47 protein-coding genes (2 of these 47 running past the window's edge) are annotated in these 57671 nt (G+C 68.2%); 13 read left to right on the top strand and 34 right to left on the bottom strand.

Features of this window, described 5'->3' with window-relative positions; genetic code table 11:
- Both ASD78_RS01215 and ASD78_RS01210 read right to left on the bottom strand, forming a co-directional pair.
- Positions 1–308, bottom strand: the 5' portion of a protein-coding gene (locus ASD78_RS01215) for a DUF3106 domain-containing protein (RefSeq protein ID WP_056097802.1). 358 nt of this gene lie to the left of the window's left edge; the window shows 308 of its 666 coding nt (coding positions 1–308); its start codon is at positions 306–308; its stop codon lies off the left edge, out of view.
- The gene (locus ASD78_RS01210; protein WP_056097801.1) at positions 295–1338 is read right to left on the bottom strand and encodes a sigma factor-like helix-turn-helix DNA-binding protein; all 1044 of its coding nucleotides are present in this window, start codon (positions 1336–1338) and stop codon (positions 295–297) included. The genes ASD78_RS01215 and ASD78_RS01210 overlap by 14 nt, the downstream gene beginning before the upstream one ends.
- 467 nt (positions 1339–1805) lie before the next feature.
- On the opposite strand from ASD78_RS01210, the gene ASD78_RS01205 reads away from it, so the two are divergent.
- Positions 1806–4013 carry a primosomal protein N' gene (locus tag ASD78_RS01205; RefSeq protein ID WP_056097800.1) on the top strand — a complete coding sequence of 736 codons (2208 nt, stop codon included), beginning with the start codon at positions 1806–1808 and terminating at the stop codon, positions 4011–4013.
- A gap of 31 nt (positions 4014–4044) precedes the next feature.
- Here ASD78_RS01205 and ASD78_RS01200 read toward each other — a convergent pair whose 3' ends face one another.
- The 8 genes from ASD78_RS01200 to ASD78_RS01165 form a co-directional block, all read right to left on the bottom strand.
- Positions 4045–4803, bottom strand: coding sequence for an FkbM family methyltransferase (locus ASD78_RS01200; RefSeq protein WP_056097799.1), 759 nt, complete (start codon positions 4801–4803; stop codon positions 4045–4047).
- Entirely contained in the window at positions 4800–5987 is a 1188-nt protein-coding gene (locus ASD78_RS01195) for a glycosyltransferase (protein ID WP_056097798.1), read from the bottom strand. The genes ASD78_RS01200 and ASD78_RS01195 overlap by 4 nt, the downstream gene beginning before the upstream one ends.
- A gap of 63 nt (positions 5988–6050) precedes the next feature.
- The gene (locus ASD78_RS01190) at positions 6051–7778 is read right to left on the bottom strand and encodes an MAC/perforin domain-containing protein (protein ID WP_056097797.1); all 1728 of its coding nucleotides are present in this window, start codon (positions 7776–7778) and stop codon (positions 6051–6053) included.
- An 82-nt stretch (positions 7779–7860) separates the two neighbouring features.
- On the bottom strand, positions 7861–8619 hold the full coding sequence (locus tag ASD78_RS01185; protein ID WP_056097796.1) for an endonuclease/exonuclease/phosphatase family protein: 759 nt from the start codon (positions 8617–8619) through the stop codon (positions 7861–7863).
- A gap of 113 nt (positions 8620–8732) precedes the next feature.
- The gene (locus tag ASD78_RS01180) at positions 8733–10535 is read right to left on the bottom strand and encodes an ATP-binding protein (RefSeq protein WP_056097795.1); all 1803 of its coding nucleotides are present in this window, start codon (positions 10533–10535) and stop codon (positions 8733–8735) included.
- A gap of 53 nt (positions 10536–10588) precedes the next feature.
- Complete coding sequence (locus ASD78_RS01175) at positions 10589–11266, bottom strand: response regulator transcription factor (RefSeq protein WP_056097794.1); 678 nt, start codon at positions 11264–11266, stop codon at positions 10589–10591.
- A 169-nt stretch (positions 11267–11435) separates the two neighbouring features.
- Entirely contained in the window at positions 11436–13151 is a 1716-nt protein-coding gene (locus ASD78_RS01170) for a VanW family protein (protein WP_056097793.1), read from the bottom strand.
- Between the two features lie 71 nt (positions 13152–13222).
- The gene (locus ASD78_RS01165; protein ID WP_056097792.1) at positions 13223–14023 is read right to left on the bottom strand and encodes an NYN domain-containing protein; all 801 of its coding nucleotides are present in this window, start codon (positions 14021–14023) and stop codon (positions 13223–13225) included.
- A gap of 142 nt (positions 14024–14165) precedes the next feature.
- Here ASD78_RS01165 and tal point away from each other — a divergent pair, with 142 nt between their 5' ends.
- Both tal and ASD78_RS01155 read left to right on the top strand, forming a co-directional pair.
- Positions 14166–15125: a transaldolase gene (gene tal / locus ASD78_RS01160; RefSeq protein WP_343123445.1), complete on the top strand. Its 960-nt coding sequence runs from the start codon at positions 14166–14168 to the stop codon at positions 15123–15125.
- Between the two features lie 10 nt (positions 15126–15135).
- Positions 15136–16413 (top strand): NAD(P)/FAD-dependent oxidoreductase, encoded by a 1278-nt coding sequence (locus ASD78_RS01155; protein ID WP_055907817.1) that lies wholly within the window; start codon positions 15136–15138, stop codon positions 16411–16413.
- Positions 16414–16458: 45 nt separating this feature from the next.
- On the opposite strand, the gene ASD78_RS01150 is transcribed toward ASD78_RS01155, so the two are convergent.
- The 6 genes from ASD78_RS01150 to ASD78_RS01125 form a co-directional block, all read right to left on the bottom strand.
- A complete protein-coding gene (locus tag ASD78_RS01150) occupies positions 16459–17658 on the bottom strand; it encodes a metallophosphoesterase (RefSeq protein ID WP_056097791.1) in 1200 nt (399 codons plus the stop codon).
- 200 nt (positions 17659–17858) lie between these two features.
- Positions 17859–18737, bottom strand: coding sequence for an RNA polymerase sigma factor RpoH (gene rpoH, locus ASD78_RS01145; protein WP_055907813.1), 879 nt, complete (start codon positions 18735–18737; stop codon positions 17859–17861).
- A 367-nt stretch (positions 18738–19104) separates the two neighbouring features.
- Complete coding sequence (locus tag ASD78_RS01140) at positions 19105–19725, bottom strand: HAD-IA family hydrolase (RefSeq protein ID WP_056097790.1); 621 nt, start codon at positions 19723–19725, stop codon at positions 19105–19107.
- 93 nt (positions 19726–19818) lie between these two features.
- Positions 19819–21381 carry a sodium/sugar symporter gene (locus ASD78_RS01135; RefSeq protein ID WP_056097789.1) on the bottom strand — a complete coding sequence of 521 codons (1563 nt, stop codon included), beginning with the start codon at positions 21379–21381 and terminating at the stop codon, positions 19819–19821.
- A gap of 95 nt (positions 21382–21476) precedes the next feature.
- Positions 21477–24050 (bottom strand): exo 1,3/1,4-beta-D-glucan glucohydrolase, encoded by a 2574-nt coding sequence (locus ASD78_RS01130; RefSeq protein WP_235566423.1) that lies wholly within the window; start codon positions 24048–24050, stop codon positions 21477–21479.
- A 152-nt stretch (positions 24051–24202) separates the two neighbouring features.
- Positions 24203–26653, bottom strand: coding sequence for a TonB-dependent receptor (locus ASD78_RS01125; protein WP_056097788.1), 2451 nt, complete (start codon positions 26651–26653; stop codon positions 24203–24205).
- A gap of 319 nt (positions 26654–26972) precedes the next feature.
- Here ASD78_RS01125 and ASD78_RS01120 point away from each other — a divergent pair, with 319 nt between their 5' ends.
- Together ASD78_RS01120 and ASD78_RS01115 are read left to right on the top strand one after the other, a co-directional pair.
- Positions 26973–28007 carry a LacI family DNA-binding transcriptional regulator gene (locus ASD78_RS01120; RefSeq protein WP_055907803.1) on the top strand — a complete coding sequence of 345 codons (1035 nt, stop codon included), beginning with the start codon at positions 26973–26975 and terminating at the stop codon, positions 28005–28007.
- A 35-nt stretch (positions 28008–28042) separates the two neighbouring features.
- Positions 28043–29545: an MFS transporter gene (locus ASD78_RS01115; protein WP_056097787.1), complete on the top strand. Its 1503-nt coding sequence runs from the start codon at positions 28043–28045 to the stop codon at positions 29543–29545.
- Between the two features lie 58 nt (positions 29546–29603).
- Here ASD78_RS01115 and ASD78_RS01110 read toward each other — a convergent pair whose 3' ends face one another.
- The 4 genes from ASD78_RS01110 to ASD78_RS01095 form a co-directional block, all read right to left on the bottom strand.
- Complete coding sequence (locus ASD78_RS01110; RefSeq protein WP_056097786.1) at positions 29604–34736, bottom strand: non-ribosomal peptide synthetase; 5133 nt, start codon at positions 34734–34736, stop codon at positions 29604–29606.
- 344 nt (positions 34737–35080) lie between these two features.
- Positions 35081–35515, bottom strand: coding sequence for an EamA family transporter (locus ASD78_RS01105; RefSeq protein ID WP_056097785.1), 435 nt, complete (start codon positions 35513–35515; stop codon positions 35081–35083).
- A gap of 64 nt (positions 35516–35579) precedes the next feature.
- Positions 35580–37253 (bottom strand): phosphoethanolamine--lipid A transferase, encoded by a 1674-nt coding sequence (locus ASD78_RS01100; protein ID WP_056097784.1) that lies wholly within the window; start codon positions 37251–37253, stop codon positions 35580–35582.
- Positions 37250–38113 carry a phosphatase PAP2 family protein gene (locus tag ASD78_RS01095; protein WP_156087521.1) on the bottom strand — a complete coding sequence of 288 codons (864 nt, stop codon included), beginning with the start codon at positions 38111–38113 and terminating at the stop codon, positions 37250–37252. The genes ASD78_RS01100 and ASD78_RS01095 overlap by 4 nt, the downstream gene beginning before the upstream one ends.
- A 302-nt stretch (positions 38114–38415) precedes the next feature.
- On the opposite strand from ASD78_RS01095, the gene ASD78_RS01090 reads away from it, so the two are divergent.
- Both ASD78_RS01090 and ASD78_RS01085 read left to right on the top strand, forming a co-directional pair.
- Entirely contained in the window at positions 38416–39123 is a 708-nt protein-coding gene (locus tag ASD78_RS01090; protein ID WP_056097783.1) for a response regulator transcription factor, read from the top strand.
- Positions 39113–40411, top strand: coding sequence for a HAMP domain-containing sensor histidine kinase (locus ASD78_RS01085; protein WP_056097782.1), 1299 nt, complete (start codon positions 39113–39115; stop codon positions 40409–40411). The genes ASD78_RS01090 and ASD78_RS01085 overlap by 11 nt, the downstream gene beginning before the upstream one ends.
- Before the next feature lie 12 nt (positions 40412–40423).
- Here ASD78_RS01085 and ASD78_RS01080 read toward each other — a convergent pair whose 3' ends face one another.
- The 3 genes from ASD78_RS01080 to ASD78_RS01070 form a co-directional block, all read right to left on the bottom strand.
- Positions 40424–40828, bottom strand: coding sequence for a DUF3037 domain-containing protein (locus ASD78_RS01080; protein ID WP_055907782.1), 405 nt, complete (start codon positions 40826–40828; stop codon positions 40424–40426).
- Entirely contained in the window at positions 40806–41582 is a 777-nt protein-coding gene (locus ASD78_RS01075; protein WP_055908498.1) for a HipA family kinase, read from the bottom strand. Before ASD78_RS01075 ends, ASD78_RS01080 begins: the two co-directional genes overlap by 23 nt.
- A gap of 86 nt (positions 41583–41668) precedes the next feature.
- A complete protein-coding gene (locus ASD78_RS01070; protein ID WP_056097781.1) occupies positions 41669–42361 on the bottom strand; it encodes an NAD(P)H-dependent oxidoreductase in 693 nt (230 codons plus the stop codon).
- Between the two features lie 154 nt (positions 42362–42515).
- Here ASD78_RS01070 and gcvA point away from each other — a divergent pair, with 154 nt between their 5' ends.
- Positions 42516–43418, top strand: a complete 903-nt coding sequence (gene gcvA / locus ASD78_RS01065) for a transcriptional regulator GcvA (protein WP_056097780.1) — start codon at positions 42516–42518, stop codon at positions 43416–43418.
- On the opposite strand, the gene ASD78_RS01060 is transcribed toward gcvA, so the two are convergent.
- Positions 43415–43813 (bottom strand): 4-oxalocrotonate tautomerase family protein, encoded by a 399-nt coding sequence (locus ASD78_RS01060; RefSeq protein ID WP_056097779.1) that lies wholly within the window; start codon positions 43811–43813, stop codon positions 43415–43417. The two genes, gcvA and ASD78_RS01060, sit on opposite strands and share 4 nt — an antisense overlap.
- A 115-nt stretch (positions 43814–43928) precedes the next feature.
- Between ASD78_RS01060 and ASD78_RS01055 the strand changes: the two genes are divergently transcribed.
- The gene (locus ASD78_RS01055) at positions 43929–44780 is read left to right on the top strand and encodes a LysR substrate-binding domain-containing protein (RefSeq protein WP_056097778.1); all 852 of its coding nucleotides are present in this window, start codon (positions 43929–43931) and stop codon (positions 44778–44780) included.
- 195 nt (positions 44781–44975) lie between these two features.
- Here the strand turns inward: ASD78_RS01055 and ASD78_RS01050 are convergent, their stop codons facing one another.
- The 5 genes from ASD78_RS01050 to ASD78_RS01030 form a co-directional block, all read right to left on the bottom strand.
- Positions 44976–45170, bottom strand: coding sequence for a hypothetical protein (locus ASD78_RS01050; protein ID WP_200944103.1), 195 nt, complete (start codon positions 45168–45170; stop codon positions 44976–44978).
- Between the two features lie 865 nt (positions 45171–46035).
- The gene (locus ASD78_RS20395; protein WP_156087519.1) at positions 46036–46422 is read right to left on the bottom strand and encodes a hypothetical protein; all 387 of its coding nucleotides are present in this window, start codon (positions 46420–46422) and stop codon (positions 46036–46038) included.
- Positions 46423–46467: 45 nt separating this feature from the next.
- The gene (locus ASD78_RS01040) at positions 46468–47184 is read right to left on the bottom strand and encodes a response regulator transcription factor (protein WP_056097776.1); all 717 of its coding nucleotides are present in this window, start codon (positions 47182–47184) and stop codon (positions 46468–46470) included.
- Positions 47171–47455: a hypothetical protein gene (locus ASD78_RS01035; RefSeq protein WP_056097775.1), complete on the bottom strand. Its 285-nt coding sequence runs from the start codon at positions 47453–47455 to the stop codon at positions 47171–47173. The genes ASD78_RS01040 and ASD78_RS01035 overlap by 14 nt, the downstream gene beginning before the upstream one ends.
- Before the next feature lie 491 nt (positions 47456–47946).
- Entirely contained in the window at positions 47947–48534 is a 588-nt protein-coding gene (locus tag ASD78_RS01030; protein ID WP_056097774.1) for a hypothetical protein, read from the bottom strand.
- A 960-nt stretch (positions 48535–49494) separates the two neighbouring features.
- On the opposite strand from ASD78_RS01030, the gene ASD78_RS20390 reads away from it, so the two are divergent.
- Positions 49495–49689 (top strand): hypothetical protein, encoded by a 195-nt coding sequence (locus tag ASD78_RS20390; protein WP_156087518.1) that lies wholly within the window; start codon positions 49495–49497, stop codon positions 49687–49689.
- Between the two features lie 440 nt (positions 49690–50129).
- The gene (locus tag ASD78_RS01025) at positions 50130–50759 is read left to right on the top strand and encodes an XRE family transcriptional regulator (RefSeq protein WP_056097773.1); all 630 of its coding nucleotides are present in this window, start codon (positions 50130–50132) and stop codon (positions 50757–50759) included.
- A 70-nt stretch (positions 50760–50829) separates the two neighbouring features.
- Here ASD78_RS01025 and ung read toward each other — a convergent pair whose 3' ends face one another.
- The 5 genes from ung to rhlB all read right to left on the bottom strand — a co-directional run bounded on the left by ung (position 50830) and on the right by rhlB (position 56142).
- Complete coding sequence (gene ung / locus ASD78_RS01020; RefSeq protein ID WP_056097772.1) at positions 50830–51537, bottom strand: uracil-DNA glycosylase; 708 nt, start codon at positions 51535–51537, stop codon at positions 50830–50832.
- Entirely contained in the window at positions 51534–52370 is an 837-nt protein-coding gene (locus tag ASD78_RS01015) for a response regulator (RefSeq protein ID WP_056097771.1), read from the bottom strand. The genes ung and ASD78_RS01015 overlap by 4 nt, the downstream gene beginning before the upstream one ends.
- Positions 52371–52504: 134 nt before the next feature.
- Positions 52505–53449, bottom strand: a complete 945-nt coding sequence (ftsX, locus tag ASD78_RS01010) for a permease-like cell division protein FtsX (RefSeq protein WP_055907756.1) — start codon at positions 53447–53449, stop codon at positions 52505–52507.
- Positions 53446–54132 (bottom strand): cell division ATP-binding protein FtsE, encoded by a 687-nt coding sequence (gene ftsE, locus ASD78_RS01005; protein ID WP_055907753.1) that lies wholly within the window; start codon positions 54130–54132, stop codon positions 53446–53448. Before ftsE ends, ftsX begins: the two co-directional genes overlap by 4 nt.
- A gap of 249 nt (positions 54133–54381) precedes the next feature.
- Positions 54382–56142 (bottom strand): ATP-dependent RNA helicase RhlB, encoded by a 1761-nt coding sequence (gene rhlB, locus ASD78_RS01000; protein ID WP_056097770.1) that lies wholly within the window; start codon positions 56140–56142, stop codon positions 54382–54384.
- A 246-nt stretch (positions 56143–56388) separates the two neighbouring features.
- On the opposite strand from rhlB, the gene trxA reads away from it, so the two are divergent.
- Together trxA and rho are read left to right on the top strand one after the other, a co-directional pair.
- Entirely contained in the window at positions 56389–56721 is a 333-nt protein-coding gene (gene trxA / locus ASD78_RS00995; protein WP_055907747.1) for a thioredoxin, read from the top strand.
- Between the two features lie 241 nt (positions 56722–56962).
- Positions 56963–57671 carry the 5' portion of a transcription termination factor Rho gene (gene rho / locus ASD78_RS00990; RefSeq protein ID WP_055907744.1) on the top strand. It continues 1004 nt past the right edge of the window, so 709 of the gene's 1713 nt are visible here — the first part of the coding sequence; it begins with the start codon at positions 56963–56965; the stop codon falls past the right edge of the window.

Raw genomic sequence — 57671 nt, 5'->3', positions numbered from 1 at the left:
TCCGCGGGCAGGGCCAGCCAGGCGGCGTAGCGTTCGCGGCGCGCGGCGCGCTCGGCGGCCGGCAACGCATGCCAGGCCACGGCGCGGGCATTGAAGGCGGCGCGCTGCTCGGCGCTCCAGCCCGCCCATTGCGCGGCGTTGGCCTGCAGGCGCGCACGCGCCTGCGCCGGCAGGCGCTCGGCGATGGCCGCGTACTCCGGCGGCAGCGTCTGCGCCGCGGCCGCCCCCAGCGCGCCGGCGAGCAGCAGGCCGGCAGCGGCGGCGATGCCAAGCCGGAGGCGGCGGCGCGCGCGCTCAGCCCGGGGCATCGGCGCTCTCGGTTTCGGATTGGGATGGGGCCTGCGCGCCGGCCGGGGCGGTCGCGGGGTCGGGCACGGACTCGGCTCCGGGCTCGGCCGCATCGAGCGCGGCGCCGGGCAGACCCGCGGGGCCGGCGCGCTCGTACGCGACCAGCCAGTTGTGGAACTCCAGCTCGCGCGCCGCGGCATCGCCGTCGGGATCGGCGAGCTGGGCGAAATCGCGGTCGCCGATCAGCCCGGCCTCGTGGCCGTAGCGCGCGGCCGGCGCGGCGGCCGGCGGCAGCGCCTCCACCCGCACGCGCTCGCTGCCCAGCCAGTCGGCGACCCCGCCGAACGGCCACCACCAGGTCGCCGCGAACGCGAGCACGCACAGCGCCAGCAGAGTCCACAGCAAGGGCAACAGCCAGCGCGGGCGGCGCCCGGAGGCTGCGCTCGCGGTATCGCGCTCGACGGCGGTCGCGGACGCGACGCCGCTGAGCGCGGACTCGCGCGCCAGGGTCAGCCGCGCCAGACGCTCCGGCGGCAGGGTCTTGATGCGGCGGTGGATCTGCTCGCGCAGTTGCTGCCAGGCCGCCGGATCGGCGCGGCCGTCGTCGTGGTGCGGCAGCGCGCGCTGCAGGGCCAGGCGGTAGGTCGGCTCGGCGATGCCCAGCACGGCCGCGGCCTCGGGTTCGGACAGACCGGCCGCCAGGCGCAGCAGCAGGGCCGCGCGCGGGCCGTGGCCGAGTTCGCCGAGGCGGTCGGTGGCGTCCAGCGGCAGCGCGACCCGGGTGCGCTGGTGCAGGCCGGGCTGGGCCAACAGCTGCGCCCAGAAGCGCCGCGGCCACTCGGCCATGGGCGCGGCCTCGATGCCGGCGCGGAAGGCCTGCATCGCCGCGGCCAGGGCGGCGTCGCCGGCGGCGGCATCGCCGGCCTGGAGCTCGGCCAGCACCGCACCGCGCCGCTCGACGCCGCGCAGGAACGCCGACAGCGCAGCCGGCGCATCGTTCTTGTGCGCAGACGTTCCGGAGAGGGCGGAGCCCGCTGCGGCGGGGCTCATCGCATACCCATCAGCATGTTTGCATCATAGCGAGGCGCAGGTCGCACAAAACCGCTTGACACCGCGTTAATTCCTGCTCCGTGAAGCAGGACGCGGCTTGTACGAAAAAACGGTTGTGCACAGCAGTAATGGAAGTGTCATCGAGCTGAGGGAGAACCCCTAAAAGGCCCGCGTTACAAACATGTTTCACGGTCAAACCATTGATTTGGAAAGAGATATATGCATTGGCGATTTTTTCACCAACCTGGCTGCAGGGCTTATTCCTGCGTCATCGCGCAGTCCTGCCGACACGCCATGCACAGATTTATCCACAAGTCGTGTGGATAAGGGTGAATTTTCTTTAAGCACCGCAACTTGCGTGCGCTTTGTCACGGCCGGGGCAGCAATAGTCCGCAACTTTGTCGCAGCCGGTGCGCGGTCGCTCTCGCTAGACTGAGCGCATGTCCGACGGCTCCGCTCAGTCACTTATGCACGTCTGGCGGGTCGCACTGCCGGTGCCGCTGCCGCGCCTGTTCGATTACCGCCCCGCCGACGGCCAGTCGGTCGACCCGGCCGATGTCGGCACGCGCGTGCGGGTGCCGTTCGGCAGCCGCGAACTGGTCGGGGTGATCGCCGACACCGGTGCCGCCGACGCCGACGCGCCCGAGCCCAAGCCGGCGCTGACCCGGCTCGACCCCGAACCCCTGTTCCACGGCGAGTTGCTGGAATCGCTGCGCTGGCTGGCCCGCTACACCCATGCCCCGCTGGGCGAGGTGTTCGCGACCGCGCTGCCGGCGCCGCTGCGCCACGGCGAGCCCCTGGCCGACACCCACGCCTGGGCCTGGCAGCTGACCGAAGCCGGCCTGACCGCGCGTCCGGGCCTGCGCGCCGGGCGCCCGCGCCGGCTCGCCGACCGGCTGCTGGCCGGCGCCTGCGACGAGGACGCGCTGGACCTGGCCGAGGTCGAGGGTCACGCCCCCGACTGGCGCGCCGCCGCGCGCGCCCTGGCCAAGCGCGGCCTGGCCGAACGCGTCGCCGTGCCGGCCAGCGCCCTCGCCCCGGCGCCGCAGCCGGGCCCGACCCTCAACGACGAACAGCAGGCGGCGGTCGACGCGATTCTGGCGGTGCGCGAGCGCTTCGCGCCGCTGCTGCTGGACGGCGTCACCGGCAGCGGCAAGACCGAGGTCTACCTGCGCGCCATCGCCGACTGCCTCGCGCGCGGCCGCCAGGCCCTGGTGCTGGTGCCGGAGATCGGCCTGACCCCGCAGACCCTGGCCCGCTTCCGCGCGCGCCTGGGCGTGCCGGTGCACGCGCTGCACTCGGGCCTGGGCGACAGCGAACGCGCGCGCACCTGGGCCGCCTGCCTGCGCGGCGAGGCGCGGGTGATCGTGGGCACGCGCTCAGCGATCTTCCTGCCGCTGCCCGAGGCCGGCCTGATCGTGGTCGACGAAGAACACGACGGCAGTTTCAAGCAGCTCGACGGCATCCGCTACCACGCCCGCGACTTCGCCCTGGTGCGGGCCAAGGCGCTGGACGTGCCGGTGCTGCTGGGCAGCGCGACGCCGTCGCTGGAATCACTGCGCAACGCCCAGGCCGGGCGTTACGCGCACCTGCGCCTGCTGCAGCGCGCCGGCGACGCGCAGCCGCCGCGGGTGCGCGTGGTCGACGTGCGCAAGCGCCCGCTCGACGCCGGCCTGTCGCCGGAACTGATCGAGACCATCGCCCGCGCGCTCGACGCCGACGGCCAGGTGCTGGTGTTCAAGAACCGCCGCGGCTACGCGCCGGTGCTGATCTGCCATGACTGCGGCTGGAGCGCGCACTGCCACCGCTGCAGCACGCCGACCTCGCCCACGCCGATGACCGTGCACGCCGGCGGCCGCCGCCTGCAATGCCATCACTGCGGCGCGCGCCGTCCCGCGCCCAACGCCTGTCCGGACTGCGGCGGCCTGGCGCTGCAGTCGCAGGGCGCCGGCACCGAACGCATCGAAGAAGCCCTGGCCGCGCGCTTCCCCGAGGTGCCGGTGCTGCGCATCGACCGCGGCACCACCCAACGCCGCGATGCGCTGGAAAAACACTTGACCGAGTTCGGCAACGCGCGCGGCATCCTGGTCGGCACCCAGATGCTGGCCAAGGGCCACGACCTGCCCAATCTGACCTTAGTGGCGGTGGTCGGCATCGACGAAGGCCTGTTCAGCGCCGACTTCCGCGCACCGGAAAAACTCGCCCAGTTGCTGATCCAGGTCGCCGGCCGCGCCGGCCGCGCCCGCCGCGCGGGCGAAGTGGTGCTGCAGACCCACCACCCCGAGCATCCGCTGCTCAGCACCCTGCTCGCCGGCGGTTACGCCGCGTTCGCCGAGATCGAACTGGCGCAGCGCGAACTCGCCGCCTTCCCGCCGTTCGCGCACATGGCGCTGCTGCGCGCGGAGGCCAAGGAAACCGAAACCGCCAACGCCTTCCTGCAAGCGGCGCGCATGGCGCTGCGCGAGGTCGGCGACGATGCGCTCGAACTCAACGGCCCGGTGCCGGCACCGATGCCGCGCCGCGCCGGCTACCAGCGCGCGCAGCTGATCCTGTCGGCGCCGGAACGCCGCAGCCTGCACGCCGCGCTCGACCGCGCCCTGCCCGCGATCCACGCCCTGCCGCAGGCGCGCAAAGTGCGCTGGTCGCTGGACGTGGACCCGGCGGATCTGTACTGAGCCACCGCTCGCGCACCGTCCATGCGCCGGTCTAACGACGGTGTGCGAAGAACAGGCCGTGATCCGCTTGCGCCGCCCACCGGACCAGGTCCACTTCGAAGCCCTGGCCGCGCAAGTACTCCGCCAAACCCCACGCATCGCAGCCCAGCCCGGCCCAGCCGTCGATGTGGACGGGCGGCAAGCCGTGTTCGGAATCTACGCCGAACGCATGGAACTCGCCGACGATCGCCTCGACCCGATCCAGCCGCCGCGCGGTCATCAGGATTGGATACTCCGCGCCTTCGCAATCGATTTTCAGCAGACGCACCGGCCGCGCCAGGCCGGCAAGCACCTCGTCCAAGGCCACCGCCGCCACGGTCGCGCCTTTGCCCGGCGCGGCCAGTACGTCGTGGCCACCGGTGTTCCGGCGCAGGCGGGCGCGACGCAAGCCCAGGCGGGGCACGGCGATGTCCGAGCGCCATACCGCCGCCGCACGCAGCACGCAACGTTCGCCGTACGCCTGTAGGTTCGCGGTCGCGAGCGCGAAGTTGTCGCGCTCCGGCTCGAATGCCACCACTCGCCCCGCGCCTCGCTGCAAGCAGGCGTGAGCGAAAGCGCCGATATGGGCGCCGATGTCCAGGATCAGGTCGTCCGCGTCGAAGCGTTGCGGCAGCCGGTACTCGTTGTCGTGCACGACGCTACGGACGATGCCGTAGTCCCAGCTGTCCGGCCGCAGCCACAAGCCCGGGCCGTCGTCGAAGCGGACCCGGTGCGCGGTGCGCCGAGTATCGGCATCGAATCCCGGCGTCATCCCAGGCCTGCCGCGACGGCAACGGCCGCCGGCGTTTCGCCGATCAACGCCGCCAGCCGACGCCCCACCTGCGGCCAGGTCGGCGCCTGCTGCGTTGCCATGGCGAACGCCAGCATGTCGTAGCGCTCGCGCAAGGCCTGATCGCGATAGAGGCGCGCCAACCAGCCGGCGGCGGCCTCCACGTCCACCTCGTAGGCCGGCCGGTCCAAGGCGATGTCGCGGTAGGGCGCGGCCGCGATCATGCAGGCATGCGACTGCCAGAGCTCGCCGCAGCCGGTGTGTTCGGGAATTAACTGCGCCCTGCCCGTGGCGGCGTGCTCGAACGACACCAAGCCCCAGCCCTCGGCATCGGCCGTGTTCAAGCCCACGTCGCAGGCATTGTAGATAGCGTTCAAGCGCTCGTTGTCGACCACCGGGTGCGCCAGCGAGCGCTGCGTCAACAGCAGGCGGTCCTCCAGGCCGAGGTCCGCGGCCATGGGCAGGATTCGGATACCGCAGTCGCGTAGCCCCATATGCAAGTACAGGCGGGCATCGGACTGGGGCACCAAGTCCAGAAAGCGACGAAACGCGCGCAGGGTCAGATCGATGCGCTTGCGCGGCTGATTGCGGTTGGCGTTGAGCACGATGAAGCTGTGGTCCAGGGCATGGCCGGCGCCGAACAAGCGGTCTCGCGCCAGCGCGCGCGCCCGGACCGGATCGCCGTCCAAGGGCCGGAACATCGCCACATCGCAACCGTGCGGCACCACCTCGATGCGCGGCGATCCGGCGCCCATGCGGGCCAGCGCAGCCGACAGGCTGTCGCGCGCGAAGCGGGTATAGACCGCCAACGCGTCCAGGCGCGCCAAGGCCCGCCACTGCGGCGAAGGCTCCACCGGCGAATCGATCGGCACATAGGCCAACAAGCGCGCCGAAGACGCGGGACGGGCGGCTGCGCACTCGGCCACGAATTCGAGATCCGAGAACAGGAACACCGCATCGACGCCCCACCGCTCGGCCGCCGCCCACACTTGTTCGGCGTCGACCCGCCGTGGCGGCCACACCGGCCCGGCGTCGCGTGAATCGGTGCCCTGGTCGAGATGGTGCAGCCGGAATTCGCGCGCGAAGGCCTCATGCAGCTCACCCATCACGCGCCCGAAACCGAAGCCGGGTTGGGCGTAACCCACGGTCAGCACTTTGTGTCGCATCGCATCCCCCGCGTCGCTCCGCCCGCGCGTCCACGTCCGCGGGACGCGAAGATCCGACCTGGCTCAGGACGGCACGTAGATGAAGGAATGGCCGTCGGACATCGGCTCCAGGAACGATTCCAGCAGCAAGCCGCCGCTGGAACGTTCCTGGGTGTAGTAGGTCACGTAGCTCTCGGCCGACGAACAGATCGCGCCGCGGAACATGCCGACGATGCCGTAGGCCACGCGCATGTTGAGCACCGACGTATTCACGTCCAGAGCACGCCACCACTCGTTCAAGGCGTCGCCCGCGCCCAGGTTCATCAGGAAGTTGTAGAAGTCCGAGGTGGGAAAATCCGTGCGATTCATCACCCATGGGATCAGCACGGCAAAGATCAGTTCGGACTTGTCGTACTTGGCCAACAGGCCCTGCACGTCGGCGAAGGCGCTGTCGTACGCCAGCTTCGCCGGATCGCGACGGAAGCTGCCGTCGTTATGGTTGTCGAACTCGTAGGCGTGCTTGAACACCACCTCCAGAGTGCGGGCGTGGATCGCCGTCAGCGCGATCGCCAGCCTGTCGTAGGGCTTGGGCGAGTCGTGCGCGCTGGGCGCGGCCAAAATCTCGCGTTCGTTGAGATTAACAAAACCTTGCGGCAAGGCCGTATCGGGATTGGGAAAGATGCCGATGCGCGCCGGCCTGCCATGGTCCGTGAACGGCGTGGCCACCGCCTTGAGCACGATCGACTTGGAGGCATAGGCTTCCATCGCCAGGCGCAGCGCGATGGCCTTCTTGCCGGAGAATGCGTCGGCGACGCTCTTGAGCTTGTACTCCACCGGCATGGGCGCGGCTTGCGCCATTGCCAGCCACTGCGAATAGAGTTCGTGAAAGTTCTGGTCCTTCTCCGGCACCAGGGAATTGAGTATGGACACCGAGCCGATGGTGCTGATACGCACGGTTCGCGCATCCACCCAACTCTTCAAGGCTTCCGTCCACATCAGCTGCGACTCGGCCTTACCAGCGAAGAACACCGCCTTGACCTCGGCCCGCAGATTCGCCTCGAACGACTTCTGGCTGCTCACCTGAGCCTTGTCGGCGTAGACGAAATAGTCCAGCCGCGCCCCCATCACCACCTCATTCACATAGTGCGTACCGAACTTGGCGAAGAACGCGAAGAACTTGGCGGTGTTGGCGTGATTGGTCGGATCGAAGGATTCGGGCAGATCGGTGAAATCCGGGTCTTTCTCCAGTCCCGGATACAGCTTGTCGAAAGAGTCGTCCTTCAAGCGCAGCTTGTAGGAACGGCTCTTCACCGAGTACAGGCCCATGTGGTAGTCCTGCACCGACGAAGCGATACCGGAGAACGCCGCCTTGAACTCGCCGGAGAACACCCGGAACCGCGCCGATAGCCCCGCTTCGGCGGCGAAGTATTCGGACACGTCCGAACGGCTGCTGAAAACGTGCGAGCTGCCCTCGTGCGCGCCCACCGGCAGCGGATCGTCGACCTGCTCCGGAATCAGGTACGTGTTGCCGGAAAATGCATTCAGCCACGTCCTATCGCCGGTTTCGGTGGTGTCGAACAGCATCTTCCGGGCCGCGCTGCTGTTGTAGCGGCCGAAGATATTGAAGCCCTTGCCCAGGATGGAATGGCCGGGCACCACCTGCCTGGGCAACTCATCGCGAGGCGACGTCGGCGCCTGCGCAGGCTGCAGCGGCCACAGCGGCCAATAGGGCGGCGAGACTGGAGTCATAGGCACCGTTCCAGGCTGCGGCTCGTTGTCGTCGTAGTCGTTATCCATGATGTGCGGCGACATGAAACGGCTCCTTGGAAGATTGTCGTGTGTAGGGCGCTGGGTTCGGGCAGGCTCGCGCCGCGGTCGCAGCCGGACCGGCAGGTCAGAGCGCGATCGCCCGCGCGAACAAGGTCGGAAACTCGATATCGAAACACTGCGGGTAGTGATCCGAAGCCAGCGAAGGGGCATCGTGTCGCTTGCAGTACGCGCTGCCGCCGACCCCGGGCCCGAACACCGCGTAATCCAGTTTGGCTCGCGCTGAGTCGCTTTGGGACGTCAACGCAGGGTGCGTGTAATCGTCGGGCGGACATATCCTGTAGCTGTCGTCGTGGCCCGGATCTATGTAATCGGGATGGGCGTTGAAATCCCCCGCCAGCAACCACTGCTCACCCAGCCCGCGATCGTCTATCCACGACTTGATGCCTACGATCGCATCCTTGGCGTGGTCCGCGCCGCCGCCTCCGCTGGTCGCATGCAGATTGAATATCCATGGCATACCCTGGCCCGGCTTAACGCCCAGCAGCGGGCGCTGGCCGTCGAACAGCGCCGGAAGCGCGATGGCTTCGGCCCTGGCCGGGCGATAGTTCTTCAACAGGATCATCAGACTGCAGCGAGGATTTCCCGCGTGCGGATCCTTCGCCCAATAGCGGTGCAGGATGTACCAGATGGCCCTGGGCCGCGAGCGTGATCCTAGCTTGTAGTCGTAGAGTCGGCAGTCCGGAAATTCCTCGATGGCTGCCCAATCCGCCATGGTGCTGGCCTCTTGAACCAGCATCATGTCGTACTTGGCCGTTCGCAGATCCTTGCGAATGTCACCCCACTTCAATTTCGCGCCTTGCGCATTCCAGGTCACGATTCGCATACGGCATCGATGGGATTCACCGCTTCCTGCGGCATGGCCACCCTGCGCCAGCCGACGCCATCGCACCATCCCCGAAAGCAGGTATGGATTTTGGCGACGCCGCGATTCGCGACTTACGCCGGCAGCGGAAAATCCAGCCGCAGCCCGGTGCCGGCCGGGCCGGTTTCGATCCGCAGTTCGCCGCCCAGGCGTTGCGCGCGCTGGCGCATGCTGGCCAAGCCCGCGCCGCCGTCCGTCGACGCGGCGGCGGGCGCGATGCCCTGGCCGTCGTCGTCGATCCGCAACTGCAGGTGCGCCTCGACCCGGCTCAGGCGCACGTCCACGCGGCGCGCGCCGCTGTGCTTGAACACGTTGGTCAACGCTTCCTGCAGCAAACGCAACAGGTCCAGGCTGCGCGCGCTGTCCAGTTCGATTCCGTCCAGCCCTTGCAACTGCCAGCGGCTGTCGATGTCGGCGGTTTCCAGCAGCCGGCCCAGACGATGGCGCAGCGGCGCGATCTGCGCGGCCAGGTCGGCGTGCTCGCGCGCGGTGCTGTCGATCACCAGGCGCAGGTCGTCGCGCATCTCCTTGAGCACTTCGACCACCTGCGCCTTGGGCGTGTCTTCGGGCGCGCGTTCGAGCTGGGCGATCGCCCCGACCAGGGTGCCGCCGAAGCCGTCGTGCAGGTCGCGCACCAGATGCAGGCGCTCGCCGGCGCGGCTGTGCGCGAGTTCCAGCGCGTGCTGGCGCGACAAGGTCAGGGCCAGCTCGGAGGTGGCCGCCTCGACCTCGTGCTTGAGTTCTAGGTTGAAGCCTTCCACGCGCCGCATCGCGGCGACGAAACGGTAGGACAGCACGAAGCCGATGCCGATCAGGGTCAACACCGAGGTCAGGCTCAACAGATAAGTCACCCCGTCGACCCAGCCGAAGAACAGGGCGAAGTCGTAGAACGACACCAGCACCGGCAGCAGCAGGCAGGCCGCGAGCACCAGGGTATCGGGACGACGATGGCGCCAGGCCTGGATCAGGAACCAGCCGATGCTGACGTAGTAGATCGAGCCGCCGAGCGCGAACCAGAGATTGCGCTGATGCCCCATCCACGTCGGCGCCAGCGCGGCCGCGAGCAACGCCGCCGCGGCGACCACGCCCAGGCCGCGCTCCAGGCGCGGATAGCGGCGCTCGCAATAACGCAGCAGGAACAAGGCGTAACTGGCGCCTGCCACCACATAGAACGCGGCGTTGAACGCCTGCCAGGCGTCGGTGTTGGGCAAGGGCCAAATGTCGGTGGCGATGTGGTTGTAGCCGTACAGCGAGCCGGCCAGTTCGGTCAGCGCGAACCAGCCGTAGACGCTGTCCTTGCGCCGCAACAGCCACATCAGCAGGAACACGCCGCCCAGCACCACGGCCATGGCCAGGTTGATCAGCTTGATGTCGTAGCGCAGGAAGCGCTCGCTGCGGTAGCGCTGCTGCAGCGCCTGCGGATCGCCGATCCGCACCGGCCCGGCGCCGGGCAGATAGGCCGACAGCCCGGACACCCGCAGCAACACGGTGTTCTCGCCCGCACGCAGCAGCGACGACGGCAGCAGGACGTAGTGCGGCGAATTCCAGGTCCGCGACAGCGGCTCGACCAAACTGGGATCGCGCGCGACGGCCTCGCCGTTCACATAGATCGCGCCGCTCAAACTCATGTAGTCGGCCAGCAGCGCGGTCGGCCGGCGCGGATCGTCCTGGCGCCAATGCAGCCGATACCAGACCACGCCGTCGTGGCCGGGCCAGCGCTTGTACCAGACGTCCAGCAGTGTTACCGGCACCCAGCCCGCGGCCGGCGGCGCCGCGGCGTTCCAGTCCGAACGCGCGGCCTCGGCACGGTCGAGCAGCACCGTGCCGGGCTCGGCCGGCTGCGCCGCGGCCGGCAGCCAGGCGCAGGCGAGCAGCACCAGCAGCCACCACGCGCATGCGCGCGCGAGGTCCGCGACGGATCGCTTCCGGCTCAGTTGAGCAGTCCCAGCGCGCGTGCCTCGAACACAGCGGCGGTACGCGATCCCACGGCGAGCTTGCGGTAGATGTTCTTGGTGTGGCATTCGATGGTGAGCTTGGACAGCGCCACCAGCTCGGCGATCTCGCGGTTGCTGAAGCCCTGCGCGACCAGGCGCAGGATCTCGCGCTCGCGCTCGGACAGCTGCGCGGTCGGCTCGGGCTCCTGCGGCGCGCTTGCCGCCGTCTGCGCCTGCGGCAGCAGCGCCAGGATCCGGCGCGCGATCAGCGGATCGATCGGCGCGCCGCCGCGCTGCAGGCTCTTGAGCGACAACCGCAGCTCGTCGTCGTCGCGGTCCTTGAGCAGGTAGCCGATCGCGCCGGCCTGCACCGCCGCCAGGATGGTTTCTTCCTCGGCCCAGGCCGAGACGATCACCGACTGCGTCTGCGGCGCATGCCCGGACATCCATGCGATCAGGTCGATACCGCTGCCGTCGGGCAGCTGCACGTCGACCAGGGCCAGGGCGAAACTCGCCTGTCGCAGCAGCGTGCGCGCCGCGGTCAGATCGGCGGCGGTCTCGATCCGCGCCTGCGGCTCGACCAGCCCCTGCATCAGCGCCTGCATGCGCGCACGCGCCACCGGATCGTCTTCGACGATCAGCACGGAAGTCAGGACGATCGGCTGCGGCTGCATGCCTCTCCCATCGGCATGATATGGCGGCTTCAGTGTAGCGCCGGAGCCTGTCCGCTTGCGTCGCCGGGCTGCGGATCCTGTGGCCATCCGCGCCCGTATCCGCGCTGCGCTATACCACCGAGCCGGCTGCGGTTTCGTGCTGCGGCCGCTCGGGCTGCGCGCCTGTCGTTCAAACCTTCGCCAGCGCGCCCAGCACCGCAGCGCGCAGGCCATCGACGTCGCCGGCCTCGACCCGTCGCCAGGCCATCGCCGCGTCCAGGCCGCAAGCCGGCGTCGCCACCACCGGCAGGCCGCTGGCGATGGCGGTCAACAGTGCGCGCGGTTGATGTTCGATCCAGGCCGGCAGAGCCACGACATCGGCTTCGAGCAAGCCCTGACGATAACTGGCGACACGCCGCAATGTGGTGCGGCCCGCGTCCAGCCCGCGCTCGCTATCGCCGGGCGGCAGCAGGATCTCGAGGTCCTGGTCGCGCAGCGCGGCCAGCAGTTCGAGGATGCCCTTGCGCGCCAGCGGCGAGGCCGGAAAGAACACCCGCGGCTTGGCGCCCGCGGCGATGCGCTCGGCCGACGGCAGCGGCGCGGGCATGGTCCAGGGCAACGCGCAGGCGCGCGCGCCGGCCAGGGCCAGCACCTGCGCATGCGGGCTCCACCAGGCCTGGGCGGCGAGCAAGCCGTCCCATTCCGCTTCGATCAGGGCCGGATCGGCGCGGAAGTCGCGCAAGGAACGCTGCTCGGGATGACGACGCACCGCACCGTCGAGTTCGGCCTGCAGCGCGCGCATCGGCAGCGCGGTCATCATCACCGCGTAGCGGCGGCCGGCGAGTTCGCCGTCGCGCCACAGGAACGGCAGCAGGCTCTGCGGCAGCACCAGATCCACGTCGCGCGGCTGCAGCGCGCGCGCCAGGTCGCGTGCGTGCGCGCGCAACTGCGCCAGACGCACCTGCGGCAGCGCCTGCCCGCGCCAGCGTCCGTAGCGCCAGGCGATCGACTGGCTCACGCGACGCAGCGGCGCCTGCGCCGGGAAACGCCGCCCGCCCGGACCGAACACGCGATCGTCGTCGCCGCGTTCGGACTGCAGGCGTTCGCGGAACTCGGGCCAGGCTTCTTCCATCCACCACAGCCGGCGCAGCCCGTCGACGTTGGGGCCGGTATGCCGATGGCATTCGTGCTGGCCGCAGCTGCCGCAATCGTTGCTCGCCTCGGGCGGGCGGCGCGGCGCCACCGCCAACGGCCAGGCGTCGCTGGCCGCAGGGCGATGGCCGCGTATGCGCAGCCGCAGCCGCTGCGCGTCCATATCGATCTCCAGCCGCCATGCGTGGGGGGCGCGCAGGCGCAGGTCGAGGTAGTTCCAGAACACGGTGGCGTCGCGATCCTGCTCGGCCAGCGAGCCCGGCAGCACCCGCGAATGGCGATGACGCTCGACGACCTCAAGCCCGGCGCGCACGGCGCCGTCATAGAGCGCGTTGCTGAGTTGGCACAGGCCGCCGCCGACCGCGGGAATCAAGCAGCCTTCGCGCAATTCGCGGCCGACCGCATAGCCGCCGCGGTGCGTCGCCCGGCCGACCTGTTTCCAGAAACCGAACTTCGCGCCCGCCGGCACTTCGATCCCATGCAGCCGCTTCAAGGCCAGGCGCAGGTTCTGCAACTTGCCTGCGACCAGCAGCGGATCGGTTTCGTCCTGCGGCCACAGCGCGCTTTCGAACTCGGCCAGCACCGGCGCATCGATCAAGACTTCGGCGCGCGCATGCCGACGCGGCCGCTCGCGGTCCAGCGCGTCGCGCAGCAGGCGCCGGCCACGCAGGCCCCAGGCCTTGAACTCGAACACGATCGCTTGCCGCCGTGTCGGCAGAGCGGTGCCGACCATCTCGATCGCCGCGACATTCATGCTGCTTTCGTTCCCCTTGCGAAACCAGCGACCGGGCTACGCCCGCCGCACCTTCATCCTTGCGGCGAACGCTAGCTGCCGGCCTTGCCCTTGTCGGCCTTGGCGGCGCCGCCTTTCCCACCGCCCTTCGCGCCGCCTTTGGGCTGCTCGCGTATCCACACGATCTGGTTGTCGCGGCGCACGTCGAACAGGCCGGTGGCTTCGATCAGATCGCTGAGCTTGCGGTAACCGTAGTTGCGCGAGTCGAACGAGGCCTGGTTGCCGATCTGATGCCCGACCGCGCCCAGATGCGACCAGCCGTCGTCGCCGCTGACCGCATCGACCGCGCTGCGCAGCATCTGCAGCAGCTTGGTGTCGCCGCGCAGCTCCTTGGCGCTGCGTTGCGGCGTGGTCGCGCGCTCCGCGGCCGGCACGTCGGCGCTGGCCGGCTGGCCCAGCGCTTCGACGTAGGTGAACTTGGAGCAAGCGTTGACGAAGGGCTCGGGGGTTTTCTTCTCGCCGAAGCCGTAGACCTTGACCCCATCGGTAAGCAGACGCATCACCAGCGGGGTGAAGTCGGCATCGCTGGACACGATCGCGAAGCCGTCCAGGTTGCGCGCGTACAGCAGGTCCATGGCGTCGATCACCATCGCCATGTCGGAGGCGTTCTTGCCTTTGCTGTAGGCGAACTGCTGGATCGGCCGGATTGCGTACTCGTGCAGCACCGCTTCCCAGCCCTTGAGGCTCTGGCTCTTCCAGTTGCCGTAGGCGCGGCGCACGTTGGCGGCGCCGTAGCGCGCGACCTCGGCCAGGATCACGTCGATCTTGGCGGCCGGCGCGTTGTCGGCGTCTATCAGCAGCGCGATGCGCTTTTCTTCCGTGGCGACGGCCATGGCTGCGGTCTCCGGGCCCGGGGCGGCCCTGTCGCGGCCAGCCTAGCGCAACCGCATGCGGACCGGGTGGCAGAAGATAGGCCGGCTTCATCACCGCTCGTGCCCGATCGGCGAGAATGTGGGCGAATCCAACGACGAAAGCATGACTCCAATGACCAGCCAACTCGAACACCTGCGGGCGCTGTCCTCCGTGGTCGCCGACACCGGCGACATCGAGGCGATCGCGCGCTTCCGGCCGCTCGACGCCACCACCAATCCCTCGCTGCTGCTGAAGGCGGCCTCGTTGCCGGCCTACGCGCCCTTGATCGACGCCGCGCTCGCCCAGACCGACCGCTACGCCCACGACCGCATCGCCGACGCCAGCGACCGCCTCGCGGTCGCGATCGGCAAGGAGATCCTCAAGCTCATCCCCGGCCGCGTCTCCACCGAAGTCGACGCCCGCCTGAGCTTCGACACCGAGGCCACCCTGGCCAAGGCGCGCCGCCTGGTCCAGCTGTACGCCGAGTCCGGCATCCGCCGCGAGCGCCTGCTGATCAAGATCGCTGCGACCTGGGAAGGCATCCGCGCCGCCGAACAGCTCGAACGCGAAGGCATCCACTGCAACCTGACCCTGCTGTTCTCGTTCGCCCAGGCCGTCGCCTGCGCCGAGGCCGAGGTGTACCTGATCTCGCCCTTCGTCGGCCGCATCCTCGACTGGCACCTGGCCCACGGCATGAGCCCGCCGGCCACGCCGCAGGACGATCCGGGCGTGCAGTCGGTGATGCAGATCTGGCGCTACTACAAGGCCTTCGGCTACAAGACGGTGGTCATGGGCGCGAGTTTCCGCAACGTCGGCCAGGTGCTGGCGCTGGCCGGCTGCGACCGCCTGACGATCTCGCCGGACCTGCTGGGCGAACTCGAGTCGCGACCGGGCGAGGTGCCGCGCGCCCTGATCGACGACGGCGAGCGCTACGAAGCGCCTCGCCGCATGAGCGAAGCCGACTTCCGCTGGCTGCACAACCAGGACGCGATGGCCACCGACAAGCTCGCCGACGGCATCCGCCGCTTCGCCGCAGACCAGCACGCGCTGGAAGACCTGCTGCGCCAGCGTCTGGACGACTGAGGACGCGCACATGAACCATGAACCTCCGGGGCGCGGCGACGCGCGCGTCCCGCATGTCGTCATCGTCGGCGGCGGCTTCGGCGGCCTGTGGACGACGCGCGCGCTGGCCTCGGCCGATGTGCGCATCACCCTGATCGACCGCCGCAACCACCATCTGTTCCAACCGCTGCTGTACCAGGTCGCGACCGCCGGGCTGTCCTCGCCGGACATCGCCGCGCCCTTGCGCCACATCCTGCGCAGCCAGCGCAATGTCGAAGTGCGGCTGGGCGAAGTGGTGGGCCTGGATCCGGCCGCACGCCGGGTCGCGCTCGCCGACGGCGATTCGATCGGCTACGACTATCTGCTGCTCGCCAGCGGCGCCGCCCACGCCTACTTCGGCCACGACGACTGGGCCGGCGACGCGCCCGGCCTGAAGACGCTGGACGACGCCCTGCACATCCGGCGGCGCCTGCTGCTCGCGTTCGAACGCGCCGAGGCCAGCGACGACGAAGCCGAACGCGCGGCCTGGCTGAGCTTCGCCGTGGTCGGCGGCGGCCCGACCGGGGTCGAGCTGGCCGGCACCCTTGCCGAGATCGCACGCAAGACCCTGCGCCGCGAATTCCGCCGCATCGACCCGGCCCAGGCCAAGGTGCGGCTGATCGAAGCCGGTCCACGGGTGCTGTCGAGTTTTCCGGAGGAATTGTCGGAGAAGGCGCGCAAGCAGTTGCAGAAGCTCGGCGTCGAAGTGGTCACCGGCACCCCGGTGAACGCGATCGACGAACGCGGCTACACCTTGGGCGACACCTTCGTGCCGGCGCGCACCGTGGTCTGGGCCGCGGGCGTGGCCGCGTCCAAGCTGGGCGCGCTGTTGGACGCGCCGCGCGACCGCGCGGGCCGGGTCCAGGTGCTGCCCGACCTCAGCGTGCCCGGACACCCGGAGATCTTCGTCGCCGGCGACCTCGCCAGCGTGCAGCAGGACGGCAAACCGGTGCCGGGCGTCGCGCCCGCGGCCAAGCAGATGGGCGCGCATGTCGCGCGCGCGATCCGCGACCGCATCGCCGGCCGCAGCACGGCGCCGTTCCGCTACAAGGACTACGGCAACCTGGCGACCATCGGCCGCATGGCCGCCGTGGTCGACGTGCACGGCTTCAAGCTCTCCGGCCTGCTCGCCTGGTGGTTCTGGCTGGCCGCGCACGTGTTCTTCCTGATCGGCTTCCGCAACCGCGTGATCGTGCTGATCAACTGGGCCTGGGCGTACTGGAGCTACCAGCGCCACGCCCGGATCATCCTCGGCGATCGCGAGGAATAGTGCAGTAGGCGCGACGGCGGACGCGCACTGCGTCCGTCGCCGCGCTCAATCCAGGCGCTCGCGACCGCCGTGCGCGTCCACGCGCCACAGCTGGCCGCCTTCGTACAAGGCCGCCTGCGCCACCGCGCCGGGCTCGTGCATGTCCAAGTCCAGCGCCAACACCCTGCCCTGTTGCTGCAGCCGCACCCTCGGCACGATCGTGTGGCCGATCGCGATCCGGCGCACGCCGTAGCGCTGCAGCGCGCGATCCAGATGCGCCGAGGGATCGGCTTCGCGTACGTACCTGGGATCGTCGGGCAAGGCCATGCCGCGGTACCAGGTCACGCCGCTGCGGCCCAGGATCGGCTTGATCGCGGAAGGCAGGTCCGCCATCGGCGTCCCCAGATGCGGCCGCATCGCGGCATTGGCCGCGGCGATGTCGAGATCGCGGTCGAGGAACTCGGCGCTGATGCCGCCGTGCACGAGCAGATGATCGCCGACGCGCGCGATCACCGGCTTGCTGCGCAACCATGCGCCCAGTACCGAACGTTCCGAAAACAAGGGCTCGCCGCCCAAGGCGGCTTCGCTCGCGACCAGGTGCCGCGGCCAATGCTTCTTGCGGCCCGAGGTCGCGAGCTGCTCGTGGTTGCCGAGCACGTAATGCACACGCCCGCCGGCCTGCCGGGCTTCACCGTCCAGGCGGTAGATCAGCCACAGCAGCGGCAGCATGTCGTGGCCGCGATCGACGAAGTCGCCGACCAGGGCGATATGGCCGTCGCCGTAGCGCCAATGCAACTGCGCGTCGAGCACGCCCTGCGCACGTAGCAGGGCGACGAAGGCGTCGAACTCGCCTTCCATGTCGGACAGCATCAGCAATCGCGGCGGATTGGCCGCATACACGCCGTCCTGCGGCGCCGGGGTCGGCCGCAATGCGACTTCGAAGCGGGTGCGCGCCGGATTGTCGACGCGCACGGCAAGCAGCGGCAGCGGCTGCGCCGGCAGGCGCGTTTCGCGCATGCGCCAGGTCGCACCCTCGGACTCGGTGGCGGCAACGCGGAAACCCTGCGCATCGACGAACACGTGCGGCCCGTCCAAAGCCAGCGCCGGCCGTTCGAGTATCCGGAAACGCTGGCGCGCCGCGTCCCAGCCGAAGGCGACGTTGCCCTGGCCGTCCTTCAATTGCCAACCGCCGAACACCGCCAGCGCCGGCGCCGTCACCGAGGTCAGCACCAGTGCCCATAGCAGCCACTTGGCTATCCGTCGCATAGGTCCTCTCGTATCGCCAGACCTGGATCGTACCTGGCGCCGGCCAGCGCCCCGCGGCGGTGGAGCGCCGCGGTCGCGCGTCGACTGCGCCCACGCATCAGCGTTGCGTGGCGCCTTGCGCAACGTCAGCTTGCTCCCGTATCGCACAAAACGAAACGGCCCGGTTTCCCGGGCCGTCGTCGTTGGCTGGTTTGCGCGGATCAGGCCGCGAACAGCGCCCGCATCTTCTTCAGCGCGTTGGCTTCGATCTGGCGGATGCGCTCGGCACTGACGCCGTACTCGTCGGCCAGTTCCTGCAACGTGACCTTGCTGTCGGCATCGAGCCAGCGGCGCTTGACGATGTCGCGCGAACGCTCGTCCAGGCCGGACATGCCTTCGCGCAGCAGGGCGAGCTGGCTGTCTTCCTCGTCCTCGCGCTCGTAGCTCTGCGAGGGGTCTTCGTCGTGGGCGCGCAGGTACGCGGCCGGCGACGGCGGAGCGTGGTCGTCGTCCTCGTCGGACGGCGCATCGAAACCGATGTCGCGGCCGGACAGGCGCGACTCCATCTCCAGCACTTCGCGCTCGGAAACGTTGAGGTCCTTGGCGACCTGGCTGACTTCCTCGGCGTTCATCCAACCCAGGCGCTTCTTGCTCTTGCGCAGGTTGAAGAACAGCTTGCGCTGCGCCTTGGTCGTGGCGACCTTGACGATGCGCCAGTTCTTGAGGATGAACTCGTGCATCTCGGCACGGATCCAATGCACGGCGAAGGACACCAGGCGCACGCCCTGTTCCGGGTCGAAGCGCTTCACGGCCTTCATCAGACCGATGTTGCCTTCCTGGATCAGGTCGCCGATCTGCAGTCCGTAACCGTTGTAGCCGCGGGCGACGTGGACCACGAAGCGCAGGTGCGAATGCACCAGCTCGCGGGCGGCGTCGAGGTCTTCTTCGTCGCGGAAGCGACGCGCCAGACTCTGCTCGTCTTCGACGGTCAGCACCGGAATGCGATGCACCGCGCCGATGTACGCGTCCAGCGAACCGAGCGCGCTGGGCACAGGCAGGTTGTTGGCGACTAGGGCGTTCGAGAGAGGGGTCTGGGTCATGGCAGCCATCTTAGCAGTCGGGGTCTAGGACTGCTAAAGACCCCGGAAGTTCCGCAGTGTTGCGTGGATAGAACGAATGTCGCCCGCTGCGGCCGCTCCACGAATCCGGCCGCGCGCCGGGAGAAACAAGAAATTAACAACTAAATCAATGGCTTATCTAAACACATCGGACGTGTCCAGGGGGTGAACCGGCCCAGGCGCCACACCCGCCGGCTGAACGGGCACTACAGGACATGGGGACCGGCCCGGCCAGCCCAAGCCTGACCTTCGGCAGGGGCGGCGGCGGTCCCAGGCTATTCCTTACTTATTGCAGGCCGACCCTGCCCGACCTCCGAGGGGGTACAGACCTGGGGCGTTTCCGAGCCGATCAGACCAAACGCCGCAATTCGCCCACCGAATCGAAGAACTCCTCCGCGCCCGCCGCGCGCAGGGTGTCGGGGTGCGCGTAGCCCCAGCCGACCGCCCCGAAGGCCACGCCCGCGCGCCGCGCGGCCTCGCCGTCGCTGACCTGGTCGCCGATGTAGATCGCCTGCGACGCGTCGGTCCTCGCCTGCCTCAGCATCCGCGCGATGCGCCGGTGCTTGCCGAGCATGTGGGCGCCGCCGTCGACCCGTTCGATCGCCTCCAGCAACTCCGCGTCGAGCACGCGGCGCACGTTGTCGGCGGAATTGGACGTCAGGATCGCCAGGCGCGCCCCGCCTTCGCGCAGGTGGCGCAGCGTTTCCGCGACGCCCGGAAACAGCGGTACCGGCGGCGCGGCGCGCATGCTGCGCACGAAGTCGGCCGCCACGATCGGCAGCTTCCATCTGGAAAACTCGAACTCCCGCAGCAACTCGCGCGTGCTCAGCCGCCGCATGTCGTCGACGCGGTCCTCGGGGATGGCCTTGAAACCGTGGCGCTGCGCCAGCGCGTGCTGCGCCTCCATAAAGAAGGGGAACGAATCGGCCAGCGTGCCGTCGAAATCGAAGATGACCAGCGGGTAGCGCATGTCGGCGGCTAGAGGCGACGAAGGCGCATTTTGCCGGCAGCCGCGCCCATCGTGCCAACTGCTTACGGCATCGGCTTGTTCAGCGCCGGCCGATTACCAGTACAGCGCATAAAGCGCGACCAGGATGGCGATCACGCCCAGCCCGCCGACATTGAAACCTGTCGGTGTGCGATAGCTGACGTCGTCGACGCGGATCAGGTCGCTGCCTTCCTTCTGCCTGGGCGTGATCAGCGACACGATCACCGCCAGCGCCAGCGCCGCCAGGAACACGAGGCCGACGCGGTCGATGAACGGCAGCGCTGGCCAGGTCAGTTTCAACAGGACCGACAATACAAACGAGCTGATCGCCGCGGCCAGCGCGCCCGCCTCGTTGGCGCGCTTCCAGAACAGGCCCAGCATGAAGATCACCACGATACCGGGGGTGAAGAAACCCGTGTATTCCTGGATGTACTGGAAAGCCTGGTCGAAGCTGCCCAGCAGCGGCCGCGCGCTCAGGATCGCCAGCAGCACCGCCACCGCCGCGGCGATACGGCCGACGCGGACCAGATGCGCCTGATCGTCGTTGCGTCTGCGCTTGGCGTAGAAGTCGAGAGTGAAGATGGTCGCGATCGAATTGATCTTCGAAGCTAGCGACGCCACGATCGCCGCCACCAGCGCGGCGAAAACCAGGCCGAGCATGCCGGTCGGCAGCATATCCATCATCGTCGGATAGGCCTGATCGGGCTTGGCCAGGCCGGGCGCCAGCATCACCGCGGCGATGCCCGGTATCACCACCACCAAGGGCATCAACAGCTTCAGGAACGCGGCGAACAGCACGCCTTTCTGCGCTTCGCCCAGGTTCTTCGCCGCGAGCGCGCGCTGGATGATGTATTGATTGAAGCCCCAGTAGCTGACATTCATGACCCACATGCCGCCGATCAGGACGCTGATGCCGGGCAAGTCCTTGTAGAACGGGCTGTCCTTGCTCAGGATCATATTGAAATGTTCCGGGTGGGCGTCCAGCAGCTTGCGGTAGCCGGCGACGAGGCTGCCGTCGCCGATTTGCGACAAGGTCAGGAAGGTCACCGACAAACCGCCCAGTACCAGCAGGCAAACCTGCACGATGTCGGTCAAGGCCACCGCCTTCAGGCCGCCGTACAACTGATAAGCCAGCGCGAACGCGCCCAGCAGCACCAGCGCCGCCATCGGGTCGAGGCCGGTGACCTGGTTGACCGCGATCGAGCCGAGCCACAGGATCGAGGTCAGGTTCACGAACACGTACAGGCCCAGCCAGAACACCGCCATCAGCGTGCGGATCCTGTGGCCGTAACGTTCTTCCAGGAACTGCGGCATCGTGTAGATGCGGTTGCGTATGAACACCGGCAGGAAGAACTTGCCGACGATCAGCAGCGTCGCCGCCGCCATCCATTCGTACGAGGCGATGGCCAGCCCGATCGCATACCCGGAACCCGACATGCCGATGATCTGCTCGGCGGAAATATTGGCGGCGATCAGCGAAGCGCCGATCGCCCACCACGGCAGCGCCTTGCTGGCGAGAAAGTAGTCGCTGGCGGATTTCTTGCGGCCGTCTTTCTCGCGCGAAACCCATTGCGCGAGCGCGAAGATGCCGATCAGGTAGACCAGCACGATCGTCAGGTCCAGGGTCGACAGTTTCAAGGCGTTACCCCCTCAGTGTGACGCCCGCCCTGCGGTTGCAGGGAAGGAATTAATGGCTTCAAAAAGCGGACTTTCCGAAACCCCTTATGCGTCGCTCACTTGCTGGTTCTGCAGGCGAGCGTCCGCTCCGCTTCGCCCTGCGGGGCCAGCGCGATGCGCGAGAACGACAGTTGCAAGGGCGCGGCGGTTTCGATCGCCAACAGGCCGGACAACTTCGACAGGTCCGCGCCGGCCAGCGCGAAACACTTCAACGGTATGCCGAGCGTGGTCCATTGGCCGGCCGGCAGCGACGCCAGCGACTCGCGCAGCGGCAAGTTCGCGCCGCAACCTTCGCCGCAGGCGACGGCGACGGCCACGTCGCCCTGCGGCGGTGCGTCCACGCGCAGCGTCAGCATGAGCTGTACGTCGCCGTTGGCCTCCCGCGTCAGGTCCTTCGCGGTGTCCGCGATCAAGGCCAAGCGTGCGCGCGCAGACCCTGACCAGGTCACGCGCCGCGCGTCCTCCTGGCGCCGGTGATCGACCGCGGCGATGCGGATGCTGCCGTCGCCCAGCGCCGCAGGCAGCGTCTTGATGCCGACGGCGCGCCGATCGGCGCCTTCCAGCGCCATCGACAGTCCCGGCGCCAGCATGCCGAGCCCGTAGTACAGGCCCGGTTGCGCTTGCGCGAGCGATACGCCGGCAGTTTCCGGCAGCGGCGCGAGATCGCCCTTGCTGGCATACGTCAGGCCGTAGCCATAGGCGAACTGCGGGCGGTAATCCTTCTGGCCGACGTTGTTGGCGTACTGATCGGCGCGGCGCGGCCAGGAGAAGCTGAGTTTGCCCTTGAAGTCGTAATGGACCCCGCCGTCGGGCCTGCGCAGCAACACGTCGGCGATGCCGCCGCCTTCGCTGCCCGGTAGCCAAGCCGCAACGAAGGCGTCGGACGCGTTGATCTCGCGGTTCACCCACAGCGGCCGGCCGCTGAGGAACACCGTCACCACGGGTATGCCGTCGGCCTTCAGTTTCCTGATGAGCTGCAGGTCGCTGTCGTCGCCGGGCTTGTAAAGCAGGGTCGGCAGATCGCCCTGGAACTCGGCGTAAGGGTTCTCGCCGATCACGACGATGGCGGCGTCGGGTTTGCTCCGATATTGGCCGTCGAGGGCGAGCTCGGCGCTGCCGCCGGCGCTCTCCACCGCGCTCTTCAGCCCTTCCCAGATCGTCTCGGCGTTCGGAAAATCGGCGCGAGTGGTGCCCGTGCCCTGCCAGGTCAATGTCCAGCCGCCGCTCTGCTTGGCCATGCTGTCGGCGCCGTCGCCGGCGATCAACAGCTTCTGCTTCGGATCCAGCGGCAACACGCCGCGCTGGTTCTTCAGCAGCACCAGCGATTCGCGCACCGCCTGGCGCGCGACCGCGCGATGCTCAGGCGCGCCCAGCAGTTCGAACTTGCCGCCGAGCGCGCGCTGCGACGGCTTGCCGGCATCGAACAGACCGAGCCGGAATTTCACCCGCAGCAGGCGCCGCACCGCATCGTCGATCCTGGCGATCGGGATGGTGCCGGCCTTCGCCGCGGCCAGCGTGCTCTCGTAGAACGGTTTCCAGCTGTCGGGCGCCATCACCAGGTCGACGCCGGCGTTCACCGTCGCCGGACACTGCGTGTTGTCGCAGCCAGCGACCTGGCCGTGCGCGTTCCAGTCGGTGACGACGAAGCCGCCGAAGTTCATGCGCCCCTTCAGCACGTCGGTGACCAGCGGCTTGTGCCCCGCCAGTTTCACGCCCTGGTAGCTGCTGAAGGAAATCATCACCGCTTGCGTGCCGGCGGCGATGGCCGGCGGGTAGCCGGCGTTGTGCACGTCGCGCAGTTCGGCCTCGTCGACCTGGGTATCGCCCTGATCCTTGCCGTCGCTCGTGCCGCCGTCGCCGAGGTAGTGCTTGACCGAGGAAACCACGTGCGCGCTGTCCAGGAATTCCTTGTCGCCGACCTTGCCCTGCAGTCCTTCGACCATCGCGCCGGCGTAGCTCGCGACCAGCTTCGGATCTTCCGAATAGCCTTCGTAGCTGCGGCCCCAGCGGTCGTCCTGCGGCACCGCCACGGTCGGCGCGAACGCCCATTCCATTCCGGTGGTCCGGGTCTCGATCGCGGTGATGCGGCCGATCTCGCGGATCAGCTCCGGATTGCGCGCCGCGCCGAGGCCGATGTTGTGCGGGAACACGGTGGCGCCGACCACGTTGCTCTGGCCATGCACCGCATCGATGCCGTACAGGATCGGGATCGCCTTGCCGCCGCCGCGAGTGTCCATCGAGGCCTCGTAGAACGCGTCGGCCTGCGCCAGCCATTGCGCCGGCGTCGCGTTGTATTTTCCGCCCGGATCGGAACCGCCGCCGGCCAGTACGGAACCGAGCCGGTACTTGCGTACGTCTTCGGGCGTGAGGCTGGAAATGTCGCCCTGCACGATCTGGCCGACCTTTTCTTCCAGCGTCATCGTTGCCAGCAGCGCGTCGACGCGCGCCTCCAGCGCCGGATCGGCCGGCAGCGGCCAGGCCGGCGCCGGCCAGCGCTCGGGATGGATCGTGCCGCCTGCCGGCGCGTTCCCGGCGACGCCGGGGCCGACGGTCAAACCCAGCGCCGCCACCATGACCAGCCCTCCCCGACGCAGGGCCGCTGCGCGCGCCCGCGGGTTCTTCGATGCGATCTTCAAACCGTGCTCCAGAAAGTCCGTGCGGGCGGCGTGCCGGATCGCCCGTTACGCCGCATGCCCCTGCGCAAGGCAAAGGCAGAATCGAGTGCGATGTCCGCATCGGCGTCCCCTCGCCCGCAATGCGAGCGAGGGGAGCCGGGTGCCGATCAGAAGTGCAGACCGAAATTCACTCCGTACGTGCGCGGCGGCAAGTACTGCGACACCCACAGGTACTGGCCGGCGCCGGGGCTGAAACGTCCGGCCGCGGTGCGGGTTTTCTCGTCGCTGAAGTTCTGCACGTACAAGCCGGCCCACCAGCGCCGCTGGGGCTCCTCGTAACGCAGCGAGAAATCGCCGCGGCCGTGGGCGTCCTGCTGATCCTCGTCGCCGAGGTTGAACACGCTCAGCCAGGTTTCGGTTTCGTAGTGGCCGGTCAGTCGCGGGGTCAGCGTGCCGCCGTTGCCGAGATGGAAGTCGTGTTCCCAGATAAGCGTCAACGCGAAGTCGGGCGCATGCGGCAGTTCGTTGCCGGTCACGTTCATGCAGTTGCTGATGCCCGACGCCGGCGGGCAGGCCGGCAGGCCCTGGTAATCGTTGCTGCCTGCGTACAGCAGTCTGCCCAGGTCCTTCTTCGGAATGCCCGAAACCGTCAGGTTAACGCGGTCGTTCTCGCCGAGGAGCGCCGCCAGTTCGCTCTCGTAGCCCCACACCTTGGTGCTGCCTTCCACGTTGTTGAAGCCCAGGCCGCGGTTGCCGTCGGGGAAGGTAACCGGCGCGGACAACTGGAAGTTCTTGAAGTCCATGTAGTAGATCGCGCTGTTCCAGGTCAGCCGCCCTTCCAGGAAACTGAACTTGCCGCCGATCTCGTAGTTGGTCAGTTCTTCGTGCTTGTAGGTCGCGCCGCCGTCCTGCAGGCCGCCGGACTTGTAGCCGGTGGACACGCTGGCATAGAGCAGCCCCTTCTCGCCGACATCGAAATCGGTACGCGCCAGCCACGTCACCTGGCTGTGGCCGTACTCACCGTCGTTGACGGTGGAAATGTTGAATCCGTTCTGCGGACTCGGATAGGTGCCGGGGGAAATCGGAACCTGCGGAACGTTCGGGTTGTAGGCCCAGCCCCAGCCGCGGCCGCCGACGTTCTTCTTCGTGTCGTCGGTGTAGCGCGCGCCGGCGGTCAGGCGCCAGCTGTCGTTGACGTTCCAGGTGGCCTGGCCGAACGCGGCGTAGGAATCCACCGTCTCCTTGGGCTGGATGAACGAGCCCTGCCAGGCCACGGTGCCGTCCTGGGTGCCGTTGAAGATCGGAATGTCGAAGCGGATCGAGTTCTTCTCGGCGGCGTAGTACAGGCCCACGATCCAGTCGACGGTCTGTTCGCCGGTCGAGGACAGATTGAGTTCGTGGCTGGTGCTCTTGTACTCGGAATCGTTGGTGCGGTCTTCCTGATACTGCGCGGGGCCGCAGGCGAAACAGGTCGGCACCAGCACGCCGCTGTCCTGATCGTAGGTGGAACGGCCGTCGAAACGGCTGAAGCCGGCGATGTAGGAAAGCCGCAGGCCGTCGTTGATGTCCCAGTCCATGCGGCTGCGCAGCGCATAGGAATCGCGCTCGATGTATGGTGCGGTGTCGATCAGCGCCGACCAGAAGTCCTGACCGGCCCGCGGACGCTGCATCAGGTTCATGCTCGGCGTGCCGCGGTCGCGGAAGTACTCGAGCGCCAGATTCCAGCTGAAGGTATCGCTGGGCTGCCACAATGCGCTCACGCGCGCGGCGGATTGGTTTTGGGCGCTGTATTTGTCGCCGCCGGTGACGTACTGGTTCGGATTGATCGGCCGGAACGTGGCCGGATCGCCGCCGGCCGCCGCATAGGCGGCGCGCTGCGCATCGACCGAGGGGATCTGCCCCACCGGATCCTGATAATCGACATAGCCGTCATGCTGTTCCTGGGCGACCGCGACGCGCATCGCGAAGGTGTCGCTGATCGGCAGATTGACCACCGCGCGCGCGCCGATCGCGTTGTAGTTGCCGACGCTGAGCTGGGCGTTGCCGAAGTAGCTGCCGATCTCCGGCGTGGCGGTGCGGAAGTTGACCGCGCCGACCGTGGAGTTCCGGCCCCACAGCGTGCCCTGCGGACCGCGCAACACTTCCGCGGCCGCCACGTCCAGCAGCAGACCGGCGGCGGCCTCGGCGCGCGGCGAGTACACGCCGTCGACGAAGATCGCCACTTCCGGATCGGCGTATTCGGTCTTGGCCTGATCGTTGCCGATGCCGCGCAGAGTCATGGTGGTCACGTCATGGTCGCCCTGACGGGTAGCCTGCATGCTCGGCACCAGCTTGGTGAGGTCCTGCACCGTCATCACCCGCTCCTTGTCGAGCGTTTCGGCGTTTATCGCGCTGATCGCGACCGGCGTCTTCTGCAGCGGCGTCTCGCGCTTGGTGCCGGTGACGACGACCGCGTCGAGTGTCTTGGGCGCGCTGTCCTGCGGCGCGGTTGCCGCTGGCGTCTGCGCTTGCGCGGGATCCGCGGTTTGCGCCTGGCCGGCGGGTCCGGCCAGAGCATCAGTTGATGAAACGAGCGCGACGAGAATCGCGCCATACAGCGCGTGCAAGCGGTACGCCATGTCCTCTTCCCTCCAGTTCGGACGCTCCCGTCTTCCGGCTCTTCTGGCGGTATCCGCCGCCGGCCGGTGTGGAGCGGGGCGAGTGATACGCCGGAATGGCAGCGCTGTCAATTGACAAATGACAGCGCTGCCAATTTGCTCGTACGGCGTCACATCGGCGTCCTGGGAGGATGCGCGGATGCCGCACCGCAGCAAGAAATCTGCGCGACGGTTCCGGCAGGCCGGAGCCGACGCAACCGCACTCCTAGCTCGATCTCGCAGCGGCCCCCGCGGTGTGCGATAACATGATTCGCCCCACCTGCCCTTCGGAAACGCATTGATGCGCGCCAGAATCGAAGACGTCGCCCAGGCCGCCGGCGTCTCCATGAAAACCGTCTCGCGCGTCTTCAACCACGAACCGAACGTGCGCGAGAAAACCCGGTTGAAGGTCGAGGCGGCGGCCCAGGCGCTGAACTACCGGCCGAATCCGTCGGCGCGCAGCCTGGCGGGAAACCGCTCCTACCTGATCTCGCTGGTGTACGACGATCCCGCCGCGGCGTCGAGCTACATCATGGAGATCATCGTCGGCATGCTCGTCGCCTGCGAGCGCCAGCGCTACAGCGCGATGCTGCGGCCGCTGGAGTATTCCAACGCCGACCACGTCCGCGCGGTGGAGGAATCGATCGCGCAGTATCGTCCGGACGGCCTGATCCTGGTGCCGCCGTTCGCCGACGACGTCAAGCTGCTGCACCGTCTCGACAGCCTCGGCGTGCGTTATGCGACGATCTCGGCGAAGGCCAAGCTCGGCCACGAGCGCATCGGCACCATCCTCGACGAGCGCAAGGCGGCGGCGGACATGATCGCGCACGCGGTCGAACTCGGGCATCGCCGCATCGCCCATATCGCCGGACCTCCGCCGCATGGCGGGCGCGCCTGGCGCCTGGCCGGTTATCGCGACGGCCTGCGCCGCGCGGGCATCCCTTACGATCCCAAACTCGTCGTCGATGGCGGTTTCACCTTCGACGACGGCGTCGCCGGCACCAGGCAGCTGCTCGATCTGAAGCAGCCGCCCACGGCGATCTTCGCCGCCAACGACGACAGCGCCTGCGGCGTCATGCACGAAGCGTTCGAACGCGGCATGCGCATCCCGCAGGACTTGTCGGTGTTCGGCTTCGACGACACGCCGGCCTCGCGCCAGATCTGGCCCAGCCTGACCACGGTGCGGCAGCCCTGCCGCGAGATGGGCCGGATCGCCGCCGAGCAGCTGCTCGCCGCGATCCGCGATCCGCAGGCCGGTGCGCTGGTACGCGTGCCCTACGAACTGATGATCCGCCAGTCCGGCGGGCCCGCGCCCGCCGCGGCGAAGCGGCGCTGAGCGACGCCGCCGCGAACGCCGCACGGCCCGGCCAGATGTCCACGCCCGCCACGACCAGCAGGCCCCCGGTCGGCTTCTGGCAGATCTGGAACATGTGCTTCGGCTTCATGGGGCTGCAGTTCGGCCTCGCGCTGCAGAACGCGAACGTCAGCCGCATCTTCCAGACCCTCGGCGCCAGCATCGACGACATTCCCGCGCTGTGGATCGCCGCGCCGCTGACCGGACTGCTGGTGCAGCCGATCATCGGCTACTGCTCCGACCGCACCTGGGGCCGGCTCGGCCGGCGCCGGCCGTATTTCCTCGCCGGCGCCATCATCGCCGCATTGGCGTTGATCGCGATGCCGAATTCGCCGACGCTGTGGAGCGCGGCGGCGCTGCTGTGGCTCCTCGATGCCGCGATCAACGTCTCGATGGGGCCCTTGCGTTCGTTCGTCGGCGATCAGCTGCCGTCGTCGCAGCGGCCGGCCGGCTACGCGATGCAGACCATGTTCATCGCGGCCGGCGCCGTCATCGCCAGCCTGCTGCCCTGGCTGCTCGCACAATGCGGGGTCAGCAACCTCGCCGCCGCCGGCGGGATACCGGACACGGTGAAGCTGGCGTTCTATCTCGGCGCCGCCGTCTTGTTCGGCACGCTCGCATGGACCGTGCTGTCGACGCGCGAGTATCCGCCTGATGCGCTCGCCGCTTTCGAGGACGAGGCGCCGACAACGCCTCCATCGCCGGTGCCGGCGCACGTGCGATACACCGGCATGCTCTGGTGCGCGGCAGGATTGGCCGCGTTTCTGGCGATCCGCCTGAGCCAGGCCGATGCGCGCCTGCACCTGCTCGCCGCCGGCCTGTTCGCCTATGGCGCGATCCAGCTGATCGCCGGCTACAGCCGCGCACGCAACCCGATCACCGCGATCATCGCCGATCTGCTGACGATGCCCACGATCATGCGCCAGCTCGTGCCGGTGCAGTGTTTTTCCTGGTTCGCGCTGTTCGCGATGTGGATCTACACGACGGCGGCGGTGACCGGCGTGCATTTCGCCACGGAGGATACGCGCTCGGCGGCCTACAACGACGGCGCGAACTGGGCGGGCGTGCTGTTCGCCGCCTACAACGGTTTCGCCGTGCTCGCCGCGATGCTGATCCCATGGATGACGCGCCGGCTCGGCCTGCGCCTGAGCCACATGCTCAATCTCGTCCTGGGCGGCTGCGGCCTGCTGTCGTTCCTGCTGATCCGGGATCCGCATTGGCTGCTGCTGTCGATGGTCGGCGTCGGCTTCGCCTGGGCGTCGATCCTGTCGCTGCCCTACGCGCTGCTGTCCGACAGCGTGCCGGCGGGGAAGATGGGCGTGTACATGGGCATCTTCAATCTGTTCATCGTCATCCCGCAGTTGCTCGCAGCCAGCATCCTCGGCTTCCTGTTGAAGACCTTCTTCGGCAACGCGCCGATCTGCGCGATGCTGATCGGCGGCGTCAGTCTGCTGCTGGCGGCGCTGTGCGTCATGCGCGTCGGCAGGCCAGCGGAAGACGATCGCATGCCGGTGGTCTAGCAAACCGATGCGGAGCGGCCGGCGCATCTCCGGGAAACGAAATCGCCTCAGGTTCGGGCTAGAAAATCCGAGCTCCGCGGCCGATGCGCAACAGCGCGGTGCGCAACCGGCGCCAACCGCGCTCCAGCATTCCGCCCAGCGAACGCATCGTCCGCGGCCGTGAATTCGCTGCCACCTGCTTGGCCAGGACATGCAGGCTGCCGGTGGCGAGCTGCAGCATGGTGATCCTGCAGCCGGTCGATGCTTCGATCCGGGCAACGGCGCGCATCGCCAGCAAGGAATGGCCGCCCAGCTCGAAGAAGTTGTCGTGGCGTCCGAGCTGCGCCACGCCTATCAGTTCCTGCCAGATGTCGGCGATCGCCTGTTCGATGTCGCCGGATGGCGGCTCGAAGCTCGCAGCGGTCTGCGCGGCATCGGGCGCCGGCAGGGCGGCGCGGTCCAGCTTGCCGTTGGGCGCCAGCGGCAAGCTCGGCAGGAACTGGATGTGGCTAGGCACCATGTACTCGGGGAGCGCCGCGCGCAGGTGCGTGCGCAAGGCGTTCGCGTCCGGCTCGTCCGCCACCGGAACCACATAGGCCACCAGGCGCGGATCCCCCGAGGCTTCCTTCCGCACCACCACGACCGAATTCGCCACCTGCGAATGGGTGAGCAGCCGAGCTTCGATCTCTCCGGGCTCGATGCGGTGTCCCCGCAGCTTCACCTGGAAGTCCAGCCGTCCCAGATGCTCGAGCAAGCCGTCGGCGCACCAGCGTCCGCGATCTCCCGTCCGATACAGGCGCGCACCGGGCCGGCTATCGAACGGATCGTCGACGAAACGCTGTGCGGTCAGCTCGGGCCGGTCGTGATAGCCCAGGCTGAGCCCGGCGCCACCGATATGGATCTCGCCCGCCACGTCGAGCAGACATGGGCGCATGTGCGCATCGAGCACGTGGATACTGGTATTGGCGATGGGGCTACCGATCGACATGGCGCGGTGGGGACTGACCTGCCAGCACGTCGACCAGACCGTGGTCTCGGTCGGGCCGTAGAGGTTCCAGGTTGCTCCGCTGCGCGCGAGCAGCTGTTTGGACAGGTCGTCGGCCAAGGCCTCGCCGCCGACCAGAGCCTTGAAGTGACTGCCGCCCTGCCAGCCGGCCTCGACCAGCATTCGCCACGTCGCCGGAGTGGCCTGCATGACCGTCGCCTCGGTGGATTCCAGCAAGCCGCGCAGCGCGACGCCATCCATGGCCACTTCACGGCTGGCGATGATCACCTCCGCGCCGACGCACAAGGGCAGCAGCAACTCCAATGCGGCGATGTCGAAACTGAGCGTCGTTACCGCCAGCAGCCGGTCGGACGCGGTGAGTCCCGGCGCGGACGCCATGCTGGCGAGGAAGTTCTCCAATGCCCGATGCGGCACGACGACGCCCTTGGGCGTCCCCGTCGAACCGGAGGTGTAGATCACATAGGCCGGGTCTTCTGCGCGTGCATCGCGTTCCGGATCCGCAGTCCATTCGATGTCGGTCGCCTGGTCCGCATCTGCGATCAAGTCGGCCAGATGCAATGTGCGCTCCGGCGGCACGATCGACCCCCAGCGCCCCGAGACGTCCACGATCAGATCCAATGCCGCATCGCCGGCCATATAGGCCAGACGGGAGCACGGATATTCGGGGTCGAGCGGCACGTAGGCTCCGCCCGCCCGCAGTATCGCCAGCAGCGCCACCACCATCCCCGTGCCGCGCGGCAGGCACACGCCGACCCGGGAGCCACGCGCCACTCCGCGCGCGCGCAGCAAGCTCGCAGCCCGATCCACGCGCAGGCAGAGTTCTCGATAGCTCAGTCGCTCGTCGTTGAAGCGCAGGGCCGGTGCATCGGGATGCAGGGCCATCTGCGCGGCCAGCTGGTCCACGACCCGGCCTGCTCCCAGCGGGCGATCGGTCGCATTGCAGTCGAGCACGAGCCGCCTGTATTCATCGCGCGGCAGCACGTCGAGTGTCGCGATGTCGTCGTCACCGCCGCCCTCCAACGCCGACACCAGCGCCTCGATCGCCGTGGACGCATACGCGGCGATACGCGCCGGATTCGCGCCGGTGGTGCACTGAGCGGCGATGGCGAAGCCGTCGCTGGACTGATCCACCGTCAGGGAGATCGGATAGTTGGTGCGTTCCTCGTCGGACAGCAGGGTGAGGCCGGACAGGCTCGGATGGCGGGCGACGCCGCTGCCGGGGGCAAAGCGCCCGCCGTCGCTGTGGCGGTAATTGAGCAAGGAGTTGAACAGCGGCGAGGGCGACTGCACGGCGCTGCAGGATTGCGCCAGCACCAGCGACGCGTGCTCGTGCTCCACCAGCTCCGCCAATTGCTCATGCACCGCTGTAACGGTACGACGCACGCTGCGTTGCGCCAGCTTGATGCGCAGCGGCAGTGTGTTCATCAACAGGCCCACACATCCGCTGGCCTCGTCCGCGGTGGTGAGGCGGCCGGAGAGCACGGTGCCGAAAACGACGTCGTCAGCATTGCTGCAACGCGCGAGCACCATCGCCCAGGCCACGTGGAACAGCACCGCGATGCTGACGCCTGCCGCGCGCGCCGCCGCGGACAGCCGCGCGCACATCGCCGGATCCAGCCGGATCCGGCTTTCCGAGGCGTGACTGCCATCGTCGCGGACATCGACCAGCCCGAACGGGGTCGTGGCTTCGGACAAATCGCCGAGCTCGCGCTCGAAATAGGCTTTCGCGTCGGCCTGGTCGCGGGACAAGGTCTGACCGACGAAGGTGCGGAACGGCACGGGCTCGGGCAGGCCGTCCGCCGCACCCGCCAGGATCGCCGCGACCTCATCCCAGAGCACATCCTCGGATACGCGGTCGTTGACGATGTGGTGCGACAGCAAGGCGATCGTGCAACCCTCGCCCTTTTCGTCGGCCACCATGGCCGCGGAGAACAGCGGCGCTTCGTTGAGCGCCATGCGTCGGGCTTTCGGATCGGTTCGCGCCAACAGGCGTGCGCGGCCATGGCGCCTGCCGCGCAGCCTGAGCACCGGCAGTTGCGCGTGGCGCAGCACCACTTGCACCGGCCGCGACAGGCCGCGCCAGAAGATCGCCGTGCGAAACGCGTCGTGACGGTCGATGACTTGTTGAAGCGCAACCAGGAACCGCTCCGCGCGCTCGCTTGAATCGAAGGCGAGCAAGCATCGGGACAAATAGGCATCGCCCTGCTGCTGCAGGCGGTGATGAAACAGCATCCCCTCCTGCAGCGGCAGCAACGGATAGATGTACTGGACGTTGCCCGCCCCGCCCGGAACCTCGACTGCGATCCGCGCCAGTTCCTGCGCATCGAGATCGAGCAAAGGAAACATCCCCGGGCTAAGGGCGATAGCGTCTTCGGGCACGCGCGACGCTGGCACCTCCTCTATGGCGGGCGGACGCGAAGCGGCCATGGCGGCGCATAGGGCCGCCAGGGTGGGATGGGCGAACACCATGCGAGCATCCACCGTCCACCCGTGTTGGCGCAGCCGGTGCAGCATGGCCACCAGCAGCAGCGAATCCCCGCCGAGTTCGAAGAAATGATCGTCGCGGCCAACCTGCCCCACACCCAGCAACGAATGCCAGATGCCGGCGACCTCCTGCTCGAGTTCGCCGCGCGGCGCGTCGAAGGCCTGCCGGGCGAGGGATTCGCGCGAGGGTGCCGGCAGTTGCGCTCGATCGATCTTGCCGCTGGCCAGTATCGGCAGCTGCTGAAGCAGCACGAAGGCAGAGGGCACCATGTGGCCGGGCAGTCGCTGCCGCAGCGCTTCGCGCAGCACATCGGCTTTCATATCCGCGCCCGAGGCATAGGCCACAAGCCGCGGCTCGCCCGGCGCATCCTCGCGCAACACCACCGCGCAGGCCTCGACCCCGTCGATCGCCGCCAGCGCCGATTCCACCTCGCTCAGCTCGACCCGGTAACCACGCACCTTCACCTGCGTATCGGTGCGCCCGATGAAGTCGAAGTTGCCGTCTTCGCGCTGGCGCACCCGGTCGCCGGTGCGGAACATGCGTGCGTCGGGACGCGAGGGATGATCGATGAAGCGTTCGGCCGTCAACCGTGGCTGGTTGCGGTAGCCGCGGGCCACGCCCGAGCCGCCCACGTGCAGCTCGCCGACGACGCCCGCCGGCACATGGCGACGCTCCGCATCGAGCACTTCGCACCAGACGTTACGGATCGGCCGACCGATCGGCACCACCGCATCGCGCGCCAGATCGGCAGGGACCTCGAAGTGCGTCGCGTCGACGGTGGTTTCGGTCGGTCCGTAGAAGTTGCCCAGCCGCACGCCCGGCGCGACCTCATACAGCCGGTGCGCAAGTTCCGCCGTCAGCGCTTCGCCGCCGCAGGCCACGTAGCGCAAGCGGGTCGGGACCAGCGAGGGCTCGGAGAGCAGGCCGCGCAGAAACGACGGCACGCAGTTCAACAAGGTCACCTGCCGCCCCTCGATCAAGGCAGCCAGGTACGGCATGTCCAGTGGCCGCTCGGGATGGGCCAGCACCAGCGCGGCGCCGCTCTGCAACGGCGCGAAGAATTCCACCAACGTGGCATCGAAACTGATCGAATTGCACTGCAGGATGCGGTCGTCGGGAACGATGGCGATGGTGTCCCGCAACCATGCCGCATGGTTGGCCAGCCCCCCGTGCAGCAATTCCACACCTTTGGGCCGACCGGTCGAACCGGAGGTATAGATGACGTACGCGAGTTGCTCCGCTGCGACCTCGGTGTCGAGATCGGTCGCCGCCAGCTCCGCCAGCGCGCCCCATACCGTATCGACGCACACGCATTCGACGACGTGACCAAGAGGAGGCAGCCGTTCCCGCAGCCACGACTGGGTCAGGACCACGGGCGCGGCGGTGTCGGCGAGCATGAACGCCAACCGTTCCTCCGGATAGGTGGGATCCAGCGGTACGAACGCGCCGCCCGCCTTCAATACCGCCAGCAATGCCACGGGCAGGTCCAGCGAGCGTTCCATCAAAACGCCGACACAGACCTCCTCCCCGACTCCCAACGCACGCAGGTGCCGCGCCAGGCGATTGGCCCGGCGGTTGAGTTCGGCGTAGTCCAGCGACTGCTCGCCGCAGAGCGCCGCGATGGAGTCGGGCGAGCACGCGGCCCAGCGCTCGATCGGTCCATGCACAGGATCGAAGCGCACTGTTTCACGCGCAAACGCAACCTGCACCGTCACCGACATGAGCCCCCCCTGAGCCTCCATCGCCGCATGCCGGAATAGTCAAGACACTAGTGATCCGCCTGCGGCCAGGCCTGCGAGATCGGTAACGCCCAACCGCCCGAGACGGCGACTCATACCCTCAAACGACGGGCCTCGGGGAATCCGGTCAGGCGGGAACCACGCCTCGGGAACTGCCAGCCAAGCAACGGGCCCGGATGGTCCGGGTCGTCCGCCCCAGGCGGTCCGGGCCAAGCCGAACGCTGCCCTGGCGACCCCGTTCACACTGGCGCCTGGGTGCTCAAAGTTGCCGCGGCCATGCGCTCGGACGCCCCGAGCGCTCTTTTCTTGTAACCGCGACTGGTGCGCTAGCGCCGGAAGCCCAGTATCAACACGCCGGCGCCGACCATCGCGATGCCCAGCCATTCCCGCGGGCTAGGCCGCTCGCCCAGGAACACGAAGGCGAACACCGCCACCAGCAGCAGGCTCAGCTTGTCGACCGGCGCGACCTGCGAGGCCTGACCGATCTGCAGGGCGCGGAAGTAGCACAACCAGGAGGCGCCGGTCGCCAGGCCGGACAGAATCAGGAAGGTCCAGGTCTTGCCCGGCAGCTGCAGCGGATCGCTCCACTTGCCGGCATACGCCACGAACAGGCTCAGCGCGAGCGCGATCACGCCGGTGCGGATCAGGGTGGCGAAGTCGGAATCGACGCCGCGCAATCCGATCTTGGCGAAGATCGCGGTGAGCGCGGCGAACACCGCCGAGCCCAGTGCCCAGAACAACCAAGTCGGCGCGGTGTTCATACCCAGCCTCGCGATCTGCGGTCAGGTGCCGATTCTGCGCCCGCCGCGGTGGCGGCGCAGCGCCTCAGGCGGGCCGGACACAACGCCCGAACAGGTCGCGCTTGGCGTCGTACACCGACGTGCGGACCTGCATCAGGCCCAGCACCGAGTGGAACAGGTTGTCGTGGCTGACCGGCTGCCCGGCCTCGTGCCGCAGGCAGGCGGTGTCGACGCCGCGGCTGGCGGCGAAGCCCGGCGACAGCCACATCACCATCGGCACGCGCAACTGGGTCTGCGGCGCGATCGCATACGGCACGCCGTGTAGGAACAGGCCGTTCTCGCCCAGCGATTCGCCGTGGTCGGACAGGTAGATCATCGCCGCGTCGCGCCCGTTCTGCTCGGCGAGGTAACGGATCGTGCGGGCCAGGAAGGCGTCGGTGTGCAGGATCGCGTTGTCGTAGGCGTTGACGATCTCGGCCAGGCTGCACTGGCCCAGCTCGGAGGTCTCGCAGGCAGGCGTGTAGCGTTTCAGATCGCTGGGGTAGCGCTTGTAGTAAGCCGGACCGTGGTTGCCGAGCTGATGCAGCACCAGCACCACGTCGCCGCGGCGCTTGCCCAGCTCGGCGTCCAGGCCCTGCAGCATCACTTCGTCCGAGCAGCCTTCGGCGGTACAGAAGGGCGCCAGGTCGCCGTGTTCGAAGGATTCGAACGACAGGCCGTCGCACACGCCCTTGCAGCCGGTCTGATTGTCGCGCCACAGGGTCTGGATGCCGGCGTGTTCGAGCACGTGCATCAGCGATTCGGAACGTTTGATCCGGTCCTTGTCGTAGTCGGCGCGGCCCCAGGGCGAGAACATGCACGGCACCGAGACTTCGGTGCTGGAACCGCAGGCGCTGACGTTGGGGAAGTTGATCGGACCGATCTTGGCCAGTTCCGGGGTGGTCTGGCGCGCGTAGCCGTTGAGGCCCCAGTTCTGCGCGCGCACGGTCTCGCCGACCACGATCACCAGCAGCCGCGGCTTGGCCAGCGTGGAGCGGCCGACGACTCTCGCGTCCTGCCCGATCGGCAGGCGTACGCGGTTCTTGCCGGCCTGGTCTTCGAACGCCACCCGCGCCAGCGACATCACGTAGTTGCCGGGCGTAATCAGATGACGCACCTCCCTGTGGTTGCGCATCAGCGCCGACAGGTTCTGGAACGACAGCAACGCGGCGGCGCAGGCGACCACCAGCGCGCCGACCAGGCAGGCGCTGCGGATCAGCACCGCACGCTTGAACGTGCGTGATTTCAGGCGCACGCGCCAGACCAGCAGCGACGGCAGCACGCCGTACAGGAGCAGCGACGGCAGCAGCCGCCACGAGATCAACTCGCCCGACTCCTTGCCGTCGGTGTGCAGGATGTTGCGGATCATGTCGGTGTCCAGATACACCGTGTATTCGCTCATGAACCGCACCGCCATCGCGGTGGTCAACAACAGCACGACCAGCAGCGGCTTGGCGACCGGCCGGTACAGGACCAGGCACAGCAGCAGCATGTTGAGCGCGGCGATCATCGCGAACAGGCTCAGCGCGGTCAGCCAGCCGCCCGGGCCTTGCAGCGCGCCGGCCTTGGCCACCGCGGCGAAGAACGAGCCGTTGCAGAACACGGTGAAGAACAGGCTGACGATCAGCGCCAGCGTTTCCAGGCTCAGTTCGGGACGGTAGGCCAACAGGGCGCTGAAGCGGCCCGGGCTGACGACGCGCGTCTGGGCGACCGCACTCACTGGGCGCCCCGCCGGCGGACCGCAGCCGTGTCCGGGGCGAGCGCGGCCTCGTGCGGCGTGAATTCGTCATCGGCGGCACGCCGCGCGTCGCCGCGTCGCGCGAACAGCAAGTAGATGCCGAACACGCTCATCCAGCACAGGGTCGCGGTCCACAGGTCGTGCGACAGGAAATGCGCGCCGCGCAGTTGCTGCGAGATGCCGAACAACAACCCGGCCGCGACGCCCACCGACAGGCCGAGCCAGCGCAGACGCGGGCGCACCATCAGGAAGAAGAAGTACAGCGCCATCCAGGTGTAGCCGCCGCTGGAATGGCCGGCCGGGAAGCAGACCCCGCGCGACATGCCGACCGGACGCAGCCCCAGCAGGCCGATGTAGGGCCGATCGCCTCCATAGCGCAGCAAATCCCAGGGACAGTCCATGTTCGACCACGACTTGATCCAGGCCACCAACGCGGTGGCCAACAGCGTCGACAGCACCAGGTAGGCCAGTGGCGCCCGCAGCGCGACCATACCGGGACGCAGGCAGGCGACGACCCAGGTCGCCGCCACCGCCAGCCAGGCCGCGGTGCTGAGGTCGCGACCGGCGATGTGTATCAGAGTCTGGGTGACGAAGGCGTTCTTTAGCGCCCAGCGGTGGCCCTGCCAGGCGTACATACGGTCGGCGACCCAGGTGTCGCCGTGCAGCAGCATCAGACCGACCGCCAGGATCGCGAAGGCAAGCAGCGGCAGCCAGAAATGGGCGAAGTAGAAGCCCTCGTCGCGCAGCCGCGACGGCATCGCAGCGATGCGATCCAGGCCGGGATGGTGCGGCGGCCAGGACTCGCCGCTCATGCTGTATTTGGTCGCCGCGGGAGATTTCATCGAAGGTGGCCGGTACGCACCGGCGCGGATTGGGAGCCGCAGCAATGATCGAAACGCGGGTGTCGGAGAGCGGTAGGAGCCGGATTCGGGCTTCGTTAAATGCGCGGCTCCAGGCCGCCGTAGCTAAATGCAGGCTGACCGCGACCGGGTCGGCGCCGGGTTTCCAGGCGGGGAGCCGCCAGCGTCGGCGTCGCGCGCCTGCGGTATCGTTCCTGTCCGTTCCGACATCGCTCCGACGCGGTTTTGCCAAAACTGACCAGTCGGGCGCGCCGCGTCGTCGCGGCAAGGGAGAATCCGCAGGTATGCGTGTACTGGTGGTGGAAGACAACCGGAACCTGGTCGCGAACCTGTTCGAGTACTTCGAGGCGCGCGGCTACACCCTGGACGCCGCTCCCGACGGCGCCACCGGGCTGCACCTGGCCGTGACCCAGCACTACGACGCGATCGTGCTGGATTGGATGCTGCCGCGCCTGGACGGCCACGGCGTGCTGCGCGGCCTGCGCGACGCCGGCAACGAGGTCCCGGTGCTGATGCTGACCGCCCGCGACGAACTGCCCGACAAGATCGCCGGCTTCCGTGCCGGCGCCGACGACTACCTGACCAAACCCTTCGCCCTGCCGGAACTGGAAGTCCGCCTGGAAGCGCTGATCGCTCGCGCGAGCGGACGCGGGCGCAGCCGCGTGCTGCAGGTCGCCGACCTGCGTTACGACCTGACCACCCTGGAAGTCAGCCGCGCTGGCCGCGCCCTGCACCTGTATCCGGCCTGCCGCAAGCTGCTGGAAGTGCTGATGCAGTCCAGCCCCGCCGCCGTCACCCGCGAACGCCTGGAACACGCGCTGTGGGGCGACAGCCCGCCCGACGGCGACATGCTGCGCTCCCACATCTACGAACTGCGCCGCAGCGTCGACGGCCCGTATCCGAACAAACTGATCCAGACCCTGCCGCGGGTCGGCTACCGCCTGGCCGACCTCGCCGCACCGGGCGCCGCGGAGGCCGCGCATGGCGGCTAAGAGCAGCCTGCGCCGGCGCATCCTGCTGGGTTTGCTCGGCTACACCGCCTTGCTGTCGGTCGCGGTGATCGCGCAGGGCTTCATCGTCAACGAACATGTCGAACACCTGGTCTGGCAGACCCTGCTGGAAACCGAGCTCGACCACTTCATCGAGCGCAGCCACAACGATCCCGGCTACCGCTGGACCGATACCGCCGGGGTCAAGCTCTACGACGACCGCTCCCCGTCGCCGAGTTCGTTGCCGCCGCAACTGCGCACGATGTCGCCGGGCGTGCACGACGACATCGAAGTCGGCGAGGCCGAATGGGTCGTGCTGGTGCGCGACCTCGAAGGCCGCCGCGTCACCCTGGCGCTGGACATCTCCGAGCTGGAAACGCGCGAGTTCGACATGGGCCTGACCATCGCCGGGTCGGCGATCACGACCCTGCTGGTGCTCGCGCTGCTGATCGCGCTGGGCGTGAATCGATTGATGCAGCCCTTGAGCACCCTGGCCGAGCGCATCGCGCGGCTGCGCCCCGACCTGCCCGGCCAACGCGTCGACGTGCCGCACGCGGCCAGCGGCGAGCTGGTGGTGATCGCCGACGCGCTCAACGAGTACCTGCAGCGCAACGAACGCTTCGTCGAACGCGAGCGCGTGTTCATCGACAGCGCCAGCCACGAACTGCGCACGCCGATCGCGGTGATCGCCGGCGCCACCGAACTCGCCCTGGACCAGCCCGATGTGCCGGCATCGGTGCGCCACCAGCTCGGCCGGGTCCGTCGCACCGCGCAAGACGTAGAACGGCTGATCTCGCTATTGCTGGCCCTGGCCAAGGACCCCGCGCGCCTGGCCAGCGTCAGCGACCATGTCGCGCTCGACCAGTTGCTGCCGGAAATCGTCGAGGACCACCGCCAGCTCACCCTGGACAAGGACCTGCGCCTGAGCCTGGCGCCGTTGCCGCCGTGCGACATCGTCGCGCCGCTGCCGATCGTGCAGGCCGCGGTCGGCAACCTGCTGCGCAACGCGATCGAGAACAGCGACCGCGGCGAGATCCGGGTGCGCCTGCAGGCGCCGGCGACCATCGTCATCGAAGACCCCGGCCACGGCATGACGCCGGAGGAGATCAGCGCGATCTACGCGCGCCTCGCCCGCGGCGGCGGCGACCGCGCCGGCGGCGGCATCGGCCTGGACCTGATCTCGCGCCTGTGCGAGCACTTGGGCTGGACCCTGAGCTTCGAGTCCGCGGTCGGCCGCGGCACCCGCACCACCCTGGTGCTCAGCGCCGACGACGCGACGCCGCCGGCCTGAGCGCGTCGCGCCTCAGCGCGCCTGCGGCGCGATCGGGCGGACCATGCGCTCCAGCAGGTGATCGAGGATGGCTTCGGGCCGCAGGCAGCGTCCGGTATGCACCGGCGACATCTGGATGATCGAACTGCGCCGCGCGGTCAGCCAATGGAAGCGCGCGCGCGCCGGCAGTTCGCCGATCGGACCCGAGCCGGGACCGCCGCGGCAGATGCGCTCGATCGCGGCCAGGTGCGCGCGCAGCGACTCCAGGTCCAGGTTCGGATCCAGCGCCAGCACGCGCGCCTCGTCCAGTTCGATCGCCGCTTCCAGCAAGCCGGCGCCCGGGCACGAGACCAGCACGCCGACATTGACGAATTCGCCGCGCTCGACCCGCGGCACGACCCGCACCACGGCGTAGTCATACGTAGCGGGATTGGGCACGGACGGCCTCCTCGACGAAACCGGCGCGCTGCGCGATCCGGCGCTTGAGATAGTCGGCGTAGCCGCGACGCAGCGCATCGGCGTCGGCGAACTCCGGCTCGTCCTGCAACCAGGCGTCGGGCAGCAGGCCGACGATACGCTCGATCAGCGCCGGAGTGATCTGCGGCGCGAGTTCGGCGTCGGCCTCGCGCAGGCGCCGCGCCAGCGGCAGCAGCACGTGGTCCTGGACCTGGGCGAACACGCCGGCGCTGGCGCGCTCCGCGCTCGGCCAATCGTGGTGGAAATACAGTGCGGCGCCATGGTCGATCAGGTGCAGGCGCCGATGCCAAAGCAACAGGTTGGTGTTGCGCGCGGTGCGGTCGACATTGCTCACGTAGGCGTCGAACCAGACCAGGCGCGAGGCCAGCGCCTCGTCTGGCTGATCGACCAGCGGGTCGTAATTGACCGCGCCCGGCAGGTAGTCGAGCGCCAGGTTGAGGCCGGCGCTGGCGCGGATCAGGTGCTGGATCTCGGGGTCGGGCTCGGTGCGGGCCAGCTCCGGATCCAGCTCGGCCAGCACGATTTCCGGTATCGGCAGGCCCAGGGCGCGCGCGAGCTCGCCGCCGATCAGCTCGGCGATCAGCGCCTTGCGGCCCTGGCCGGCGCCGCGGAACTTCAGCACGTACAGGCCGTCGTCGTCGGCCTCGACCACGGCCGGCAGCGAGCCGCCTTCGCGCAGCGGCGTGACATAGCGGGTGGCGGAAACGGTTCTCAAGGCGCGTTCGCAAGCGGCCGCGGTGGGCGGCATCGGCCGCCCACCTTAGGTCGGGTGCCGCGAAATGCAAAGCGCGGCGTGCGCGATCAGGCCGCGGCGCGCTGCCCGCGCTGCGCGGCCAGGCGCTCGGCCAGGGCATCGACCCCTGCCTCGGCCTCGGCGATCGACGCCCGCAGCCTCGCGTCGGCGAATTCGTCGTACTCGATCGCCACGCCATGGACATCGACGATGCCCAGGTAACCGAACGCGGTGCGCACGCTGGCCTCGCCGTGGTTGAGCCGGCCCAGCCGCCCGCCTTCCGCGTAGCCGTAGTCGCCGCGCGAGCCCAGCAGCACCAGGGTCTTGCCGGCCTCGGCCAGCAAGGGCCAGTACGGCTCGGCGCCGCGGCTGCGGTCGAAACCGAAGGTGCGGCCGACCCGCACCACGTTGTCGATATAGGCCTTGAACTGGGCCGGGACATTGAAGTTGTACATCGGCAGGCCGACCACGATCACGTCGGCCGCCAGCAGTTCGTCGACCAGGGCGTCGCTTTCTGCCAGGGCCTCGCGCATCCACGGCTCGCGCGCGTCGGCGGGCGTGAACGCGGCATGGATCCAGGCCCCGGTCACCGGCGCCGGCGGCGATTGGCCGACATCGCGGTAGACCACCGGGTCCTGCGGCCGCAGCGCCTGCCAGCATTGGACGAAGCGCGCGCTGAGGCGGCGGGTGTGGGAACCGTGGGCGTGACGGTCGGAGCCGTGGGGGCGGGCGCTGGAGTCGATATGGAGCAGGCGGGTCATGGGGAGTTCTCGTAGAGGACGGATTTGCATGAGCCCTACTCATCATGATTCCTGGTCCGGAATCACCGTACTCGGCTCATGGAACCATTTGACGCGCCATACGGCTGGCCGACAAACTCCGATTCCTCAGGCATCAGATGAGTTTTTTGCATCCATGAATCCTCGCCGCCTGCCCCCGCTCGGCGCCCTGCGCGCCTTCGAAGCGGCCGCCCGCCTGGCCAGCTTCAAGCGCGCCGCCGACGAACTCGCGGTGACCCCGACCGCGATCAGCCATCAGATCCGCCTGCTCGAGGACCAGCTCGGCGTGCGCCTGTTCGAGCGCCGTACCCGCCAGGTCGCCCTGACCGCCGACGCGGCCCAGCTCTACCCGGTGCTGCGCGAAGGCTTCGACGCCTTCGCCGCCGCGGTCGCGGCGATCGCTGCACGCCGCGCACGCCGCGCGATCACCCTGTCGGCGACGGTGTCGTTCACCGCGAAATGGCTGGTGCCGCGGGTGGCCGCATTCCGCGCCGCCTACCCGGACTTCGACCTGCGCCTGCATGCCTCCGACGACCCGGTCGACCTGCACGCCGGCGTCGCCGACGCGGCGATCCGCTATGGCCACGGCCCCTACCCCGGCCTGATCTGCCTGCCGCTGATCGACGACGTGTTCGCCCCGGTGTGCAGCCCGCGCCTGGGCGTGCGCGTGCCGGCAGACCTGCGCTCGCAACCGCTGCTGCATGTGGAATGGCGCCACCCCGCCGCGCGCACGCCGAGCTGGCGCGGCTGGTGCGAACGTGCCGACCTGCGCGGCGTCGAGGTCGACGCCGGCCTGCGCTACACCGACGACAGCCATGCGATCCAGGCCGCGATCGCCGGTCAGGGCGTGGCCCTGCTGAGCCTGGCGCTGGTCGCCGACGACCTCGCGTCGGGCCTGCTGGTGCAGCCGTTCGGGCCGAGCCTGGAGGGCTACCGCCACAACCTGGTCTACCCCGACGGCGGCCCGCCGGGCGCGGAAGTCGCGGCGCTGCGCGACTGGCTGCTGGCCCAGGTCGCCGGCGACGGTCCCGGCGCCTAACGCAAGGCTTGCTGGTAGCGCCGCTCCTGGGTCAGGCCGCCGTAGCCGTAGGCCGCGGCACGCGCGTCGATCACGTGGATGTAAGAGGTCGGATGCAGGTTGCCGATCAACTCGGACAGCCGCGCGAACACCTGCTCCAGATAGCGCGCCTTCTCGGCCTTGGTGTTGGTCTCGTCGGTGATGCTGATGTCGAGCTGAAAGGCGTTGCGGCCGTGCTCGGTCAGCGGGCGGCCGTCGATGATCCACTGCGCCGGGTCGAGGTATTGGATCGTCACCGCGATCAACTCGCGCGGCTTGCCCAGGACCTCGACGGTGAGGTCGGCGACGGCGGCGGCGACCCCCTTGGTCAGGGCGGTATCCGGGGCTCCTGAAATCTGCAGGGCGATGTGCGGCATGGACTTGTTCCGGTGATGGGGTAGGACCACACTAGCCCCGCCCCGACCACCGGAATAGCTGGATTATCGGGTGGCACCCATCGGTAATTCCGATGGCTACCCCATGGAGCTACGCATGCGCAGCCTGGACCTGGAACAGCTCCGCTCTTTCGTCGCCGTGATCGACGCGCGCAGCATCTCCGCCGGCGCGGCGATGGTGTTCCGCTCGCAGTCGGCGATCAGCGAACAATTGCAGAAGCTGGAAGCCGTCGTGGGCGCGCCGCTGCTGCTGCGTTCGCGCAACGGCGTAACGACCACGCCGACCGGCGAGCGCCTGCTGGCGCATGCGCGCCAGCTGCTGGAGATCGGCGAATTCGCGCTGCGCGACGTGCAGCAAGCGGCGCCTACGACCGACGTGCGCCTGGCGATCAGCGACTACTTCCGCCCGGCCGACGTCGCCGCACTGCTGCGCCACGTCGCACGCGCCTGCCCGCAACTGCGCCTGCAGGTGACCGTCGCGCAGAGCGCGGCCATCGTCGAAGGCCATGCGCGCCGCGACTACGACCTGGCCCTGGTGATGGAGGTGAAGCCGGCCCGCGCCGGTGGCCGCCCACTGCGCCGCGAAGCGCTGGCGTGGCTGGCGGCGCCGCAGTTCCGCCACCGCGAAGGCGAGCCCCTGCCCTTCGTGCTGCTGCCCGACAGCTGCGCCGTACATCGCACGGCGGTGCGCGCGCTGGTCGAGCGCGGCATCGCGCACACGGTGGCGCACACCTGCAGCGGCGTCGCCGGCCTGCAGTCGGCCATCGCGGCCGGCTTGGGGGTGGGTTGCCTCAACGCATCGGCGGTCGTCGAAGGCCTGGTGCCGGCGCCGCGCGCCCTGCGCCTGCCGGCGCTGCCATCGGTCGCGTTCCGGCTGCTGACGCCTCCGCGCGGTTCGCCGGCGGCGCTGCTCGAAGCCGGCGCGGTGTTGAGCGCGCATTTTCGCTGAAGGGCGCGGCCGAACGGGACTTCGTTGCATCGGCCGCGGCGGATGCGCGGATCCAACGCCCCATCGAGGCCACCGGAGCAAGCTGCACTCGCTGCCGTCGATCCGCTCAGCAATCGCGCCCATGCCCAGAAACCTTGAACGGCGAGCGACGGAGGAGAGAGTCCGTCGCGCGCCTCGTCGGGTACCGCCATCCGACTAGAGCAACATCAGCTCGGATCGCTCCTTGGTGGCGCCGTCGACGAAGTACAGCTTCTTGCCGGTATCGACGCGGTCCTCGACCACTTGATACAGGCGCAAGGCCTGGCGGATCGCGGCCGTCTTGCTGACGCCCTTACGCACGCACAGGTCCTCAAGAAACTGCATCTCGGTCCCGGCGAGATTCAGCGTCATCCTACGTCTGGTTTCCTTCATATCGCACCTCAAATGAAAGTTTCACTATCGAATGAATACAACGACGCGTTCTTGCTCTAGTAGTAGTCACGCGTCGTATCGCCTGCAGCTTTCCATGTTGTTATGTGACGTTCCTATCGGTGCCGCCTACCCGCTGTGTAGCCACTCCATGGCACGGAGGCCTTCCGGCCGCGGCGCCAGGCTCACGGACATCCTTCGTCGCAAGACCCTTTCGAAACCCGTCCAACGATCACGGCCGGAACCTCGTTTCGCTGCGCACGTATTCAGCAATATCTGTGCCCAATACAACGCAAAAGCATCAACAACTCCCCACCAGGCCGTAGGAACCCGCCCTGGTAGTTGCAGAGGAAACTGCTCAGCCCATGGCTGAACCCGGTGAGGCCGCAGCCGACGCGTACGCGGAAGTTCCGGCACACGTCGCGACCCATCCCTACCTCGAAAACCTGTCGATACGGCACACACTTTGCCGCCTGACGGCCGAATGGACTCAAGTCATTAGCGAACATGTCGTTCGCGGCACGAGAACTGCGGCATCGTCCGCCGCCGCGACTTCAGCGACACGCGCGAGCCCAACGGCTCCGACTTGCCCATACCCCTGCGTATCTCCGGCATCGCCGCGGGACAGCGACCGCCGTCACACGGACGGAAAGCGGCTTCCTGGAAGTGCCGGCCACGCGGCGGCCGGCATTCTCTGCCTCAGGCTGTAGAAGCAGCAGTCAAGCGATCGATCCGATAGCCTGCGAGGCTCGCGATCCAAGCGACGACGCGGCGGGCGCCATCGAGAGAAACGGACGCGATCACGCGCCGGCTCGGCGAGCTTGTCGAACCGCCGAGCCAAGACCGCTCAGGAGACCAGCCACACCTCGTCGTGGGGCTCTGCCTGCCTCACGCATTGGATGAACGGATTGGTGTCGTTCATACGCTCACGACAAGTCCACACCGCCCCATCCACCTGAACGTCTACTTTCGCCTTGCGGTCGGTGCCCTTGGGGGCATCCAGATACTGGTTGGCGACATTAACGGCTCCCGGACAGGCCGATTGCCCAGTCTTTGCGCTCTTCAGCATCACTGAAAGCCCGTTCGAAGCCCCGCCGCAGTCAGCGAACTCTCCTGGCTTTGGGTCAACGTAGTGATAGCAACCAGCGGACATCATCATTGCGGCCGCAAGAACGACTCGCCCAAGCGACGAGCCATATCCGCAAAGCACGGCCCCATTCCTCGACATGTTCATACCTGACTCCTTCGACATAAGTTCGTAGTTCCAAGCCTTTCTGGTTTATGCGTCGTTCGCGACGACCGCATAGCCTATTTGGTGATACGTCCGTATGTGCGTGCCCAGACCCCGTCCAATCGCCCTGCGAATTTGATACACGTGCGTACGGACCAGGGAGTTATCGAGGGCACTGTTCATGCCTCCGCCCCCCAGGTGCGCCATGATGGTCGAGTGCGACACGGGCCTCGGCGACTCTTCCATCAGCAGCGAGAGCACCTTCAGGCCCACCGGCGTCAACCGTACCTGCTCGCCGTTGGCGCGCGCTTCCATCAGTTTGAGATCCATTTCCAAGGGCCCCACCTTCAGGGTGCGTTCGCCTGGCCCTTTGCGGCTCTTGGTGATCGCCAGCAAGCGCGCATGCATTTCCTCAACGGCCGTGTCCAAACCGACAAAGTCGTCGGCCCCCGCACCGAACGCATCGAGGGTGCTCTGAACGGTGGGGGAAGCGCCAACGAGGAGCAGCGGAATCCGAACACGGGCGCGCTCCCGCAACTCCTCGCAGGTCTCGACCCAGCCCTTGCCCCGCAAGGTCTGCGACATGAGTACCGCGCTGAAGCGAAATTCCTTGCATAGGCGCACGGCCAGGTCGCTGCTATGCGCGAAATCGACGGTATGACCCAGGCTCTCCAGATGACTGCCGACTCTGGCCGAAAAACCGTAGTCGCTGCTGGCAACAAGAACGCGTAGCACGTTGGAATTATTCGCGCTACGGCGCTGCATCGGTCACCCCCACGATGCGAAGGCCGGGCGTCACCTCACCGGCGAACAGCTGATACAGATCAGCGTCGTCAACGTCCTTGATGAGGCGGCCGAGCGCCAGATAAGCCGCCCGATCGATCAGATTCCACTCGACCGGGGCGGCCAAGTATCCACGCCACAACTGGCGCATCTCCGGCGTCGCGCTGCGGCGGCGCAAATGATGGAGAAGGCGCCTGCGCAGCTCTTCAGTGGTCGGATATTCCAGCAGTCCTTCCGAGGTCGAATGCTCCATAACTTCCTCCCGAAACGTGCCGATACGACGCAAATGTTGGCGTCAGACGACTAAATCGCTTCAAGCAGTTCGCGAACGGAGCGTTCGCAATACGAGAACCAGAACGGCGATGCCGGCCCCTCGCAAAGAATGGCGCTCGGGCGGGCTGCGGGAGACGGGTTTCGGGAGCCGATGCCGGAGGCGGCACACTATCTTCGGCTGCGAGTCACACCGATCTCTGTGGCGTCAAGCTGCAGGGAACAAGGACCCCATCCCCAACCTCATGCGGTTCCCAATGAATGTTCGGGATTTAGACCGGTCATGGCGTTCTTGACGCCATGGCGCGTTCGACACTCTTAGTTCGAAGCGCTGACGACCAACTCGACGCGACGATCGGGCTGGAGGCAAGCCACCAGTTCCTGTTTGGCCAGCGAATCGGGACATTGCGTGACGGTGCCGGACTCCCCCGCTCCGCGAGCGACGATCGAGTCGGCGGCAACGCATCTGTGCGGTCAACCGTTGTCGGCCAGGTCCTGCTTGCCGCGCAAACGCAACGACAACTCGGCCATCAGGTCCGCCAAGTCTTCACGAGCCAGTTTTTCGTCATTGATCTGTACGCGCGAAACGTTCAGCGCGTCCCTCAGGGCCTGAATGCTCTGTCTGGCCTGCGCCTCAAGCGCGGAAATGGCTTCGCGGGCGCGGGCCTCGCCGGCCGCGGCTTCATCCTCGTGACGCTGAAGGATGGAGCTGAGCTCGCCTCGCTGAGTGCGCTGCGCCTGGCCGATGCGCGTGTCCAGATCGTCCAGCGCCGTTGCCCTGGCGGCGGCCTCCTGGCGCAGTTGCACCTGGATGCGCTCGATCTGCGCGTCCAGCCGTGTCTCCAGGGCGGCGATGCGCTTCATGCAGTCTTCGCAATTGGCCGCGATCTCTTCCTTTAACCCGTCCGCCATCTCTTTGAGGCGTCGATCGAAATCGCGGGCCACTCCGCCGAACATCAGTTCGCGAATCTGCTCCATCTTCTGGTCCCCGCGATCGGCTTCGGCGCTGACCGCGACCGGCGCGGCGCCGGGCTTCGCACTTACCTTCTGCTTGGCTTCCATCACATTTCCCGACGCTTCGCTTCTATCCAGCACAAAAGTCACAAACGCTCGACTCGACGGAAACTCCGGTTGAGCAAGCTCGTATTCCACGCACATGGTTTACCGAAGGGAATCCATGTTCAATCACAAAAAAATCACACTCTCAGAAAATCACATTCGCCGTTCAAGATGGAGCGCATTCAGAACCGACGCCATCAGCATCGTGATCTCTTCATCGCAAGTTCCTTTACGAGCGACGTAACGCAGTGGCAGGGCTCATGGCAGGGATCATTCATGCACATCCATCCAGTGCCGAATCGCCTCGTTTTTAAGCATTTTTAGTGGTTTTATGCGGCACAATCCAGGCACAGCTGCGACGTTGAACGCCATCTCGGCATCCATGCGCTTGAGCTTCGCGTTCTACTTGGTCGAGTTGCTTGAAGCGAGACGAACGCCGATGGACATCGCGTCGCCACGCTTAACAAGATGTGTGACATCGCGCGGCCGACGCTCAATCGACGCATGCCAGGCCTCGGTCGGCGAGACGGGCGTGCGGCGAGTGCGTCCATCATCGCGATCGCATAAGCGGAGCGTTTCGTTGCTGCCGGATCGATGAAGCGGAGCCGCTCGTCTGCCAGCGGCTACTACGCCCACACTTGCGGCTTCCGTGAGCACCCCACTAGCGCTTCGGCATCCACACCCCCAGGACCTAGGAGCAGTCGCAATCGCAATCGCGACTTGCGGAAACAACGGCCGGCCGCGGTGCCCAACGGATATCCGCAGGCACATTGCGCTCGTCCAGAGCTCTTACCGGTCCCACCTCACCCCCTCCGCATCCTTGGGGAGGTCATCCATGTCGCCCATCGCAAACTTTTGCCAGCTGAGCCAATGTAACCCAGTTTGGACAATACGAGCAATATTGTCTTAATCAGCAAATATCATGGCCTAATGCCCAATATTTATCCCGTTAACTGATAAAAATTGTGGCATCAGATCGGCAATGACGATGCCCTGCTCTCTCAAGCTCAGCTCGGCGAGCTGGGCCGCACCAATTCGATGCCCTTTTTTGCAGCCGAAATATTGGGGAAATCCGCGGACAGCCGAGCAGGTCCGGCGTCGATCCGCAACGCCTCGCCGACAGCCGCGCAGATTTCGATGAATCTGCCCATCGGATAACATTTCTCCAATACGGATAAGCTACCCGTATCGGGATTCTTTTCGTGGATGCCCGTTGAGTCCGGGCACAGGGGGCATGGCCGGAGCCCGCCCCAGGTATCGGCCCGGTAGGGCGACGCTGAGCTGCCATTCGCAGCCCCGGCTTGAATGCATGCGCAGCGCCGCACGGCGATGAATTCGCACTCCAACGCAGCTGGACTCAAGCCGCATGGGCGCACGAAATGCCTGCCCCTGCCCGGGATCGCGGCCACGAGCGGAGGCGGCGGCGCTCGGTCCCGGGATCAAAAAAACACGGACAAACAACGGATTAGGCTGACTTTTTGCATCGGTTTTGTGTATTTTTCACATACTGAACCATTTGCCTGTTCCGAGGCTGCATCGGCGTCCCGTCCTCGTTTCGCGGCAACCGGAACCGTTTTCATGCTGCGGAGAGTTCATCCATGAAGTCGCCCCACCCGACCATCGGCGGCCTGCTGCGCTCGCTACGTGCGCGCAACAAGTGGACGCTGAAGCAGATGAGCGAGCGCTCCGGGATTCCGCTGTCCACCCTGTCCAAGATCGAACACGACCGCCTGTCGCTGACCTACGACAAGCTGCAGCAGCTCAGCGAGCGCCTGAACATCCGCATGTCGGAGCTGTTCGCCGAGGAGACGGTGAACGGCGGCGCGCCGACGGTGACCGCACGCCGCAGCATCGGCCGGGTCCGCGATGCGGTCCGCATCGACGGCAAGAACTACGAGTCCTTCTATCTGTGCCCGGAGCTGCGCCACAAGCGCATGACCCCGGCCGTGACCCATCTGCGGGCGCGCAGCCTGGACGAATTCGGGCCCTACGCCCGCAACTCCGGCGAGGAGTTCGTCTACGTCCTGGAAGGCACGGTGGTGCTGCACACCGAGTTCTACGATCCGCTGCCGCTGCAACGCGGCGAGTCGGTCTACATCGACGCGAACATGGGCCACGCCTACGTGATCGGCGCGGACAGCGAGGCTGCCACGATCATGACGGTCAGCGCGAGCGACGACGATCAGGGCGCGCTCGAAGCCCTGATGGCGGCCCAAGGAACGCGCTGATCCGCGGCCATGCCGCGTCTCGGGCCGGTCACGGCCGAGGCGGTTTCCCGGGCGCCCGGACGGCGCCGGATCAGAGTGCGCTGCGCGGCGGCAGCGACCAGTCGATCGGGGTCTGGCCCTGACGCGCGAGATACTCGTTGGCGGCCGAGAAATGCCCGCAGCCGATGAAGCCGCGGTGCGCCGACAGCGGCGAGGGATGCGGTGCCTTGAGCACGCGATGACGCCGCGGATCGATCACCTTGCCCTTGGCCTGGGCGTAGCTGCCCCAGAGCAGGAACACCAGGCCTTCGCGTTCGCGATTGAGGGTGTCGACGACGTGGTCGGTGAAGCCCTCCCAGCCTTTGCCCTGGTGGGCGCCGGCGCGGCCGTCCTCGACCGTCAGCACCGCGTTGAGCAACAGCACGCCCCGGTGCGCCCACGGCATCAGATAACCGTGGTCGGGGCGCGGCAGGCCGAGGTCGCGGTGGATCTCCTTATAGATGTTGTCCAGCGACGGCGGCACGCTCACCCCGGGCGGGACCGAGAAGCACAGACCGTGGGCCTGACCAGGGCCGTGGTAGGGGTCCTGGCCGAGCACGACGACCTTGACCTGCTCGAACGGGGTGGCGTCGAACGCGGCGAAGATCTGCGGGCCGGGCGGGTAGATGCGGGCGCCGGCGGCCTTGCGCTGGCGCAGGAACGCCGATAGCGCGCGCATGTCGTCGCGGGCGAACCAGTCGCCGACGCGCGTCTTCCACGAAGGCTCCAGCTTGATCCGCTCGCCGTCGTCGCCGTTCATGCCGAGCTCCGCTCCGGCAGGCGCGACAAACGCAGCTGGAACAGGGTCTTGGTGACCAGCAGGCGTTCTTCGATCGGCTTGAGCACCAGGTCGTTGGCGCCGGCGCGCAGCAGTTCGCTCTGGTTGTCGCGGTTGGCGTCGCCGGTCATCACCAGCACCGGCAGGCGGCGCTTGCCGTACTTGTAGTCCTGGCGCAGGCGTTCGAGCAGATCGTTGCCGCTGAGCGCGCCTTTCAGATAGACGTCGGTCAGCACCAGGTCGGCGCCGACGTCGTCGTTGCCGCGGTGGGTTTCCATGTATTCCAGCGCTTCCTCGACCCCGATGAAATGCAGCACCTGCAGGCCGTGGCGTTCGAGCATGCGCTTGGTCGCGACCGCGACCACGCGGCTGTCCTCGACGTAGAGCACGCGCGCGCCGGGGATCGGCTCGGGCTGGACGTAGCCGCGGATGAAGGCGGCCAGCGCGCTGTGGCCCAGGGACTTGTCGAAATAGTCGGTGACGTCTTCGGTGAAGCGGCGCGATTCCAGGTGCGACTGGGCGTCGCCGGAGACCACGATCACCGGCACGTAGGCCTGGCCGCCGGCCTCGCGCACGCTGCGCGCCAAGCCGATGCCGTCGCCGTCGGGCAGCACCAGCGAGGTGGTGACCAGGTCGACCGCGCCGCCGTCCAGGACCGCGCGCGCCTCGGCGATGCTGCCGCAGGGCACGACCTCGACGTTCGGCAGCTCGCGCGCGAGCACGTCGCCGATGAGCTTGCGTACCAGCTTGGAACCGTCGACGACCATCACCCGGGGTGCGGCGTTGTCGAAATGGCGTAGATCGTGACTGTGCATGCGGTACGGATCGGGTCGCTATCGACGAGGGCGCGAAGGGAGTCCGAGTTTAGGCGCGAAACGCTGCCGATTCCGAGTCTGGCGTATCGTCCCGGCGAGATCGGCCGCTGCGGCGGCGAATCCGGGCCGGCCGATCAGGTATCGGTGGGGCGGGTCTGGCGCAGATAGTGCCCGGTCACCAGCCCGGCGCCGAGCCAGCCCAGCAGCGCGGCGCCGACGACGATCGCGGCCGCGTAGCGCAGGTCGAAGCCGTGCAGGGCGAACGCGCTGCCGTAGCTGCGCGCCAGTTCCGCCAGCGGCTGGCGCAGGGAGATGTCGGCGGCGGTCAGCAGGGCCAGCGCCAAGGCGCCGGCGACCAGGCCGTAGCAGGCGCCCAGGTACAGGAACGGACGCCGGATGAAGCCGTCGGTCGCGCCCAGCAGTTGCAGCACGCTGATTTCTTCGCGCCGCGACTGGATGTCCAGGCGCACGGTGTTGCCGACCACCAGCAACGCGCCCAACCCAAGCAACGCCGCCAGCACCCAGGCCAGGCGGCTGCCGAAGCGCAGCCAGCCGTCCAGGCGCTGACGCCAGCCGGCGTCGTGCTGGACCAGATCCGCGTCGGGCAGGGTCTTCAGCGATTCGGCCAGCAGCAGCTCGTCGCCCTTGGGCGTGATCAGCAGCAGAGCGGGCAGCGGGTTGCCGTCCTGGGTCGCGATCGCCTCGCCCAGGCCGCTCTTCTCGCGCAGTTCGGCCAGGCCTTGTTCCGGCGTGCGCAGCTCGACCGCGGCGATGTCGCGGCGCGCGCGCAGCTCGTCGGCGAGCGCGCTGGCGCGTTCGGCGGCCAGGCCGGGCTTGAGGAACACCGCGATCTGGCGCGACTGCTCGACGTCGCCGGTGAAGCGCTCGACGTTGCTCAGCGCCGCCCACAGGCCCAGCGGCAACGCCAGCGCCACCGCCATCACGCCGACGGTGAGCGCGGTCGCCCAGGGCTTGCGCAGCATGCGGCCGAGGCTGGCGACCAGGCTGTAGACGTGGTGGTCGACCCAGGTGCCCAGGCGCGAGCGCGAGTCGGAAGGCGCGTCGGATTTGACGTTCATTCGGCCAGGTCCTGCGGCGAGATGTCGTCGACCAGGCGGCCCTGGTTCAGGACCAGCACGCGCTTGCGCATGCGTTTGACCAGGGCCAGATCGTGGCTGGCGACCAGCACGCTGGTGCCGCGCTCGGGCAGCGAGGCGAACAGCGCCAGGATCTCCGCCGACAGGGTCGGGTCGAGGTTGCCGGTGGGCTCGTCGGCCACCAGCAGGCGCGGCTCGCCGACGATCGCGCGGGCGATGCCGACGCGCTGCTGTTCGCCGGCCGACAGTTCGCCCGGCAGCGCGCGTTCGCGCGAGCCCAGGCCGACCTTGTCCAGCACCGCACGCACGCGCTTGGCGATGTCGCCGCGGCGCAGGCCGCGCAGCAGCAACGGCAGGGCGACGTTGTCGGCGACGCTGCGGTCGGCGAGCAGGCGGTGGTCCTGATAGACCACGCCGACCTCGCGCCGATGCAGAGCGACGCGGCGGCCGCGCACCTTGAGCAGGTTCTTGTCGCCGAACAGCACCGCGCCGCGGCTGGGCCGCTCGCTGAGGTGGATCAGCTTCAACAGCGTGCTCTTGCCGGCGCCGGAGTGGCCGGTGACGAACAGCATCTCGCCGGGGGCGACGTCGAAGCTGACTTCGCTGAGCGCCTCGTGGCCGCTGCTGTAGCGTTTACTGACGTTGTCGAAGCGCAGGACGGTCATGGCGGAAGTATCGCAGATGAGCGATTCGCGAGAACACATCATGTTTCATGGCGCGCATAGCGTTTCCGCCTGCACCCGGCCAATGCCGGCGCCCTGACGTCGTGCAACAAGGAAGGCACCGCGATCGACCACCGCCGCCCGCAGTACCGCATCGGCAGCGGTAAGCCGCGCCCCGCCACGTCCGAAAACGAAAACGGGCGCCCCAGGGCGCCCGTATCGTGTCGCCGCGCGGGCCTGCGCCCGCCTGCGTCAGTGCTGCGAACGCGGTGCGCGCGTGACCAGCGACTTCAGGCCGCGGCCGATCCGGCTGAGCAGGCCGCCCTGCTTGGCGTCGCCCTCGCCCGCCGGAGCGGACTTGGCGGCGCCGGACTTGGCGGCCGGTGCGGCCTTGGTTGCGGCGACCTGGGTGGTCTGACCGGGCGTCGCACCCTCGGCGCCTTCGATGCGGCGACCGCCGCGACGACGGCGGCGCTTGCGCGGTGCGTGCTCGCCTTCGACCGCGGCCGTGGCGGCGGCGACCGGAGCCGCCTCGCCTTCCGGACGCGGCTTGCGCTCGGGACGCGGCGGACGCGGTGCGGCGCCTTCCGCCGTGGCAGCGGGTGCGGCGGCGCCGGGCTCGCGGCGCGGACGCTCGCTGCGCGAACCTTCGCGACGCGGACCGCCCTCGCGACGGCCACCGTCGCGCGAACCGCCGCTGCGGCTGCCGCTGCGACCGCCGCCACGACGCTCTTCGTCGGCGGCGCGCTGCTCGCGCGCTTCCTTGAAGATCGCGCCGATGCTTTCGTTCTCTTCGCCTTCCTCGCCCGCCGGCACTTCGCGCGGCTTGCGCGGCAGTGCGACCAGCAGGTCGGCGTCGACCGTGGCCACCGGCAGCTTCTGCTCGATGTAGCTCTCGATGTCCGGCAGGCTCATCGCGTAGCGCTCGCAGGCGAAGCTGATCGCGTCGCCCTCGGCGCCCAGGCGGGCGGTGCGGCCGATGCGGTGGACGTAGTCCTCGGCATCGAACGGCAGGTCGTAGTTGTAGACGTGGCTGACGCCGTCGATGTGCAGGCCGCGGGCGGCCACGTCGGTGGCGACCAGGATCTCGAGCTGGCCCTTCTGGAACTTGTTGAGCAGCGACTCGCGCTTCTTCTGCGGCACGTCGCCGGACAGCACGCCGACCCGGTAGCCGCCGCGTTCCAGCGAACGCGCCACGCGCTCGACCCAGACCTTGGTGTTGACGAACACCATGGTGCGCGCGCCCTCGGAGCGCGACAGCAGGCCCAGCAGCAGCGGGATCTTCTCTTCGTCGGACGGGAAGTACACCTTCTGGCGGACCTTGGCCGCGGTGATGAACTCGGTCTCGACGACGATCTTCTCGGGCTCGTTCATGTGCTCGTAGGCGAGCTCGAGCACGCGATGGCTCAGGGTCGCCGAGAACAGCAAGGTCTGGCGCTCGGTGCGGATCGGCATGCGCCGCAGCAGGAAGCGGATGTCCTTGATGAAGCCCAGGTCGAACATGCGGTCGGCTTCGTCCAGCACGCACATCTCGCAGGCGTGCAGCGACACCACTTTGTGCTGCTTGACGTAGTCGATCAGGCGGCCGGGCGTGGCGATGATGACGTCGGCGCCCTTCTGCAGCAGCTCGCGCTGCTTGTCGTAGTCGACGCCGCCGTAGACCAGGGCGAACTTCAGACCCAGCTCGGAACCGAACTTGACCGCGTCCTTATGGATCTGGATCGCCAGCTCGCGGGTCGGGGCCAGGATCAGGGCGCGCGGGTCTTCGGGCTTGCGCTCGGCCAGGGCCGGGCGGGTCAGCAGGCGGTTGATGACGGTGACCAGGAAGGCCAGGGTCTTGCCGGTGCCGGTCTGGGCCTGGCCGGCGACGTCGCGGCCGGTCAGGGTGATCGGCAGGGTCAGCGCCTGGATCGGCGTGCAGCGCGAGAAGCCGGCGGCTTCGAGGCCTGCGAGCAGGCTGGGATGCAGGTCGAACGAGGAGAACGTTACATCGGTTAAAGGCTTGTCGCTCATGCGTCTTAAGGGTCCGCGCGCAGAACTGCGCTTGCGTGGGTGGCGTCGGCGAAGCAGACTGCCGGGGCCGGGCAGACCCCATGGCCGACCCGACGTTCTGCCTCTGGGAGGCGGTGGCGCAGCCCTTGAAGGTGCCGCGAAACGCCCCAGTTTACAGTAAGCCCCCGCCCGGCACGGCCCGCCCGGGGTTTCCATTCAAGAAGAGCCCGTTCCGTACGGGCGAGCACCCCGCAGGAGATCATCCCCGTGAGCGAAAAAGTTCTGCATGCTGGCGATTCCGACTTCGATGCCACCGTGCTGCAGTCGTCCGAACCGGTCCTGGTCGACTTCTGGGCCCCCTGGTGCGGCCCCTGCAAGGCGATCGGGCCGATCGTCGAGCAGCTCGCCGACCAGTACGACGGCAAGGCCAAGGTGGTCAAGGTCGACGTTCAGGAATTCCCGGCGCTGGGGGTCCGCTACAACGTGCGCAGCATCCCGATGCTGCTGATGTTCAAGGACGGCCAGGTCCACTCCAGCCAGCTGGGGGCGCCGCCGAACATCAAGACCCTGCTGACCCAGATGATCGACAAGGCGATCTGATCGCCCCCCGCCTTCGCCCGCGCCATGCGGGGCGAAGGCCGCCGGGCCCGGCCCGGCAACGTGAACGGCAAGCCCCTGCAGGCTTGCCGCCGCGCAGCGGCAGTGCTAGTTTCGCCATACCCGGCGCCGAACCGTAGCACTGGCAGCGCCGCACCCCATCTCGCGAAACCATCATCCACCCACGTCCCCGACGTCCCGCTCGCTGCCTGCGAGCGCTCGCCCCTTAGCGAGGATTCCCTGCTTGTCCGATAACACCCCCGACGCTGGCGATATCGCCGAAAAGCGTGTGCGCAAGCCGCGTGTCGCCAAAGCCGACGCCGCTCCCGCCGCCGCCAGTCCGTCCGCTCCTGCCGCCAGCGCTCCGCCGCCGGCCGCGCCCCCCGCACCGGCCGCCCCGGCCGCTCCCGCTCCCTCCGCAGGCGACTCCGCACCGGCCCCGTCCGGCGGCGAGAGCGCGCCGCAGGGCGGTGGCGGCGGCGGTGGCGAAGGCGGCAACGCTCAACGCGACTTCGACAACAACCGCGGCGGCAACCGCCGCGACCGCTTCCGCAATCGCCGCGACCGCGAACGCGGTGGTGGTGGCGGCGGCGACCGTAGCGGCCGTCCGCGCGACGAAGGCATGTTCAACGACGGCGGCAACGGCGAGAACTTCGTCCCGCGCCCGCACCCGCAGGTGCCGGAAGGCTTCCCGCAGTACTCGCTGGGCGACCTCAAGCGCATGCCCGCGCCGAAACTGCTCGACCTGGCCGACCAGCTGAGCATCCAGGAAGGCGTCGCCCGCGCCCGCAAGCAGGACGTGATCTTCGCCCTGCTCAAGGTCCTGACCCGCCACGGCGAAGGCGTCGCCGCCGACGGCGTGCTGGAAATCCTGCCCGACGGCTTCGGCTTCCTGCGCGCGGCCGAGGCCAGCTACCTGGCCGGCCCGGACGACACCTACATCTCGCCCAGCC

The organism is Lysobacter sp. Root667, from assembly GCF_001427715.1.
Taxonomy (GTDB): domain Bacteria; phylum Pseudomonadota; class Gammaproteobacteria; order Xanthomonadales; family Xanthomonadaceae; genus Lysobacter.
This window is presented reverse-complemented; position numbering and strand designations above follow the sequence as displayed.

Excerpts from the sequence above, each read along its gene's own strand:
- ASD78_RS01210 (WP_056097801.1), bottom strand. The coding sequence starts at position 1,338 with ATGAGCCCCGCCGCAGCGGGCTCCGCCCTCTCCGGAACGTCTGCGCAC.
- ASD78_RS01125 (WP_056097788.1), bottom strand. The coding sequence starts at position 26,653 with ATGGCGTACCGCTTGCACGCGCTGTATGGCGCGATTCTCGTCGCGCTC.
- tal (WP_343123445.1), top strand. The coding sequence starts at position 14,166 with ATGACTCCAATGACCAGCCAACTCGAACACCTGCGGGCGCTGTCCTCC.
- ASD78_RS01070 (WP_056097781.1), bottom strand. The coding sequence starts at position 42,361 with ATGACCCGCCTGCTCCATATCGACTCCAGCGCCCGCCCCCACGGCTCC.
- ftsX (WP_055907756.1), bottom strand. The coding sequence starts at position 53,449 with ATGAACGTCAAATCCGACGCGCCTTCCGACTCGCGCTCGCGCCTGGGC.
- ASD78_RS01035 (WP_056097775.1), bottom strand. The coding sequence starts at position 47,455 with ATGGAGCATTCGACCTCGGAAGGACTGCTGGAATATCCGACCACTGAA.
- ASD78_RS01200 (WP_056097799.1), bottom strand. The coding sequence starts at position 4,803 with ATGACGCCGGGATTCGATGCCGATACTCGGCGCACCGCGCACCGGGTC.
- ASD78_RS01030 (WP_056097774.1), bottom strand. The coding sequence starts at position 48,534 with ATGGAAGCCAAGCAGAAGGTAAGTGCGAAGCCCGGCGCCGCGCCGGTC.
- ASD78_RS01170 (WP_056097793.1), bottom strand. The coding sequence starts at position 13,151 with ATGAATGTCGCGGCGATCGAGATGGTCGGCACCGCTCTGCCGACACGG.
- ASD78_RS01015 (WP_056097771.1), bottom strand. The coding sequence starts at position 52,370 with ATGCACAGTCACGATCTACGCCATTTCGACAACGCCGCACCCCGGGTG.
- ASD78_RS01195 (WP_056097798.1), bottom strand. The coding sequence starts at position 5,987 with ATGCGACACAAAGTGCTGACCGTGGGTTACGCCCAACCCGGCTTCGGT.
- ASD78_RS01115 (WP_056097787.1), top strand. The coding sequence starts at position 28,043 with ATGTCCACGCCCGCCACGACCAGCAGGCCCCCGGTCGGCTTCTGGCAG.
- ASD78_RS01055 (WP_056097778.1), top strand. The coding sequence starts at position 43,929 with ATGCGCAGCCTGGACCTGGAACAGCTCCGCTCTTTCGTCGCCGTGATC.
- ASD78_RS01105 (WP_056097785.1), bottom strand. The coding sequence starts at position 35,515 with ATGAACACCGCGCCGACTTGGTTGTTCTGGGCACTGGGCTCGGCGGTG.
- ftsE (WP_055907753.1), bottom strand. The coding sequence starts at position 54,132 with ATGACCGTCCTGCGCTTCGACAACGTCAGTAAACGCTACAGCAGCGGC.
- ASD78_RS01060 (WP_056097779.1), bottom strand. The coding sequence starts at position 43,813 with ATGCCGCACATCGCCCTGCAGATTTCAGGAGCCCCGGATACCGCCCTG.
- rhlB (WP_056097770.1), bottom strand. The coding sequence starts at position 56,142 with ATGAGCGACAAGCCTTTAACCGATGTAACGTTCTCCTCGTTCGACCTG.
- ASD78_RS01120 (WP_055907803.1), top strand. The coding sequence starts at position 26,973 with ATGCGCGCCAGAATCGAAGACGTCGCCCAGGCCGCCGGCGTCTCCATG.
- gcvA (WP_056097780.1), top strand. The coding sequence starts at position 42,516 with ATGAATCCTCGCCGCCTGCCCCCGCTCGGCGCCCTGCGCGCCTTCGAA.
- ASD78_RS01040 (WP_056097776.1), bottom strand. The coding sequence starts at position 47,184 with ATGCAGCGCCGTAGCGCGAATAATTCCAACGTGCTACGCGTTCTTGTT.
- ASD78_RS20395 (WP_156087519.1), bottom strand. The coding sequence starts at position 46,422 with ATGAACATGTCGAGGAATGGGGCCGTGCTTTGCGGATATGGCTCGTCG.
- ASD78_RS01140 (WP_056097790.1), bottom strand. The coding sequence starts at position 19,725 with ATGCGCTACCCGCTGGTCATCTTCGATTTCGACGGCACGCTGGCCGAT.
- ASD78_RS01175 (WP_056097794.1), bottom strand. The coding sequence starts at position 11,266 with ATGCAGCCGCAGCCGATCGTCCTGACTTCCGTGCTGATCGTCGAAGAC.
- ASD78_RS01165 (WP_056097792.1), bottom strand. The coding sequence starts at position 14,023 with ATGGCCGTCGCCACGGAAGAAAAGCGCATCGCGCTGCTGATAGACGCC.
- ASD78_RS01050 (WP_200944103.1), bottom strand. The coding sequence starts at position 45,170 with ATGACGCTGAATCTCGCCGGGACCGAGATGCAGTTTCTTGAGGACCTG.
- ASD78_RS01085 (WP_056097782.1), top strand. The coding sequence starts at position 39,113 with ATGGCGGCTAAGAGCAGCCTGCGCCGGCGCATCCTGCTGGGTTTGCTC.
- rpoH (WP_055907813.1), bottom strand. The coding sequence starts at position 18,737 with ATGACCCAGACCCCTCTCTCGAACGCCCTAGTCGCCAACAACCTGCCT.
- ASD78_RS01185 (WP_056097796.1), bottom strand. The coding sequence starts at position 8,619 with ATGCGAATCGTGACCTGGAATGCGCAAGGCGCGAAATTGAAGTGGGGT.
- ASD78_RS01205 (WP_056097800.1), top strand. The coding sequence starts at position 1,806 with ATGCACGTCTGGCGGGTCGCACTGCCGGTGCCGCTGCCGCGCCTGTTC.
- ASD78_RS01090 (WP_056097783.1), top strand. The coding sequence starts at position 38,416 with ATGCGTGTACTGGTGGTGGAAGACAACCGGAACCTGGTCGCGAACCTG.
- ASD78_RS01150 (WP_056097791.1), bottom strand. The coding sequence starts at position 17,658 with ATGCGACGGATAGCCAAGTGGCTGCTATGGGCACTGGTGCTGACCTCG.
- ASD78_RS01155 (WP_055907817.1), top strand. The coding sequence starts at position 15,136 with ATGAACCATGAACCTCCGGGGCGCGGCGACGCGCGCGTCCCGCATGTC.
- ASD78_RS01095 (WP_156087521.1), bottom strand. The coding sequence starts at position 38,113 with ATGAAATCTCCCGCGGCGACCAAATACAGCATGAGCGGCGAGTCCTGG.
- ASD78_RS01190 (WP_056097797.1), bottom strand. The coding sequence starts at position 7,778 with ATGTCGCCGCACATCATGGATAACGACTACGACGACAACGAGCCGCAG.
- ASD78_RS01025 (WP_056097773.1), top strand. The coding sequence starts at position 50,130 with ATGAAGTCGCCCCACCCGACCATCGGCGGCCTGCTGCGCTCGCTACGT.
- ASD78_RS01110 (WP_056097786.1), bottom strand. The coding sequence starts at position 34,736 with ATGTCGGTGACGGTGCAGGTTGCGTTTGCGCGTGAAACAGTGCGCTTC.
- ung (WP_056097772.1), bottom strand. The coding sequence starts at position 51,537 with ATGAACGGCGACGACGGCGAGCGGATCAAGCTGGAGCCTTCGTGGAAG.